The organism is Mycobacterium lacus (assembly GCF_010731535.1).
Lineage (GTDB): Bacteria > Actinomycetota > Actinomycetes > Mycobacteriales > Mycobacteriaceae > Mycobacterium > Mycobacterium lacus.
This window is the reverse complement of record NZ_AP022581.1, coordinates 576,071-633,741: the sequence shown is the minus strand read 5'-3', so window position 1 is coordinate 633,741 and position 57,671 is coordinate 576,071. Positions and strand designations below refer to the sequence as shown.

The window sequence follows — 57,671 nt, the reverse complement described above, 5'->3', positions numbered from 1 at the left end:
CGCCTGCTCAAACCGCGTCGGGCCGAGCCGGGCCAGCCGCTGCGGGCGGCCATCACAACGCTCCAGCACCACCGCCAGTGCCGCACACCAGGTGATCGAGTCAAACGGGTCGGCGGCCGCGGTCAGCACCGCCGGCCAGGCGCACTCCAGCAGATCGCGCAGCTGCTGGATGGCCGCGGTGGCTGTGGTGATCAGCCGGTCCCGATAGGCGCCCAACTGGCGCAGCTGCGCCCAGCTTTCGTCGGCACGCTCGGGGACATAGCAGTCCAGCTGGGCCACCAGCCGCGCGATCAGCACCGCATCCTTGTGATCGGTCTTATCTCGGGTGTAGTCCTCGGTCTCGCGGGCCCGCCCAACCAGCAGCGGCTGCACACACCAACGCCATATCCTGTTGGGCAGCAAGCTGATCCAGCACCCGCCAGCGATGCCCGGTCGGTTCACAACCCACCGTCACATCAGCGAAACCATGCTTGCGCGCCTCCTGGCGCGCCCACGCCAGTACCGGGCCCAGCCGCCACGCCTTGGCTTTCACCGTGCGACGGGCCAGCACCCGCGAATCATGATCGCAGAGCACCACCGCCTGCTTCTCATCGGCCAAATCGATCGCCAAAATCGCGTTGCTGGCCGGCACCAATTCCCGCAACCGAGCCAACCTGGCATTGCGCCGCTTGTCACCGCGCGACAGACCACTACCCTGAACCATGACGCCCTCCTGGATGTATTGGGATTCCAAGCCCGTCAACGACACCAGGAGGGCGTCCTTCTGATCAACATTCATCGGCATAGCTCTCTTACTACGCCGTGCGTGCGGGGGCCTTTGCGACTGCTCGCGGGCCTAATCGCGCCGCTAGTCGTTCTGTAGATAACTGAGCAGACGCAGGATCTCGATGTAGAGCCACACCAGCGTCACGGTCAGCGCGAGGGCGATACCCCATGCCGCCCGCTCGGGCGCTCCGGCCCGGATCATCTGATCCGCGGCGTCGAAGTCGATCAAGAAGCTGAACGCCGCGATACCAATGCACACCAGCGAGAAGATGATGCCGATGGGTCCGGGGCTACGCAGACCCAAGCCCTCACCGCCGCCGACGTTGAACATCGCCAGCACGAAGTTGCCGAGCATCAGGAAGAGCACGCCGAACATGGCGGCGACCAGCATGCGGGTGAACTTGGGCGTGACCCGGATGGCCCCGGTCTTGTAGACGACGAGCATGCCGAAGAACACGCCGAGCGTGCCCAGGATGGCCTCGCCGATGAGCACACCGGCATTGGCCGATGACACCGAGAAGTTGGCCAACACGAACGAGATGGCACCCAGGAACAGGCCCTCCAGCGCGGCGTAGCTGAGCACGATCGCCGGGCTGTCCTGCTTGCGCCCTAAGGTGGCGATCAGCACCAGCGCCAGGCCGCCGAGCGCGCCGATCATGGTCAGCGGCATCGCCAACGCGAGGTTCGATGCCACCAGGAAGTAGGAGACCACGGCGGTGGCCGACAACATGGCAAGCGTTATGCCGGTCTTGGTGACGACGTCGTCGATGGTCAGCGGGCGGGAAACCTTGGCTTCCCGGTAGGGAGCCAGGTAGGGGTCGGCTTGGTACCCCTGCATCTGCGACACGCCAGTGCCGAATTGCGCGTATCCGCCCCTCTGCTTGGGCAGCGAACGAAATACCGGGTTGCTTGTCTCCCGCACCGTCGGATCCTCTCTTGTGGCTCTAAACCTACGGCTACAGCTGCGAGCTGCGCGAACACAGACTCAACGATCAATGGCCCCGCCCGGGTTCCCAGCGGAGCTGGGCGTTTTCTGGGTTATCGATAACCATAGACGTTAGCCCCGCGGCCACCGCTGAGCGAGTCACGATCTAGATTGCTGGTCAAACTCTTGGACAACTGGCGACGGGTTCTGGCGAGGGAGACTGGGCGTGACTGGAGACTCCGATGAGGTCTTGACCAGCGTCGATCGCGGCGTAGGCGTTGTGACCCTCAACCGTCCCAAGGCAATCAACTCGCTGACTCAAACGATGGTCGACCGGCTGAGCACCATCCTGGACCGCTGGGAACGCGACGACGGGGTGCACACGGTGGTGCTCTCCGGCGCCGGGGAACGCGGATTGTGCGCCGGCGGGGATGTGGTGGCCGTCTACCACAGCGCCCGCAAGGACGGCGTCGACGCGCGGCGGTTCTGGCGCGCCGAGTACCAGCTCAACGGCCAGATCGGCCGGTTCGCCAAGCCGTACGTGGCGCTCATGGACGGCATCGTGATGGGCGGCGGCGTCGGCGTCAGCGCCCACGGAAACACCCGGGTGGTCACCGACACCGCCAAGGTCGCGATGCCCGAGGTCGGCATCGGCTTCATCCCCGACGTCGGCGGGGTGTACTTGCTGTCCCGGGCTCCCGGCGAGCTGGGTCTGCACGCCGCGCTTACCGGAGCGCCGTTTTCCGGCGCCGACGCCATCGCGATGGGATTCGCCGACCACTACGTGCCGCACAGCGAGCTCGACGCGTTCACCCAAGCGGTCCTCGCCGACGGCGTCGAACGCGCACTGGCCGGCCACGCCATCGAACCTCCCCCGAGTGATCTTGCCGCACAACGCGATTGGGTTGACGAGTGCTATTCGGGTGACACTGTCGCCGATATCATCGCCGCGCTGCGGGCGCATGGCGCCGGACCGGCCACCGACGCCGCCGACCTGATCGCCACCCGCTCCCCCATCTCGCTGTCGGTGACGTTGGAGGCGGTGCGTCGCGCCGCCAAGCTGGAATCGCTGGAAGACGTTCTGACCCAGGACTATCGGGTGTCGTCCGCGTCGGTGCGCTCGCACGATCTGGTGGAGGGGATCCGCGCGCAACTGATCGACAAGGATCGCAAACCGCAATGGCGCCCCGCGACACTGGCCGAGGTCACGGTGGACGACGTCGAGGCATATTTCGAGCCGGTCGACGACGACTTGACTTTCTAGAAAGGTGGTCTGGTGACCGACAACAAGTACGAAACCATCCTCGTCGAGCGCGATCACCGCGTCGGCATCATCACGCTGAACCGGCCCAAGGCGCTGAACGCGCTCAACAGCCAGGTGATGAACGAAGTCACCAGCGCCGCAACCGAAATGGACGATGACCCGGATATCGGCGCGATCATCATCACCGGTTCGGCGAAGGCGTTCGCCGCCGGCGCCGACATCAAGGAAATGGCGGGTCTGACGTTCGCCGACGCGTTCGGCTCCGACTTCTTCGCCACCTGGGGCAAACTGGCCGCCGTGCGCACGCCGACGATCGCCGCGGTGGCCGGGCACGCGCTTGGCGGGGGCTGCGAGCTGGCGATGATGTGCGACCTGCTGATCGCCGCCGACACGGCCACATTCGGTCAGCCGGAGATCAAGCTCGGCGTGTTGCCCGGCATGGGCGGCTCGCAGCGCCTGACCAGGGCGATCGGCAAGGCCAAGGCGATGGATCTCATCCTGACGGGACGCACCATCGACGCCGTCGAGGCGGAACGAAGCGGCCTGGTGTCGCGAGTGGTGCCGGCCGACGACTTGATCAGCGAGGCCATGGCGGTCGCCACCACCATTTCGCAGATGTCGCTGTCGGCCGCCCGCATGGCCAAGGAAGCCGTCAACCGGGCGTTCGAATCCACGCTGTCCGAAGGCCTTCTCTACGAGCGCCGGCTTTTCCATTCGACTTTCGCCACCGAAGACCAGTCCGAAGGAATGGCCGCATTCATCGAGAAGCGCCCGCCCAACTTCACCCACCGATGAGCGAACAGGGCGCCGGGACCACCACCGACGAACGGCTTGCGGACATCGGGGAATCCACCGAGGCTGAAACCGGCCCCAAGGCCCCCGGACCCACGCCGGCCCGCAGCGTGTGGTGGATTCGCCACTACACCTTTACCGGCACCACATTCGGCCTGATTTTCCTGTGGCTTTCGATGACGCCGTCACTGCTGCCGCGCGGCCCGCTGTTCCAGGGACTGGTCAGCGGCATCTCCGGCGCAATCGGCTATGGCCTGGGCGTGTTCACCGTCTGGCTGGTCCGCTACATGCGCTCGCAGAATTCCAGCCCCCCGCCGCCGCGCTGGGCGTGGCTGCCCCTCATCGGGGTCGGCGCGGTCGGCATGGTCCTCATGGCGATCTGGTTCCACCTCTGGCAGGACGACGTCCGCGACCTGATGGGCGTCGAACACCTTGAGTGGTATGACTACCCGCTGGCCGGCGCCGTGTCGCTGGTCGTGCTGTTCACATTGGTCGAAATCGGCCAGTTCATCCGCTGGCTGGTCGGCTTTTTGGTGGGGCAGGTGGACCGGATCGCGCCGTTCCGCCTTTCGGCGACCATCGTGGTGGTCCTGCTTGTGGTGCTGAGTATCACCCTGCTCAACGGTGTCGTGCTGAAGTTCGCGATGCACTCGATGAACAGCACCTTCGCCTCTGTCAACGACGAAATGACCCCCGACACGGCGCCGCCGAAGACCCCGCTGCGATCGGGTGGCCCGCAGTCGCTGGTGTCGTGGGAGTCGCTGGGCCATCAGGGCCGAATCTTCGTCGAGGCCGGCCCCACCGTCGCCGAACTGACCGCGTTCAACGGAACCCCGGCCGTCGAGCCGATCCGCGCCTACGCCGGGCTGTTCTCCGCGGACGGAATCACGGCGACCGCGGAGCTGGCCGCGCGCGAATTGCAGCGGACCGGCGGACTGCAACGAGCCGTCGTCGCGGTCGCCACCACCACCGGCACCGGATGGATCAACGAAGCGGAAGCCGACGCGCTGGAGTACATGTACAACGGCAACACCGCGATCGTGAGCATGCAGTATTCGTATCTGCCCAGCTGGCTGTCGTTCTTGGTGGACAAGGAGAACGCCCGGCACGCCGGTCAGGCACTGTTCGAGGCGGTCGACAGGCTGATCCGGCAAATGCCGGAATTTCAGCGTCCCAAGCTCGTCGTGTTCGGCGAGAGCCTGGGATCGTTCGGCGGCGAGGCGCCGTTCATGAGCCTCAACAACGTCCTCGCCCGTACCGACGGCGCGTTGTTCAGCGGACCGACGTTCAACAACACCATCTGGACCGACCTGACCGCTACCCGCGACGCCGGTTCGCCGGAGTGGCTGCCCATCTACCACGACGGCCACAACGTCCGGTTCGTCGCCCGCCCAAGCGATCTGCGGCGGCCGGACGCCTCGTGGGGCAGACCGCGGGTGGTCTACCTGCAGCACGCCTCCGACCCGGTCGCCTGGTGGACCCCCGACCTGCTGTTCAGCAAACCGGACTGGCTGCGGGAAAACCGGGGCTACGACGTCCTACCGCAGACCCGCTGGATCCCGGTGGTGACCTTCCTGCAAGTCACTGCCGACATGGCGGTGGCCGTCCAGGTGCCGCCCGGGCACGGTCACCACTACGTCGCCGATGCCGCCGACGCCTGGGCCGCGGTGCTGTCACCGCCGGGTTGGACACCGGAGAAGACCGAGAGGCTGCGCCCGCTGCTGCATTCCGACGCGAAGCCCATGGGCCCGTCAGGCTAGGCCGCGTTCGAGCGGACCTAACCGCTGAGCTCGGCCACCACGCCCGCCGCGGCCAGCGCCTGGTAGCCGCCGACAACATCGGTCGCGCGATGCAGACTCAGGTCCAGCGCAATTGCCCATCATTGGACAATGAACGAAGGCGAATGTCTAATCCGAAGTTCCGACCGCTGGTACTCGAGGATTGTGTAGCCGACCTGGGAAATCAGTAGAATCACAGTTGGCGAGTGTAGCCACGAATATGGTGTGTCGTTACGACGTTGTGTGATGAGAATGCGTTAGGATAACGGCGTGGCGGCATACTCAGGTTCGATGCACGTAGCCCGGAATCTGCGTGGATACGTGACGAAGTCAGGCGAGCAACGTCTCTACGAGACGATCCTGCTGCGCCGCTCGTTCCGCGACGGGGGCAAGGTGCGCCACCAAACTCTGGCGAACCTGTCCAAGCTCCCGCCGGAGGCGATCGCCGCCATCGAGGCGACGCTTAAGGGGCACACGCTCGTGGCGGCCGGCAGCGAGTTCAGCAAGACGCGGTCGCTGCCGCACGGTGATGTCGCAGCGGTGGCGGCGATGGCGGGCAAGCTCAAGCTGGCCGCACTGCTAGGCCCGCCATGCCGGGCCCGCGACATTGCTGTCGCGTTGATCATCTCGCGGGTGGTGCGGCCAAAATCGAAGCTATCCACCCTGGGCTGGTGGTCTGATACCACCCTCGGGGTCGACCTGGGTGTGGCCGACGCATCCACCGATGAGATCTACGCGGCGATGGACTGGCTTGTCAGCCGCCAGGAGACGATCGAAAAGAAGCTGGCCGCAAAGCATCTCGCGGAGTCGGTGAACCCGGGCCGGATGGCGTTGTTCGACCTGAGTTCCTCGTGGGTGACCGGGCGCTGCTGCGAGCTGGCCGCACACGGCTATTCCCGCGACGGCAAGAAAGGGTGCCAGCAGATCGAATACGGTGTGCTCACCGACCCCGACGGGCGCCCGGTCGCGGTGCGGGTGTTCGCGGGCAACACCAGCGACCCGAGCGCGTTCACCCAGATCGTTGAGGTGATCAAAGACAAGCTCGCCATCCAGCGGCTGATCCTGGTCGGTGACCGCGGCATGATCACCGGCGCGCGCATCGACAAGCTGCGCGAACTCAACGACACCCCCGACGACGCAGCGTGTTTCGACTGGATCACCGCGCTGCGCGCCCCGTCGATCGCCAAACTCGCTCGCGACGACGGGCCGCTGCAGATGAGCCTGTTCGACCAGCAAGACCTCGCCGAGATCACCCACCCCGACTACCCCGGCGAACGGCTGATCGCCTGCCGCAACCCAGCACTGGCCGCCGAACGCGCCCGCAAGCGCCAAGACCTGCTGGCCGCCACCGACAAGGAGCTGGCCCACATCGCCGAACGCGTCACCAAGGGCACCCTGTCCGGCGCCGACAAGATCGGCATCGAGGTCGGTAGGGTCAGCGGAAAATTCAAGGTGGGCAAACACTTCCACCTCACCATCACCGACACCGCCTTCACCTACCACCGCGACCAGGCCGCCATCGACGCCGAAGCGGCCCTCGACGGCATCTATGTCCTGCGCACTAGCGTCGACGCCCAGGCCCTCGACCCCGCCGCCATAGTCGAAAGCTACAAGAAACTCGCCAACGTCGAACGCGACTTCCGCATCATCAAATCCGACGACCTCGACCTGCGGCCCATCCACCACCGCCTCCAAGACCGGGTCAAAGCCCACATGCTCATCTGCATGCTCGCCTGCTACCTCACCTGGCATCTACGCAAGGCCTGGGCACCGTTGACCTTCACCGACCAAGCACCCCACAACGGGACAACCCCGTAGCCCCCGCACGCCGCTCCGCCACCGCCCAAGCCAAGGCCTCCACCAAACACGATGACGACGGCAACCCGGTCGGCAGCTTCCGCGACCTGCTCACACACCTGGGCACCCTCACCCGCGACCGGATCCGCTACCACGACACCGACATCGAAATCGACAAGCTCACCGACCCCACCCCCCACCAGCGCCGCGCCTTCGACCTTATCGAGGCCCCCATCCCACTGACCATCGCCGCGTAGCCACAACAACCACCCACCAAAACCAACAAACCCCCAGGTCAAACCGCGGATTCGCCTATCAGAACAGCCTTAACTTCGGTCTAATGATTGGACATCAATGGCGCTGATCGAGAGTATGCCAAGGGTGAATGTCAAATTATTCGACATTCACCTTCACGCATCGATCGTTACGACCAATCCGAACATCCGCCCCGAAGCCCAATTCAGCGCTGCCAATTTGTCCGATTAGGCCGGTGCGGCGGCTTGTCGCAGGCCGCGGCGAGGACCGTCGCCATAGTGGCCCTGGACTGTCTTCTAGCGCCATCTGGCAGTGCGAAGTTACCTGTCGGACATCATCTTTCGCGATCCTGTCCGTGCGGTCCAACCATGCGCGGCGCGGTTGACGGGACTGGCGACGATGAAAGTCGGCCGGTTCAAAGAGTTCACAAACAATTCGCATGGAACGACAAAACAATGTCGGGAATCTGCCCAAAAGCACGGCGATCCGGTGTTATGGGGCTAACATCGCCTCTGGTATCGCCAATCGCAACAAAGGGGCCTCGTGTCGTTTGTACTGGTATCTCCGTCGCAGTTGATGGCCGCATCGGCTGATCTGGCTGGTATTGGGTCTGCGATCGGCGCGGCCAACGCGGCCGCCCTGACCCCGACAGCGGCGCTGGCCGCAGCCGGGGGCGATGAAGTCTCAGCAGCGATCGCGGCACTGTTTTCCACCCACGCCCTGGACTATCAAAAGCTCAGCGCGCAGGCCGCACTGTTTCATGAGCAGTTCGTACAGGCGTTGACCGCTGCTGCGGGATCGTATGCCAGCGCCGAGGCAACCAACGTCGAGCAGCAGGTGCTGGGCGCGATCAATGCCCCCACCCAGGCCCTGTTCGGGCGCCCGCTGATCGGCAACGGCGCCGACGGGACCGCGGCCAATCCCAACGGTGGCGCCGGTGGGTTGTTATACGGCAACGGCGGCAACGGCTTCTCGCAAACCACCGCCGGACTGGCCGGGGGTGCCGGCGGGTCGGCCGGGCTGATCGGCAATGGCGGTAACGGTGGCGCTGGCGGGGCCGGCGCGGCCGGCGGCGCGGGCGGCAACGGTGGGTGGCTTTACGGCAGCGGCGGCAACGGCGGGGCCGGCGGTGCTGGGGCCGCGGGTGCGGCCAATGTTGCCGGCGGCATCGGCGGGGCCGGGGGATCGACCGGATTGTTCGGCAACGGTGGGGCCGGCGGTGTCGGCGGCGACGGCGGACAAGGCGGCAACGGCGTCGGCAACGGCGCCGGCGGCGCCAAGGGCGGCGCCGGCGGCGCCGGCGGCGCGGGCGGCAACGGCGGCTGGATCTACGGCCAAGGCGGCGCCGGTGGTGACGGCGGAACCGGCGGCGCCGGCGGGACCGGCGCCGCCGCCACTTCCTTCGGCCTACCCGGTGCGGCCGGCGGCAATGGCGGCGCCGGCGGGCAAGGCGGCAACGGCGGGTCGGCCGGCTGGCTATTCGGCAGCGGCGGCGACGCCGGCAACGGTGGCGGCGGCGGCAACGCCGGGGCTGGCGGCAACGCTTTCACTGGCGGCGGCGCCGGTGGTGCCGGCGGGACCGGCGGCACCGCCGGTGGCGGCGGAAACGGCGGCCAAGGCGCCTTGCTGTTCGGCCACGGCGGCAACGCTGGCAACGGCGGTGACGGCGGCAACGGGGCAGCCGGCGGCGTCGGCGGCGACAATTTCCCTGGCACTGGCGGTAAGGGTGGCACCGGTGGCGCCGGTGGCGACGCTGGAGCCGGCGGCAACGGCGGCGGCGGTGGCCTGCTGTACGGCAACGGCGGCAACGGCGGCAACGGCGGCAACGGCGGCGCCGGCAACCTCGGCGGCAAGGGCGGCCAGGGAACATTCCCCGACGGAAACGGAGGGAGCGGTGGCGTTGGTGGTGTCGGCGGCAACGCCGGCGACGGCGGCAACGGCGGGTCATCCGGCTGGCTGTCGGGCAGCGGCGGCCACGGCGGCGGCGGCGGCAACGCCGGCGCCGGCGGCAACGGCGGCGGCGGCGGCGACAGCAACAATCTCGGCACCGCTCCCGGTGGTGGCGGCGCCGGCGGTGACACCGGCAACGCCGGCAACGGCGGCGGCGGCGGATCGGCCGGAAGGCTAATCGGCGACGGCGGCACCGGCGGCGCCGGTGGAATCGGCAGCATCGGCGGGGCCGGCGGCAGCGGCGGCACCAACACCGCGACCGGGTTCCAAGCTGCCGGCGGTAACGGCGGCAACGGCCACGCGGGAGGTAGCGGCGGCAACGGCGGCGGCGCCGGCCTGCTCGGCAGCGGCGGCGACGGCGGAACCGGCGGCAACGGCAGCCAAGGCGGCCTGGGCGCGCCCGTCGGTGGCACCGACGGCAACGGCGGCAACGGCGGCGACGGCGGAACCGGCGGCGACGCCCAATTGATCGGCGATGGCGGCAACGGCGGCGACGGTGGAACCGGCGGCGCCGGCCAGGCCTCCGGGCTCGACGGCGCCGGGGGCGCCGGCGGAAGCGGCGGACTGATCTTCGGCAACTCCGGCACCACCGGGCAATGACCGGCCGGTAACGCCGAGCGAGACTACCGGCTCAGCTCGGCCAGCACGCCCGCCGCGGCCAGCGCGTGGTAGCCGCCGACAACATCGGTCGCGCGATGCAGACCCAGGTCCAGCAGCGCGGCCGCGGCCAGGCTGGAGGTGTAGCCCTGCGAGCACACGATCACCCACTCGACGTCGTCGCCGACGGCCTGCGGCAGCCGCGCGTCGCTGGTCGGGTCGCAGCGCCATTCCAGCACGTTGCGTTCGATCACCAGCGCACCCGGCACCTCGCCTTCGCGGGCGCGTTGGGCCGCGGGCCGGATGTCGACAAGCACCGCGCCGCGCCGCAGCGCCTCGGGCACCTGGCGGGCGAGAAGGCGGCGGTAGCGGCCTCGGGCGGCGTCCAGCACCCCGTCGATGCGGCTCATCACGGGCCCTCGGGTTGGTCGGTCAATTCGGTGCGCCGGCGGCGCAGCCTGTTGCGCTCGGTGACCTCGTAGTACGACATCGCGGTCAGCGGCGGGGAATAGGCGTGCACGCTCAGGGTCGGTTCCACGGGTCCGGCGATCACGGCGGGCCGGGGCGCCCACACCACGTCGTGCACCCAGCCCAGCGGGAACCCGGCCTGATCGCCGGCATCGAGCCGGCGGCGCCGCAGCCGCCGGCCGTCCCAACGGAATTCGTTGAGCGACCCGGACAGCACGGTCAGCGCACCGAGCGATCCGCCGTGGTCGTGCAATTCGGTGGCGTGGCCGGGAACCCAGCTGATCAGCCAGACGTCCAGTTCGTCGTCACCATGGATGCGGGTGAACCAACGCTCGGTCGTCGGGAGCCCGCCCTCGGGCAGCAGGTGGTCGCGGCGCCCGCTGAGCACCTCGTCGGCGGCTTGGTCGGTGGCGTGTAGCAGGTCGGGCACCCGCAGCCGCGTGGGCCCAGCAGCAGGGGCTGCGATGGTGGGCGTGACAAGAGGCAGAGCCATGAGAGAACTCCAGGGGTGGAACGGATCGGGCAGGCGGCGGGTTAGGGCCGGCAACACTCGCAAAATCCGAAGCGCTCCATCACGCCCGACAGTGTCGCATAGATTGACGCTGTGCGCTGGAGCCGTCCTGACACCCTGCAATGGGGGATGGTCGCAGCAGCGGCATGCTTGTCGGCCGTCACCGGCTGCTCGCATAGCGGCGTCAGCGGCACGGATTCATCCTCGTCGGTGCCGTCATCGAACGTTTCCAGTTCGCTGCCGGCGGGGGCCGTTGGCATCTCCCCCACCGGGGTAACGACCAGGGTCGACGTGCCCGCGGAGTCGACCGAAGAGGAGTATTTCCAGGCCTGCCACGCCGCAAAGATCTGGATGGAGGCCCAAGTCCGGCCCGAAGGGACCCCAAAGTCGTTGGTCGAGCCCTACCTGGCGATGGTTCAGGCATCGAAATCCGGCGCCGCCGGTAGCTGGAATGTCCGGTGGGCAGATCTAACCCCAGCCAGGCAGGCGGCCGTGATCACCGCCGCGCGGGCCGCCGCCAACGCCGAATGCGGGTAGCGCCGCTGAGCAGCCTCGTGCAATTGCGATCTGGGGTGCAAGAAAATGCCGGCCGGTTCGGTCCAGGGACGTCCCGCCACGCAGAATGAAGGCATGCCCATGCCGGCAGCCGTGCGCTCACGCGGGTCGTCGACGCCTCGCGTCGCGTTGGCGCTCGGCAGCGGCGGCGCCCGCGGGTACGCCCACATCGGAGTGATCGAGACGCTGCGCGAACGGGGTTACGACATCGTCGGGATCGCGGGTTCGTCGATGGGAGCGGTGGTCGGCGGCGTGCAAGCGGCCGGACGACTCACCGAGCTCGCGGACTGGGCGAAGTCGTTGACACAGCGCACCATACTGCGACTGCTCGACCCGTCGATCACCGCGGCCGGAGTGCTGCGGGCCGAGAAGATTCTGGACGCGGTGCGCGACATCGTCGGCCCCGTCTGCATCGAGCGACTGCCCATCCCGTTCACCGCGGTGGCGACCGACCTATTGACCGGCAAGTCGGTGTGGTTCCAGCGCGGGCCGCTCGACGAGGCGATCCGGGCGTCCATTGCGATACCTGGAGTGATCGCCCCGCACGAAGTCGACGGCCGACTGCTCGCCGATGGCGGAATCCTGGACCCGCTGCCGATGGCACCGATCGCCGGGGTCAACGCCGACCTGACCATCGCGGTGAGCCTTAACGGCAGTGACGCCGGGCCCCCTCGCGATGCGGAGCCGGGAGTCACCGCGGAGTGGTTGAACCGCATGGTGCGCAGCACCTCCGCGCTGTTCGACGCCACCGCCGCCCGGTCGCTGCTCGACCGGCCGACGGCGCGGGCGGTGCTCAGTCGGTTCGGCGCGGCGGCCCCGGATACCTGGTCGGAAGACAGCGACGTCGACCCGAGCCCGACGACCCGCGACGACCCCGCGGAAACGTCCGCCGCTCCGGAAGTCCCCAAGATGGGCAGCTTCGAGGTGATGAATCGAACGATCGACATCGCCCAATCCGCGCTGGCGCGCCACACGCTGGCGGCCTATCCGGCCGACTTGCTGATCGAGGTGCCGCGCTCGACATGCCGAAGCCTGGAGTTCCACCGGGCGGTGGAAGTCATCGCCGTCGGCCGCGCCCTGGCCACCCGTGCCCTGGACGCGCTCGAAATCGAAGCGGAGAAGCCGGCCCCGCCCGCGATCGACGGCTGATCAGATCCCCAGCGCGCGCGTGATGACCTTGGCTTCCCGGCGGCCCTGCTCACGCCCGGCCCGCGCCGAGCCGATGCGGCAGCGCGGATCCAGCGGGTTGGGCCCGAAGGCCGCCAACGAATCGCCGTCGGCGAACACGGCGAACGCCGTTCCGCGAAACGCCGCGATCTCGGCGGCCGGCCCGGCCCCGAACGGCGACGGCGCGTCCGCGCCGGCGGGCACGAACACCACCGCCACCTCGCAGTCGTCGGCGGCGCCGAGGTTGATCGAGCTACCCACGCCGCCGTCCATGTAGCGTCGACCGGCGATCGTCGCCGGCGGCCACGCCCCCGGCACTGCGCAACTGGCCGCCACCGCGTCGACCAGATCAACACCTGAATCTCGGTCGAAGACGACCAGTTCGCCGGTGGCGACGTCGATCGCCGTGACCCGCAGCACCCGGTCCGGCCAGCGGTGCGACGGCAGGCGCTGCGCGATGACCGCGCGACGGACGGGTTCGGCAACGGTTTGCGTCGCCAGCGCCACCGCCCCGATGCGTTTCATACGCTCCCGTTGCTCCCGGTGCGAGGTGCGCGAATCGCCCAACGCGGCCAGGAAGAGTTCGGTGACGGCATCGATGTCGACGCCGGGATCGATCTCGGCCGACGTCTCGGCGACTTGCCGGGCGAACAACTCGTCGAGCGGGCGACCGCCGCTGATCGCCGCGGCGACCGCGGCCCCGGCCGACGTCCCGACCAGCACATCCGAATCCAGCAGCAGCCGGGCAGCCGCGGGCGACTCGTCGGCGATGCCGCACAGAACGCCTGTCTCCCAGGCGATTCCCGCCAGGCCCCCGCCGGCCAACACCAGCGCGCGCCTACTGGTCATGTCCGCCCGCTGCTGTGCTGAGCCAGCTCGACCGGCGCACTCAGATCGGCCCGCCGGATCGCGTAGCGGGGCTCGTCGGGCAACACCAGCTTGCGCGTGACCCGCAGCGCGGCGTCCACGTGGACCAGCTCACCCGGGGTGAGCAAACTCCAGCGCGGGTCGTCGTCCATGGGTTCGGTGGCGAACACCGACGGCCGCGCGCGCAGATGCTCGGACCACGCGCGGATTCGTTTGGTGCGCAGATCGAACTCGGGCAGCCCGTCCAAGCGTCGGTCGTGGACATAGAGCTTGTGTGGCTCGGGGTAACGCAGTGCCCATATATCGGTGGCCGTGCTCAGCAGCACGTTGACCGCATAGATCGGGACGTTCGAAGCGAGCCATCGCAGGGCGTCGACCAGACCGGCCAATTCGTCGCCCTCACGGCCGCGGATCGAGGCGGTGATCAGGGCGAATGTCCGCTCGGAATCGGTTTGGCCCGATGCCAGATCGTCGGCGCCGACCTCGCGCAGCCGTTCGTCGATGGCGTCGGGACCCTCGAGCACCCCGTTGTGCGCGAACATCCGGCCGTCCCGCAGGAACGGATGGGTGTTGTGGACGTCGAGCGATCCCGTCGTCGCATAGCGCACGTGCGCGACGAAGGTGGTCCCGGTCAGCTGGTGCGCTGCGGTGGCGAATTCGACGTGTTGCCAGGCCGCGATCGGCTCCTTGTGCAGCTCGGGCCGGCCGTCCTCGCCGAAGACACCCAGGCCCGTGCCGTCCGGGTTCCGCCTGCTCCGCTCGGCCAGGCTGTCCGGGGCGTCCAGCAACCAGAACGTGGCGGTGCACGCGTCCGCCCCGGCGTGCGGGCCGAAGAGTCGACACATGAGATCGCAGTCTCAGCGCACCAACTGGGCGGACAGTTCCTCGAGCACGCGACGTGCGTAGCCCTTCCACATCCTGGCAAACAGCGGCAGCACCGGCGCGGCAGCGGCCGACCTCGCGTGGATCCGCCATTGCCAGGTCACCGTGGTTCCGGTGCCCGCGGGCGCGAAGCTCCACCTGCCGTCGACCGAGCTGACCAGTGGCGCCAACGGACCCGTGATGCCGGAAAGCGTGTAGCCGAACGACCGCGGGGGATCAACGCTGGTCAGCTCCTCGCGCACGCTGCCGCCGCCGACCATCATCACGACGCGGGTCTGGCCCGCCGCATCCCAGGCACCGGTTTGATCACGCACCTCCTTGATCGGCGGGATCGGCCCGTACCAGTGCGAACAAATCAACGGCAGCGATATCGGCAGCGTGCCGCCGAACGCAGCCTCGACGGTGACGGGTATTGCTCGCGATTGCTCAACAACGACAGACCTCGCCATGTGATTCCTCCTAGCGCGCCAGCCCGGGAGCGGCCCGGCCGGTGATCAGCGGCAGATCGAAGAAGCTTTGGATGCCCGCCGGGGCGGCGCAGGTGGCGGGTATCGCATTGACGCAGTGCGCTGCGGTCGCGACGATACCGGGGTTGCTCGTCAACCCCGCCGCCACGCTCTCCGGCTGCCATCCCTTGACGGTCACGAAGGTGTCCGGGTTTCCGCGTACCTCGATTTCGTAGCGTTCCCCTGCCGGCCCGAAAGACCAAGGCGGATCAAGGTTTTCCGATCCCATTAGCCAGTTCACGGTGATCTGGACGACCACGGTGTCGCGCACCAGCGCCTCCCAGGTGAAGCGGCGCCCGGCGACCTGCCCGGGCTCGATCATCCCGATCGGCGAGTCGATCGGCGCGGTCGCGACGGCCACTTCCTGCGATGTGCGGACCTCCGGATCGGCGGCGAAGCCCAACCGGTCGACACACAACCGGACGGACTGGCTGAATCCGCCATCCAGCAGTTTTTGCATCGGCCCGGTCAACGCCCCATCCGGTGTGCCACCGAAGCCCATCACATAGCGCAGCACGTCCGGCGCTCCATACGTGCGCAGGTCCGAAAACTCTTCGGAACGAACGAAAGTCACGCCCGTCGACATCACCGACAGCAGCAGCGGGAACAGCTCGGTGGCGGCGCCGGGGCCGATGCCCGCGCCGTGCAGCGTCGCGTTTCCGGCCTGGGCGGCGACCTCCAGCGGGGCGGCCTCCTTTTCGCTCGGGTAGAACCAGCCGAGCGGGGTGACGACGTTCTTGCCGGACGAAAGCAGCGCGGCGACCTCCTCGACGCTGGGCAGCAACGGGGCGTAGATCACCGCATCGGCATCGATCGCCAGCACATCGTCGATGTTGTTGGTCGCGACCACGCCCAGCGGCGCGGTGCCGATGATCTCGCCGACGTCCTTGCCGCTCTTCGCCTCGGAATGCACCCAGCAGCCGACGAGTTCGAGGTCGGGATGCTCGAGCACACCCTTGATCGCGGCCACACCGACCGACCCCGTTGCCCACTGAACGACCCGCAACATGTCCTCACCTTCCTACGCGAGCAGACGCAGAATCGCATGTTTCGGGGCGAAACTATGCGATTCTGCGTCTGCTCGCGCTCAATCGCGCGCCTCCACCACCCAGTAGCCGTGCTCGGCGTAGCGCGACCGGATGGCCTTCTTGTCGTACTTGCCCACACTGGTGCGCGGAATCTCGTCCACGAATGTCCACCGCTCGGGCAACCACCACCGAGCGACCCTGTCCGCGAGGAACGTTCGCAGCTGCTCGGCGCTGACCGGAGCGCCTTGCCTGACGACGACGACAGCGAGCGGTCGTTCCTGCCAGCGCTCGTCGGGAACCCCGACGACCGCGGCCTCGAGCACGTGGGGGTGCGCGATCAGGCAGTTCTCCAAGGCGACCGAGGAGATCCATTCCCCCCCTGACTTGATGACGTCCTTGGCCCGGTCGGTCAGGGTGACAAAGCCGCGGGCGTCGATGCGACCCACGTCGCCGGTGCGCAACCAACCGGAGTCGAACTTGGACTCGTCACGCCCCAGGTAGTACGAGCCGGCAATCCACGGGCCGCGTACCTCCACCTCGCCCACGGCATCGCCGTCGTTGGGCAGGACCTGGCCGTCGTCGTCGACGATCCGCATCTCCACCCCGCACACCGGTTGTCCTTGGGTCGCGCGGAATGCCCAATGCTGGTCCTCCGAGGTGCCCGGCGGCGGCCAGGCCATCGTGGCCATCGGCGACGTTTCCGTCATGCCCCACAGCTGCCGGATCTGGACGCTGTGCTTTTCCTCGAAGGCGCGCATCAGCGATACCGGAACGGCCGAGCCACCGCACACCACGAGACGCAGCGACGACATGTCGTGGTCGGGATCGTTCTCGAGTTGGTGCAGGACGTCGTTCCAGATCGTCGGCACCGCGCCCGCCACCGTCGGCCGCAGCCTTTCGACCATGTCGATCAGCGATCGGGGGTCGAGGTAGCAGTCGGGCAACAGCAGGTCGGCACCCGCCATCAACGCCGCATACGGCAGCCCCCACGCGTTGGCGTGAAACATCGGCACGATCGGCAGCACGCGATCGCTGGCCCCGATGCCGACGCCGTTGGCGGTGCAGGCCGCCATCGTGTGCAAGAAGCTCGAACGATGGCTGTAGACCACGCCTTTGGGATTGCCGGTGGTGCCGCTGGTGTAACACATCGCGGCCGCGCAGTTCTCGTCGATCCGCGGCCAGTCGAAGTCGGGGGATTCGGCGTCAATCAATTCGGCGTAGCGCAGCACCGTCTTGCCCGACTCCCGCAGCGGCGCCATGTCTTGATCGCCGACGGCGATCACGGTGTGCACGGTCTCGAGCTTGTGCAGGACCGGGGCGAGCAGCTTGGCCAGCGACAGGTCGACCAGGACCACGCGGTCTTCGGCCTCGTTGGCGACGTAGGCGATCTGCTCCGGGAACAGCCGGATGTTGAGGGTGTGTAGCACGGCGCCCATCGCCGGCACCGCGAGGTAGGCCGCCAGGTGTTCGGCGTTGTTCCACATGAACGTTGCGACGCGGTCATCGCCGGTAATGCCCAGGCGGCGCAACGCGTTTGCCAGCCGGGCCGCCTGTTGACCCACTTCGCGGTAGCTGCAATGGCGGTAGCCGTCACCGGTCGCGGTGGTGACCGTGCGTGCCCCATGAACACCGACGCCGTGACGCATGATGGCGGTGATCGTCAACGGGAAGTCCTGCATCGTGCCGTACATCGATGTACCGCCTTACGGATCTCGGCGCAGCACCGCCTCAAGGGCCGGTGGGGCGAATGCTATCGCCGCGCGGTGCCGTAAGAAACTTCTCCCCCGAGCTAAACCAGTGCCGCCTCGCGCCGCGGCAGCTCAGGCACGGTCCACTCGATCCCCGGCGCCATGGTCGAGGCGACCGGCGCCACGGTGACCGTGCCGGAGTAGTCGGCGACGTACAGGTATTGCCCGTCCGGGCTTTCCACCACGCACGACGGCCGCTTGGCGACCCGGACCGTACCGATGACGTCGTGGGTGAGCGTGCACAGCACGGTGATGCAGTCGTGGCTGACCAGGTAAGCGCGGTCGCCGTCGGCGCTGAGCGTCAGGCCGGTGAGCAGACCGCCGACCTCGCCGACCTTGCAAGTGGCGGTGACCTCCTTGGTGCGGGTGTCGATGACGTCGACCAGTGCGCCGAGATCGGGACCGCAACTGGCGACGTAGGCCACGGCACCGTCGGGGCTGAGCGCGACGTCGCGAACCGCCGCACCGATCTCGATGGTGTCGACGACGCTCAAGGCGGTCCGCCCGCATGGCGTCCCCGATCGACCGGGGCCCTTCTTACGGCGCCAACGCGCGCGGCCGTCACGGCCGGACGGCGCGCGGGTTTCGATCACGACAACCTGGCCGCCGGATGGTCCGTTGGTGCCGACGTATACGCGATCGCCGTCGGGGCTGACACGCACGCATTCCGTGGTGATGCCCGGAGCCCGGGAAGTTTCTGCGACGTCGAGCACCTGGCCGGTCGTGGTGTCAAGGACCGCGACGTCGGCGGCTCGAACGCCATTTCGGCTGGCGTACACGTACTTTCCATCGGGGCTCACCGCCAGGTCGCTCACGCTGAGCGCCAGCGGATGAGACGCGATCACCGCGTTGGTGGACAGGTCGATCACATCGATCGCGTCGTAGGCCGTCGACACGGTGCTGACATAGGCGCGGTCGGTTGCCGCGGGACCCGCGGCGATCGCGAAGGGTTCGTCGACGTCGGCGACGGTCGCCACGACCCGGCAAGTGTCGGTGTCGACGACCGACACGCTGTCGCGGCCGTAGTTGGTGACCATCAGTCGGCCGCCGTCGGAGCTGGTGGCGATGCCGCTGATCGGACCGTTGTGCACCGGAATCTGGACCACCGGTGCGGTGCGGATCTCGAAGGCCTGCTCGTCGTGGTCGTCACGGGCGGCCTTGCGGCCGTTCACATCTCGCTGCGGGCTCACGCTGGCCACCGCCTTTGCTGTGTCGTCGAACCTCCACGCGGGCGGCAGGCGTCGCGCGGCTCTGTGCGACCCCGATAGCCCCGGGATTGGCCGGATTTCAGCACCAGAAGGCGCTCTCATCGCTTTGTTGACACGAGTCTAGCGGCCGAATTTCAGGCGAAAAGAATTCGAATTCGGCGTTGTTACCTACATCACGTTAGGGGCTTAGGTTCCGCTCAGGCTGTGTTTATCCACCATTCGGCGAGTCGTTCATGGGCAAACTCATCGATACATATTGGCCTGTTGATTCAGCTACCGCCGCTAACGGCTGGTACGCATGCCCCGCGCCCGCTGGGTAAGAAATTCTTATAATTCAGTGCCGAAAGAGGTAAATATCACACTATGGCGCGAGTTCGTATCTGAACAGTTTCGCAGGTCGACCTCGCCGACGCCGAACCGGTCGGCGATCGCGGCGTGCGGCGAAGATCGCCGCCCGGTGAACCACCGGGCCCGCGCCACCGTGTCATTACACGTACCCGACGTCGGAAGCCAAGGGGAGGGGCCGTGACGCGATGGTGCTCGACGTAGCTCCCGCCGCCCGAATCGGCGCTCCCCGGCGCGACATTCAGCGCGAGCGGCTCATGATGCGCGCCTTCCAGAACCCGATCCTCGGCCCACTGTTGCGCCGGTTCGGCGGCCCGCAGGACATCCTGCAGATGGGGATGTCGTTTTGGTCTTCGCGCCTTGTCCTTTCGGCGGTCGACTCGGGTCTTTTCACCGAGCTGGCCAACGGACCCAGGTTCGAGCAGGAATTGGCCGACGCGCTGGGATGGCATCCGCGTGCCGCGGGTACCGCGTTCGACGCGTTGGTCGCCGCCAGACTGCTGCGGCGTGACCGAGCGGGGCGGTATACCAACACGATCCGTAGCGCCGTGTTCCTCGATCGTGCCAAGCCGAGCTATGCCGGCGGGCTGATGGAGCTGTCAAGCAAGCGTTTGTACGACCTTTGGTCCGGCCTGGACGACCTGTTGCGGACCGGCCGCCCCGGGGCCCAAGAAGAACGTGGGGACAACGAGTTCTTCGCCACGATGTATCGTGACCCATTGGCGCTCAAGGCCTTTCTGACCGGGATGACGGGCATATCGACCGGCGAGGCGATGCTGCTGGCGGCCCGGTTTCCGTGGCAGCGCTTCCGCACGTTCGCCGACATCGGTTGCGCCCAGGGAGCGCTTCCTGTGCGAGTCGCACTGAGCCACCGGCATTTACGCGGCACAGGATTCGACTTCCCGGTCGTGGGGCCGATATTCAGGGAGTACGTGACGTCCTTCGGACTCGAAAACAGACTGAGCTTCGTCGCGGGCGACTTCCTTGAAGTGCCGCTGCCACGCGCCGACGTGATCTCCTTCGGCCACGTGTTCCATGGGCGAAACCGGCGGATTCGCCAAGAGCTGGTCGCCAAGGCGTACGCCGCGGCCCCGGCGGGCGGGGCCGTGATCGTCTACGACGCGATGATCCGGCCCGGCCTCGGACAAAGCCGCCACAACTACCAAAGCCTGCTGTCCAGCCTCAACATCATGCTGGAATCGCGCGAAGGCTACGAATCCTCCACCACCGCATGCGCGGACTTGCTTCGGGCGGGTGGTTTCACCCGAGTCAAGGTACGCCACCTCATCGGTCCCACCTCGGCGGTGTTCGGCTACAAACCAGGCCGGTTGCCGCCCATCGACGGGTGAGGAAGGAAGCTATGCAACGAAATTCCCTGTCGGGCAAGCGAGCGGGTGCGCTTAGGCTGGTCGAGAACGGGGCATCGAAGTATCAGGTCGTCGTTGTCGGCGCCGGCCCGGCGGGGATCTCGATGGCACTTAGCCTGCGGGACCGCGGCTTGCGTCCGCTGCTGATCGACCGGGCCGATGCGGTCGGCTCATCCTGGCGCGGATGCTACAACCGGCTGAAACTCAATACCTGCAAGCAGTTCTCGCACCTGCCCAACCGGCCGTATCCCAAAGGCACACCCGTCTTTCCGACACGCGATCAGGTCGTCGACCACCTGGACCGGCACGCCCGCGAGGACGGGATCGAATTGCGGCTCAACACCGAGGTGCGCCGCATCGACCCGGGACCGTGCGGCCACGACGGCTGGTGGCTGCACACCACGACGGGCGACATCGGCTGTCGCCAAGTGGTGATCGCGACCGGATACGAACACACACCGCGAATTCCGGTGTGGCCGGGCGTCGATCGCTTCACCGGTCAGGTGCTGCATTCGTCGGCCTATCGCGATCCCGGGCCCTACCAAGGTAAACGCGTGCTGGTCGTGGGAGCCGGCTCGTCGGCGATGGAGATCGTCCACGACGTGGCTACCGGTGGAGCCGCCACCGCCTGGCTTGCGGTACGCACCGTGCCGAACATCATGCTGCGCTCGTTGCCGGGCGGGCTGCCGTCCGATCTCATCGCGACGCCGCTATTTCACGCGCCTATCTGGCTCGCCGACGCGTTGGCCGCGTTGGGACGCCGGGTCAGCATCGGAGACCTCTCCTCGTTCGGATTACCGGTGCCCGCCGAGGGGGTGTTCACGCGCGGGATCAGATTGGGCCGGGCACCCGCAATCGTCGACAAGGAGGTAATCCAGGCAATCCGCGACGGTTCGTTCGAGGTGGTCCCCACGGTCGAGCGATTCGACCGTGACTGCGCTTGGCTGGTCGATGGGCGACGGATTGCACCCGACGCGGTCATCTGTGCCACCGGGTATCTGCGCGGGCTGGAGCCCCTGGTCGGGCACCTCGGGGTGCTCGACGAGCGCGGGATGCCCAGGGCGGCCGGCGAGGCGCCCGCCGACGCGGGCCTGCGGTTCATCGGATTCCAGTCGCGTCCCGGGCTGCTGGGTTTTGTCGCCAAGCAGTCCAAGCACGTTGCCAGGCGCATCGCGGAGGAACTCGAAACGGCCCCGTCGCCGCATCGAGTCTGCTGACTTATCAGCAAACTAATGTGATACGTTATCACTTTACTTATCTAAGTTATTCAACATGCGCGCAAAATGTTTTGTTGAACTAATTACTTTGCCTGTTCGTACTAGTTGTCATGAGTCCTCTACAGACGGCGGGGAGGCGGTCTGCACCTGAGGCTTCGGCGGGGGTGCGAAGCCACCGATTTGAGGACTGGCTGCGCTCGGTTCGCGTCGGGCTGAATCCCGAGACCTACTTCCGCCAGCGAGCCGACCAGCGAGAGCCATTCGTGGTGATCTTCCCGGGCCTGGGCCCGGTGCATTTCTTCACGACCGCGGAGGACTCCCGGCGCATTCTGACCACGCCGCGGGAGGCCCTGTGCGCGCCAACGCCCAATCCCATCGAACCGATCGTCGGGCCCAACTCGGTCATCTTGACCTCGGGTGAGCAGCACCGCTGCCAGCGGCGCTTGCTGTCGCCCGCCTTTCACGGAGCCCACCTGCGCCAGCGGGCCGACTCGATGGCGACCGCGGTGCTCGCCGAGATAGCTGCCTGGCGTCCGGGTGATCGGGTGGCACTGCACCACACGGCGCAATCGATCACACTGCGGATCATCATCGAAACGGTGCTTGGGGTGAGCCATGATCGCACGGGCGAGTACGCCGAGGTGGTCACGAAGCTGATGAACGCCAACACCGCCCCACTGATGTTGTTGCCGGCCCTGCGCAGAGACTTTGCGGGCCTAGGCCCTTGGGCTCGACTGGTGCGCCTACGAACGCAATTCCAGAGCATGCTATTCGGCCAGATGGAGCAAGACCGGCGGTGTCCGTACGCCGGTCGCGACGCCGTCCTGAGCCAACTGTTGTGTGAAACCGATGATACGGAAGCTTATTTCGATGAGGACGACTTGCTGCAGCAGTTGCGGACCATGGTGATCGCCGGCCATGACACCACCGCCGCCGTCCTGGCGTGGGCGCTCTACCACATTTACCGCGACACCGGCGTGCGCGCCCGGCTGGCCGACGAGCTGTCCACCGATCCGGCGCCGCATGAGATGCCGAAACTGCCCTATCTGTCGGCAATCATCAAGGAAACACTGCGGATGCATCCCGCGGTACCGATCGTGTTGCGCAAGCTGGTCGAGCCGCGGTCCATTGGCGGTATCCAGTTCTCAGCCGGTGATGTCGTCGGAATCGCAGTGCCCGCAATACATTTCCGCGCTAGCGTCTGGCCCGATCCGGAGCGGTTCGATCCCGATCGCTTTCTCGATCACAACCCGGCCCCGTTCGAATACCTGCCATTCGGCGGTGGCCACCGCCGTTGTCTGGGAGCCGCATTTGCCACCTATGAACTGGCCATCGCGATCGGGACGATGGTGCGCACCGTGGTGCTGTCCATGCCGCAGGCCGAGCGGCGCAAAAACCCGCCCCGGTCGGTACCGCGCGGCATCGCCGTCGTCCCGCGACGCGACGTCGAGCTGGTGGTCACCGGCCGTTGTCAAGCGACGCCGCGTAGCTGAACTGGGTGCGCGGCCGAGGCAGTGCGACACCGTCGACAATGATGTCGAGCTCCTCGTTATAGAACGCCACCAGACCGGCGATCGCGGCGACGGCTGGTAGCGGATAGTGATACGTCCACGCGAGGTCGCGGTGCACGGCCTCACCTGCACGCACCGACCAGTAACCCGACGTCGTGCCCTTATACGGGCACAGCGTCTGCGTGGAGCTAGGTTCGAGGTGCTCGAACGCGATGTCGGTTGGATCGATGTAATACCTTGTGGGTAAACCGGTCTCGAAGAGCAACACCGGGGATCTGGTGTTGGCGAGCACGACGCCGTCGAGTTCCACCCGGACATGGCGGTGCGACCGCAGCGCGTCGACCCGCGAATACGGATTGCGCGGGTGGCCGTAGATCGGCTCGTCCTCCTCGAACCACCGCAGCGGATCCCATTCGAACCGCACCAAGCCCGCGACCGGACTGTCACTGTCGACGTCGAATACGCGTGCGGCGCCGGGATGGGCCTGGCCGGCACCGACCAACGAGTGCAGCCGCGACGGGCCGAATTGCAGCTTCTGCGGATGGTTTTCGTCGCGCAGGAACTCGGTGCGCACGGCGGACAGCGGGACGTAGTACCGCGGGTAGTACGGCACCTCCCACACGTAGCGCGCGGCGGTGGTGTCGAAGACGAGCTCATCGGCGAGAAAGCCGCGGACCCGGCGCGGGGCGGGCTCGATTCTTCCGCGCGTGGCGGCCATCTGGGGGTAGTCGTTCGTCATGTGTCACCTACTGTCCTTGGCGGCCGGGCCGGCAGCGGATCACCCGCCCGTCCAACCTATCGAGTACCGTCGACCCGTGGCACTTAGGCGGGAAAGCCCGGTTCGCGGGCGGCGACTGCGGCTCTACGAGGCGCTCATCGAGCGCTTCATGATGACTCCGATCGGCTATCAGTTCCTACTCCACCTGGCCCCGCGTATCGACAAAGTGGTGATTCCTCTGACACGGGGCCGGCTGAGCTCGGCCGGATTCGACAAGGTCGGCCTCGTCACCACGACCGGCGCCAAGTCCGGACAGCCACGCACGCAGCCGCTGGCATTGCTCGAAGACTCCAACGGATTGCTGGCCATCGGGTCCAACTACGGGCGCCCCAACCACCCGGCCTGGAGTGCCAACCTGCTGGCGCACCCCGAATGCACGGTCGAGTTCATGGGCCCACCCAGGCAATACCGGGCCGAGCTGCTCACCGGCGCCGCCCGCGCCGCGGCCTGGGCCGCGGCGGCTGACTTCTACGCCGGCTACGAGCGCTACCGCGCGAGCTGCGCGCCCCGCGAGATCAGGGTCTTCCGGCTGACGCCGATCGCTGGCTAGGCGGTCAGCCGACCGTGATCGGTATCGTCATCTGTTCCGTTTTGGCGGGCAACTTGGTCGTGTCTACCGACAGAATCTCGCCGCTGTCCTGTGCGCCGTTGGGCAGCATCTTGGGCTTGAGCCGAAAGGGCGGAACAGCGGAAGCCAGCCCGGCCAGCCCGAAATCGCTGTCGTTGGCGACAATCAGCGTCTTTCCGCCGTCCGGCGTGATGACGCCTTCGATCTTGTCGTGCCCGAAGAAGTCGCCCTTGGCATTCAGCGAACGCACCAACGCCCCCAGATCGAGCTTGAGCGTCTTGGCGGCAACGGTGATCCCGGCGGCCTTGAGTCTGACGACGGCGTCCGCGTCGGTACCGACACCGACCAGGGTCTCGAGCGGGACGCCGTTGACGAGCAGCCCACCGGCGTCGGGCTGATAGGACGCCCCCGGCACCGTCGAACGGGGGCCGACGTCGGTGGCGCCGGCAATGTCAGCCAGGTAAATCTTCTTGTCGCCGTCGGGCGCGGTCTTGTTGTCACGCTCGTCGATCAGGAACTCGGTCGCGCTTAGCGCGGTGATCTCCGAAACCGCGACGTTCGTTTGCTGGGGATTGGCCAGCGGATACAGATACTCGTGCACGATGTTGCGGTCGACGAGGTTAATCGTCACGATGCGGGTCACCGGTACCGACTTGGCGACACCTTGCAGGCCCGGCGTCTGGATCGCCGACTGCATGATCCCCACCAACGTGTTGCCGTCAGGGGTCATCGTCAGCCCCTCCATCCCCTGATTGGGCGCGCGTAGCGGCAATTCCCGGGGCAGCGTCCCATCGAACGGCGAAAGGCGTTCCAGCTCTTTGCCTTTGGCGTCGAAATGGATGATGTACGGGCCGTATTCGTCGGACACCCAGAAGGTGCCGTCGGGCGTGGCGGCCAAGCCCTCGGTGTCAACGCCGTAATCGGAAGGCGGCAGTGGGGCGCCGTTGAGGTCCACCAGCGCCTCGCCCGTATTCGCGTGCGGGTCGACGAGCCCGACCAAGGGAGTGCCATCCGGCCCGTGCAGCGTGATGGTCCGCTCCACCGTCGCCACGCCGTCGGCCAGTTTGAGCTTGGCTATCTGCGGGTTGTAGTCGGGTACCGGAATCACCTTTTCGTTGGGGGTGCGCCCGTCGACATTGGGGCCGCGGTCGGTGAGGCCGTAGATTTCATCGGTGCTGCCCGGCACCGCAGCGATCCCGGACCCGTGCGCACTGGCCTTGATGGCGACGCCGCCGATGGTGGCCAGGGGTAGTTGATCCTCGGCGTAGAGCTTGACGGCGCGACTGACGGTGACAGTCAGCTGATCGGTCCCCGTGAAGCCGGCGTCGGGGGTGTAGATCATGGCACCGTTCGCGCCGTACGACATCTTGCCGTGCGCAGGCTTGCCGAACGCCACCGGCGTCACGCCGCCCGTTGCGGCCAACAGCTGGTCCGGGGGAATGGTCAAGGCCGTCCCGGCCGGCGTGGTGAAGTCCACTTTGCCCAGATGCAGCGCGTTCGAGTCCGACGTGCCCGGCGAGCAGGCCGTCAGCAGGATTAACACCGTTCCCGCGGCGACCGCCCACCTTGTCTTACGTGTCATGAGCATGGCCTAGCAATGTTAGGTGACCGGCCGGTGTACGCAAGGCAAGCGCCGCTAGTGCTTCCGCTCGCGCACCTTGTAGGTCGAGGGCCACGACTTGCGAGACTCGTCGCCGGTCAGCGGGGTTCCCATCCCACCGACCCGCACGTCGTAGGCCTCCTTCCCCGCACCCACTTCGCGATTCGCGTGTTCCTGGGCGAGGTAATACAGCTCGTCGATCGTGGCCTCGTCGTATGCAACGAAGGAGGTTTCACGGACGACGTCATTGATGCCGGCAAGCATCCGGGCGGGCAGGATTCGCGACACCAGCGCCGCCACCCCGAACAGCGAGAACGGAATGACCCAGTAACAGACGAACGATAGCGGGGTGTTTCTGTCGAGAATCGTGGCTTGGGTTCCCACGCGACCATGCACGATTGGCGGGATCGCCGACGACACCGTCATGGCGGCGAACACGGCGATCCACATCCAGGTCAGCAGGCCGGTGATCCGCCCCAACAGCTCGGTATTGACTACGTCGGGAGGCTGTTCCGGTGCGGCGAAGTCATGCACGAACGGCTTGCCGATCAGCGGGCCGACGAGCGCCACGAGGAAGATCCCAAGGTTGCCAAGCGGCAGGAGCCACCGCTGGACGGGCGATTCGCCGCTCGCGAATACCACCACCGTCAGTACTGAAAACGTTGCGATAGAACCGATTTCGAAGACGCTGCCCGGCGCATCCGTGACGCGTCCGACTACGAACACGGCGACGGCGAGTGCGAGCGCCGCCGACACGGCGATGCCGAAAGGAGCGTTGCCGACAAGCGCCCAATAGACGATCCATGGCGCAAAGCCAAACAGCATGCCCACGATGGGCCAGTGTATGGCCGCCGGATCACCGTGGCGCGGCGGCGAGGTCTCTCCGCCGGGGGGCGCCAAGGGCGCCAACTGAGCCCTACTTGCCCGCCTTGCTCAGCTGGCTATGGTCGGGCATGGCAGCCCGGCGAGCTCATCTCGCTAACACGAAAAATGCGCTCACCTGCCCAAACACCGTGCCCCCAGTCGGACTCGAACCGACACTTGACGGATTTTAAGTCCGCTGCCTCTGCCAATTGGGCTATGGGGGCGTTGCAGTTCAGAACCTAGTTTGCGGCGGCACTAGCGGCGAGGGCACTGGTCGAGCGTCGTCGCCGCTGTTGCGTTTGCAATGAGCCGTTGCACGACCTGCACGTTAGCGCCTGCACTGATTGCCCGTGATGACCCGGTCACCCGCTAAGGCTAAGGCGCGTCTCTTGTGCTCTCGCCGTTGCACCGCACCGCCGCCAGCCCGTACACGGCGCTTGCGTTCGACACGGATTTCGTACTGAATCCGTCTGAAACCCGTTCTTGAGTCAAGTTTACTTGAGTTTGGACCGTGTTGCGTACGAATACAGTACAGTTTCCGGTGTGAACTCACGGGCGGTCGCGAGCCCCGCCGGCGCCGATCGGCGCATCCCCACCTGGGCTTCACAGGTGGTGTCCGGCCTCGCGCGCGATCGGCCTGCGGTCGTCACAAAAGCGGATCTGACGCTACGACTTGCAGAGGCCGGGTGTGAACGCGACCCCGACTCCGCCATCCGCGAACTGCGCCGCATCGGGTGGCTGGTACAACTGCCGGTGAAAGGAACGTGGGCATTCATTCCCCCCGGCGCCGACGCAGTCTCTGACCCGTATCTACCGCTGCGGTCGTGGCTGGCCCGCGACCAGGACGCAGGTTTCATGCTGGCTGGAGCATCGGCAGCGTGGCACCTCGGATACCTGGACCGCCAACCGGACGGCCGCATCCCGATCTGGCTACCGCCGGTCAAACGGCTCCCGGACGGCCTAGCCCCGTATGTGTCCGTCGTGCGCATCCCCTGGAACGCGGCTGACACCGCACTGCTTGCTCCGCGTCCCGCGTTGCTGGCACGGCGGCGCCTCGACATCGTCACGTGGGCGACCGGGTTACCGGCGTTCGGCCCGGAAGCACTACTCGTTCAAATCGCCACGCGCCCCGCCTCTTTCGGGCCGTGGGCCGATCTTGTCGCCCACCTCGACGAACTCATCGCCGACTGCAGCGACGAGCGCCTCGAGCGTCTGCTGTCCGGCCGGCCGACATCGGCCTGGCAGCGCGCAAGCTACCTGTTGCACACAGCCGGCGAACAGGCACGAGGCCAGGCGCTCCTGGCCAAGCGCCAAACACGAGCGATGCCGGTGGCCCGATTCACCACCCCGCACAGCCGCGACCGCGGCGAAAGCGTCTGGGCGCCGGAGTACCAGCTCGTCGACGAGGTCGTCGCACCGCTGCTGCGCGTCCTCGGCAAGGCGTGAGTGTGGCCGGACTGACCCGCGCTCATCACGCGTCACGCTCTTGGCCGAGCCGAAGCATACGACGCCGCTTTGCTCGACGTCGCCCGGGACCACCTGCTGTATCTGCTGTCCCAGGCTGTGGAGTTCGGCGATAACCGCCTGATGTTCAAAGGCGGTACCAGCTGGCGGAAATGCCGGTTGGGCAATCCACGATTCCGGAAACCGACCCTTCCAGCGGGTTCTGTTGTTCGGCCGTTCATCACGACTATGACCTGCTCCGACTTCCGCTCGGCGCTCCGCCACTTCCCTCTCTGGCAGGGTTAGTTGAGACAGCAGGGTTCGAAAATATCTGACCAGGTATTGAGGGCAAGTAAGGATTGCAACGAACAATGACGGCGACTTTGGCTGAGGTCCGGAAGGGTAGCGCCGATGATGAAGGCGTGGGAACCGATTCGGCCCAGGGTCCGCGGGCGGATCGTCCCCGGCGGCGCAACTTCACCCCGGAGTACAAGGCGGCCATTGTGGCCGAGTACGACGCGTTGACCGAGCCGGGTGCGCGGGGTGCGCTGCTTCGGCGTGAGGGCCTGTACTCATCGCACATCGTGGAGTGGCGGCGAGCGCGCGACGCGGGCGCGTTGGACGGGCTTGCCCGGTCAGGCGGTCGTGGTAAGGACCGCGACCAGGCCGAGATCGAACGGCTACGGAAGCGGGCCGAACGGGCCGAGGCCGAGCTTGAACGCACGAGGGCCGCGTTGGATCTGGTGGGAAAAGCACACGCGCTCTTGGAGACGCTCTCCGAGAGCACGGGCACGCGGCCCGGGTCGAAGAAGTGATCGCACAGTTGCTGCCCGAGGTGGAGCGGCTGACCTCGACCGCGAAGGCGTGCGCGCTGCTGGGCCGCGCGCGAGCCTGTATCGGCAGCGCAACCGCCCTGCCGGTCCACGCCGCAAACCCGGGCCGAGCGGACCGCCGCCCAATGCGCTCGACGCGGCCGAGCGCACGCAGATCCTTACGGTGTTGTGCCAGCCGCGCTTCGCCGACAAGGCGGTCGCCCAAGTGTGGGCCGAGCTGCTCGACGAGGGCGTCTACCTGTGCTCGCAGTCCACGATGTACCGGATCCTGCGCACGCACAACATGACCCGCGAACGGCGGCGGGTAGCCACACACCCGCCGCGGGTCAAACCCGAGCTGGTCGCCCACCAACCCAACGACGTGTGGTCCTGGGACATCACCAAATTGGCGGGACCGGTGCGCGGCGAGTTCTACCAGCTCTACGTGATGCTGGACATCTTCAGCCGCTACCCCGTCGGCTGGCGCGTCGAGTACCACGAGGACGCCGACATCGCCCAGGACTGGATGGCCGAGCTGACCGCGCTACACGGGCGGCCCGGCGCGATCCACGCCGACCGGGGTTCGGCGATGACGTCGAAGAACGTCGCCCAGCTGCTAATCGACCTCGGCGTGGCGCGCAGCCACTCGCGCCCACGGGTGTCAAACGACAACCCGTTCAGCGAATCCCAGTTCAAAACGCTGAAGTACCGCAACGATTTTCCCGAACGGTTCGACTCGATCGAGCACGCCCGCACCTGGTGCAAAGACTTCTTCGACTACCTGCGCCACGAGCACCGCCATTCCGCGCTCGGCCTGCACACACCGGCGTCGGTGTACTTCGGCACCGCCGCCGACATCCAGGCCAAACGAGCCCGGGTCATGGCCGATGCCTACGCCGCCAACCCCAACCGGTTTAGCAGCCCACCACAGCCCCCGAAACTACCGACCGCGGCATGGATCAACCCACCGACCCCACAACCGAAAATAGTGTCCACATAGTGAGACGCTGTCTCAAACACCTTGACAGCTACCGCTTCACAACCCAGCTGCTTATAGGCCTCGCCGTTACGGGCAATCACGCTGTGGCACAACGCAACCACCCCAGTAGGGCTACTCCGGTGCCGAGACGGACCTTTCCTGTTCCGCGATGTACTGTGCAACCATTCCGCCCTCCTTACCCCGGTGGGTACATAGGCGCTGCGCACACCAAGATCTCCTCGCCGTCCATGGCCTTCGCCCAGTGCAAAGAGACTCGGCTCCCACATTGTCACCATTACGAGGCTGCAAGGTTCCTCATCGTACGGACGGGTTGCTTGCTCGCCGCCCAAAGCGGCTTTGTCATGACACTTCGACGGTGGGGTCTCCCTTTCCGCCGGCCACCAGCTACCGGGCTGCTTGGTCATTATCCGGACCGGACTCTCACCGGCAAGCCCATCGCAGCTTGACAGGACACACTGTCACCATCGGCTTATTCCCCTGGTCTTCGCCCGACGCAGGCCGGGCAGACGGGCCTCTCCCCTTCCGAACCAGACTGGGTGCACGTGCCGCCCCCCATACCCCGGAAGAACCCGCCCAACTAACCCCGGACCAGGGCTCGACGGACATAGGCCTTCACCGTGATATGAGCGGCTCGGCTCCTCCATTGTGGGTCTGACGAGGCTGCAGGACTCGCACCATCCGGCACTACGGCCCGCGCACTTGCTCCCTCCAAAGACGCCTTCGACACCCCGCTTAGCCCACCGCCTCTCAACGACGAACCGGGGCCTTTTACCCGGCCCTCCGGTGCCTACCGGGACTTGCAGGACGCAACATCAGGTGGGTTTAGCGTCGAACCATGGACACGTTTCAAGCATTGGTCGCGCACCAAGACGGAGATCGGATAACCGCGTCGGTGGAGACGCTTCGAGCGTCCGATCTGCCGCCGGGTGAGGTGACGATCCGGGTGCTGTATTCCAGCGTCAACTTCAAAGACGCGCTGGCGTTGACGCCAGGCGGCGGCGTGGTGCGCCACTACCCCGTCGTCCCGGGCATCGACCTGACCGGGGAGGTCGCCGAGTCGCAGTCACCCAATTTCGCGAAAGGCGACATGGTGCTGGCCCACGGTTATCAGATCGGAACCGGCCACCACGGCGGCTACGCGGAGTATGCCCGGCTGCCCGCCGATCAGGTGGTTGCGCTGGGCGCGCTGAGCCCGCGTGGCGGCGCGGCGATCGGCACCGCCGGCTTCACCGCCGCGATGAGCGTGCAGGCGCTCATCGACTGGGGCATCGCGCCCGACGCCGGGCCCGTCGTCGTCACCGGCGCCAGTGGCGGCGTCGGCTCGATCAGCGTGGATCTGCTGGCCGCGGCCGGTTATCAGGTGGTGGCCTCGACCGGCAAAGACAGCGCGATTGAACTACTCAAAAGCCTTGGCGCAGCGGAGGTCATCGGCCGGCTGCCCGCCGATCCCGATGCGAAACCGCGGCCGCTGGCCACGGCGCGCTGGGCGGCGGCGGTGGACTGCGTGGGCGGTGCGACACTGGCCGATGTCCTCAGCGCCGTCGACTTCCGGGGCGCCGTGGCCGCCAGCGGATTGACCGGAGGGGCTGCCTTGCACACCACGGTGATGCCGTTCATCCTGCGCGGTGTCGCGCTGCTGGGGATGGATTCCGTCCAGATGCCGATCGGTCCGCGGCGTGAACTCTGGGCCCGTCTCGGCGATTCACTGCGGCCCCGTCATCTGGCCGCGATCACCACCGACGTCGACGTCAAAGACGTTGTGGGCGTGCTCGACCGGGTGCGCGCCGGGGCCTTCTCCGGCCGGGCGGTGGTTCGGATCGAGGGCGGGTTCTAGATTGAGGCGACCGGGGTTGACAACGGAGGTGGCATGCGCGCGGTACGAGTGACTCGGCTAGATGGTCCGGACGCGGTCGAGCTGGCGGAGGTCGACGAACCCGCCAAGGAGGGCGTGGTCGTCGACGTGCACGCCGCCGGCGTCGCATTCCCCGATGCGCTACTCACCCGCGGCCTTTATCAATACCGACCGGAGCCGCCGTTCGTGCTCGGAGCCGAGATCGCCGGGGTGGTGCGATCGGCTCCGGATGACGCGCACGTCCGGCCCGGGGACAGAGTGATCGGCCTGACGATGCTCACCGGCGGGATGGCCGAGGTTGCGGTGGTGTCGCCCGACCGAGTGTTCCAGCTGCCGGACAACGTGACCTTCGAGGCCGGCGCCGGCGTGCTGTTCAACGACCTGACCATGTACTTCGCGCTGAATGTCCGTGGCCGACTGCAGGCGGGCGAAACGGTGCTGGTGCACGGGGCAGCGGGCGGAATCGGAACGTCGACCCTGCGGCTCGCGCCGGCGCTTGGGGCATCCCGCACCATCGCGGTGGTCAGCACGCAGGAGAAGGCCGACATCGCGACGGCGGCCGGCGCGACCGATGTGGTGTTGACCGAGGGGTTCAAGGACGCGGTGAAAGAGCTGACGAGCGGCCGCGGTGTCGACGTCGTCGTCGACCCGGTCGGCGGCGACCGCGTCACCGATTCGCTGCGCTCGCTTGCTCCGGCGGGACGGCTGCTGGTGATCGGCTTCACCGCCGGTGAAATTCCCACCGTGAAGGTCAACCGGCTGCTGCTCAACAACCTCGACGTGGTCGGCGTCGGCTGGGGCGCGTGGGCCGCAACACACCCCAGCGCGTTGGCCGAGCAATGGGCTGCACTCGAGCGGCTGCTGCGCTGCGGTCGGCTGGCCCCTCCCGAGCCGGTGGTCTACCCGCTGGATCAGGCCGCGGCCGCCATTGCATCCCTGGAGAACCGCACCGCAAAAGGAAAAGTCGTACTACGCGTCCGCGACTAATGCGCGTCCACCTGACAGCCCGCGCGAGCAGACGCAGAATCGCACCGACAAGCCGCGCACAATGCGATTCTGCGTCTGCTCGCGCCTCGTACGGCGCTTAAGGAGATCAACGTGGATTTCGCTCTGCCAGAACATCTTCCGGACCTGCTCGCCCAGATGGACGAATTTATCGAGTCCGAGATCAAACCGCTGGAGCGCCGGCACATGCAGTATTTCGACCATCGCCGTGAGAATGCCCGCACCGACTGGGACCACGGCGGCATCCCGCGGCCAGAGTGGGAGGACCTGCTGGCCGAGATGCGCAGGCGCGCCGACAGGGCCGGATGGCTGCGCTACGGCCTGCCGTCACGGTTCGGTGGCCGCGACGGCACCAACGTCGACATGGCCGTGATCCGAGAACACCTGGCGCACAAAGGGCTCGGGCTGCACAACGACCTGCAGAACGAGTCCTCCATCGTCGGCAACTTCCCGCAGGTCATCATGCTGGACCGGTTCGGCACCGACGCCCAGCGGAAGGAGTGGACCGAGGCCCTGATCACCGGGGAGCGGTCGATGGCGTTCGGGCTGACCGAGCCCAACCATGGGTCGGATGCCACCTGGCTGCAGACCCGCGCCGAGCAAGACGGCGACGGCTGGGTGATCAACGGCGCCAAGCGGTTCAACACCGGCGTCCATCGCGCCACCCACGACCTGGTGTTCGCCCGCACCTCGGGCGAGCCGGGCCAGGCCCGGGGCATTACCGCGTTCCTGGTGCCGACCGACGCCCCCGGCTTCACGGTGCCCTACTACTGGTGGACGTTCAACATGCCGACCGACCACGGCGAGGTCGAGCTCAACGACGTCCGGGTGCCGGCCGACGCTGTGCTCGGCGAGGTCGACCACGGCCTGGACGTCGGACAGACCTTCCTGCACGAGAACAGGATTCGCCAGGCGGCCAGCAGCCTCGGCGCCGCGCAGTACTGCATCGACCGGGCCGTGGCGTACGCCAACGAGCGCGTGGTGTTCGGCAAGCCGCTGTCGGTGAACCAGGCCGTCCAGTGGCCGTTGGTCGAGCTGCAGACCGAGGCGCAGATGGTGCGCCTGCTGGTGTACTACGCGGCCTCGCAGCTGGACCACAACCATCACGTGGAGGTGTCCGACAAGGTCACAACGGCCATTTCCCAGGCCAACTACCGCGCCAACCGGCTGGTGTGCGAGGCCGCCGATCGCGCCATGCAGGTGTTCGGCGGCGTCGGCTACAGCCGTCACGAGCCGTTCGAGCACATCTACCGCCATCACCGCAGGTACCGGATCACCGAGGGCGCCGAAGAGATTCAGATTCGCCGGGTTGCCCAGCGGCTGTTCCAGTTTGGCAAGAAGTGACCCAACTATCCGACGGCCTGGCCGCGGTGTTGCGCCCAATCCTGGGCGCCGAGGTAGCCGTCGACAATCTACGCGCGCTCACCGGCGGAGCCAGCCGCAGCACATGGGCGTTCGACGCCGCCACGGACTCCGGACGCCGGTCGCTGATCCTGCGCATCGGGCCGCCCGATGACGTGCACGCCGGCATGGAGCTGGAAGCTCGCGTCCAGGCGGCGGCGGCGGCCGCCGGGGCGCCGGTGCCGCACATCCTGGCCGCCGACGATTCGGTTGCGTCGCTGGGCAATCCGTTTCTGATCTGCGAAGAGGTCAGGGGCGAAACCATCGTCCGGCGCATCCAGCGTCAACTCGACGAGACCGGCCGGCGGCGGCTGCTGCTCCACTGCGCGCAAGCGCTGGCCGCCATTCACCGGGCCGATTCGGGCTCACTCGGCCTGGCCCGCGAGGACCCACTCGTGCAGTGGCGTGCACGACTCGATGCCATGGGCGACACCACAGCCACCTTCGAATGGGCGTTCCGCTGGCTCGTGGCCCACCGTCCCGCGCCGTCGCCTGAGGTTCTGGTGCACGGCGACTACCGGATGGGAAACCTCGTCGTCGACGGTTGCGACCTTGCCGCCGTGCTGGATTGGGAGCTGGTGCACGTCGGGGCGGCATACGAGGACCTGGCCTGGTTCTGCGTGCGTGCCTGGCGGTTCGGTGCGCCGGCCGGCCAAGGGGCCGGCGGCCTGGGTAGTGTCGAGGACTTCCTGCGGGCCTACGAGGAGGCCAGCGCGGCGACCATCGATCGAGACGTGTTTCGCTGGTGGCTGGTGCTGGCCACGCTGCGCTGGGGAGTCATTTGCCGCTACCAGGCGGAGCGGCACCTGAGCGGGCAGGCTCGCTCGGTGGAGTTGGCGACGATCGGGCGCCGGGTCTGCGAGAACGAGTGGGATCTGCTCGACCTGCTCGAGGGGGATGCATTATGACCGGCGGCTACGGCCGCCCGACCGCTGCCGAACTCGTGGCCGCGGTCGCGGAATTCCTAGCAGGCGATGTCCGGCGGGCGACCAGTGGGCAGGTCAACTTCCACGCCAGAGTCGCCGCCAACGCGCTGCGCATCGTCGAACGAGAACTGCGGGCCCCCGGCGACGCCGACGTCCGCGCGGCCCTGACGGGCCTCGGGTACGCCGACGAGGCCGCGCTCGCCGCCGCGATCCGGTCGGGCGAACTGGACGCCCGCGCCGACGAGGTCGTCGCCTGCCTGCGGACACTGGTGAGACATCGGTTGGCCGTTGCCCACCCCGGGTACGCCAGCGAATAGGAGTCAGTCGCATGCTCGGTATCACCGCCGAGGCCATCGTCGAGCTGGCCGACCGACTGGTCACCGCCATCGAGAACGCCGACCTGGCCGCGGTCGATCGAATGTGGAGCGACGACATCGCGGTGTGGCGGGTGGGCGCCCGCGGCGGCAACGACAAGGCCCGCGCGCTGCGGGTGACCGACTGGTTCATCTCGGCGACCACGCAGCGCCGCTACGAACTCCTGGACCCGTCACGCGTTCGACGACGGGTCCGGCAGGGGCTTCGTCCAGCGGCACGTGCTGCCTGCGACCGGCCAAGCCGGCCATGCGGGTTTGCATTGTGATCAAGGTGGACATACGTGGTCTGATCAACCGTATCGACGAGTACTTCGACCCTGCCGAGCTGGCACCGCTGCTCGACTCGGGCGACCGATAGTGAGGCACGACGATGACGACCCTGGAAACGCTCCTGAACGACCCCGACGCCGCCGGCGCATGGAATCTGGTCCCGGATCGCTCGGCCATCACCTTCAGGATCAAAAACATGTGGGGCCTGCTCACCGTCAAAGGCAGGTTCACCGAATTCAGTGGCCGCGGTGAGTTGCGCACTGACGGCTCGGTCGCGGGACACCTCGAAATCGGCGTCGCCTCGCTGCGCACCGGAATCGGCCTGCGCGACAAGCACCTGCGCTCGGTTGACTTTTTCGATGCCCAACGCTTCCCCCAGATCCGCGTCGTGGTCACCGAACTGCACCCGGCCACGGGCAACCACGCCGACCTGCGGGCGAACTTCACCATCAAAGGCATCACCGATCCGGTTCCGTTGCCCGTCACAGTCACCGAGTTCGGCGACGGCTCAGTGCGGATATCCGGCGAGGCCCACATCGACCGGACCCAGTTCGGCCTGGGCTGGAACCGGCTCGGCATGATCGATGCGACCGCGACCGCATCGGCGGAGGCGGTCTTCGCGCGGGCGTCGCAGTAACGCCGCCTGCCAGTGGCAACCGCCCCGTTCGGTTCGCCGCTTGGTCACCGGTCGCCGTTGGCTTCGGCTACGTCGTGGCGCACAACCCGCAACTTGCCGTGCGGCAGGCAGGCGGCGTATCCGTGGTATTTGCCATAGAGCTCCCATGAGGTGACGCGCTCGTCGGGGCGCACGTCGATCTGGTGACCGTCGGAGAACTCGAGGTGGAGATCTCCGGAGTCATACCAGACAACACCCGTGCAGGTTGCCCCGGCGAAATCGAAGAGTGGACGTTCGTGATCGGCCGGGGCGTTGGGGTCGATGGCGACCACCTCTGCGGGCGAGGATGCGATGGCCGGCAGGGTCAGGCGTATTGGTACCGAGATGACCAGTTCGTTGTAATCCTCAAAGTTCAGCACCAGACCGTCGCGGAACATGATCCGCTGAACCGCACAGCCCTCAAGCCACTGCCCGGCTATTTTCTCTTCGGTCATACATTCACTCTGGCCTCAATCTGTCTATATGTCACGTGCACAACCACCGATAATCCCGTGGGTCACCCGCGGGATAGCACGTGCGAGGGCAAACCTGGCCACCTACAGTTGCCTGACCGATTAGAGCCCGGCGTTGAAGAAGCCGGCGACTTCCCTGCCGATGTTCCCGACGCCCGAGACAAGGCCTGGTGTCAGGAGGCCCAGCGCGCTCGTGTTGTAAAAGCCCGAAATGGTGTTGCCCAAGTTCGCCATACCCGATTGCAACGCGCCGAAGTTCAAGAAGCCCGAGTTGTTGACGCCGAAATTTCCAATGCCCGATTCGCCTCCGCCACCGGTGTTGAAGAAGCCCGACGACGGGTCGGTGGTGAAGCTGCCGAATCCTGGTGCCGCGGGAATATGGATGACCGGGACGGTAATGGGACCAACCGTGGTGACGATCGGTATATGCATCAATGCGGGGCCCACGGTGATGTCGAGAGGGATGTTGTTGACGTAGATATCGGGGACCTTGACTATGATGTTCCCTTTGAGAGGGATCCCGGGGATATCCAAGGGAAGATCAAATTTCGCGTTCAGCGGGACCGGGACGTCGAACGCATGGACTTTGATGCCGGTGATCGCACCGGTGACAGGTATCGAGAGGTTAACGTCCACGGCGAGATCCAGTGGGATTCTCGGAATGGTCAGGGTGTAGTCGAAGCCGACTTGGCCCTGGTTGTCGCCTCGCCAGAAGAAGCCGTTGTCGCCGGTGCCCGAGTTGAACGTCGAGATCACCCGAGTTGAAAAACCCGGTGTTTGTGTTGCCGGTGTTATACGAGCCCGTGTTGTAGCTGCCCGGATTGAAGTTACCCATGTTGTAGCTACCCGCGTTCCCAATACCCGTGTTGACGATGCCCGAGTTGAAAAAGCCCGTGTTGGCACTGCCGGTATTGCCAATGCCGGTATTGTGGCCGCCCGAGTTCCCGAAGCCCCAGTTACCGGTGCCCGAGTTGAACAATCCGACGTTCCCGCTGCCCGAGTTGAACAAGCCGACATTCCCGCTGCCTGAATTCAGGCCGCCGAACCCCGTCTGGTTGTCAGACGTAAGCCCGATACCGATGTTCCCGTTGCCGGTGTTGGCAAAGCCGATGTTCGCGGTGCCGGTGTTCCCGAAGCCAACGTTGAAGCTGCCGGCGTTCCCGAAGCCGATGTTGTAACCCACCGCCGGCAACGAACCCGCATTCGCGAAACCTATGTTGCCGCTGCCGAGATTCCCGAGGCCGATGTTGTAACTGCCGTGGTTGGCGCTTCCCACATTGAAATCGCCGATATTGCCCACACCGAGATTGCGACCACCCAAATTTGCGATACCCGATGCCGCGGTCGGGGTGACGCCCAGTACCCCGACTACGTTTCGCAGCGGCTGCGTGAACGGAGTCGACGCCGACACGGCCGCCGCAGCCCCGGCGTGATAACCAAACATCGCGGCCACATCCTGCGCCCACATCCGTTCGTACTCGGCCTCGGCGGTCGCGATCGCCGGGGCGTTTTGACCGAACACGTTCGACAGGACCAGCGACACCAGCTGAGCCCGGTTGGCGGCGACCATCGCCGGATGGACCGTGGCCGCCCGCGCCGCCTCAAACGCCCCCACCACCGCCCGCGCCTGCCCGGCCGCGTCCTCGGCTTGGGCCGCCGCGGCGTTCAACCACCCCGCATAGGGTGCGGCCGCGGCCATCATCCCCGCCGACGCCGGGCCCTGCCATGACCCACCAATCAGCCCCGAGGTCACCCACCCGAACGACGCCGCCGCCGAGCGCAACTCAACGGCCAACCCATCCCACGCGCCCGCGGCCGCCACCAGCGACCACGACCCCTCGCCGGCGTACATCCGCGCCGAGTTAATCTCGGGCGCCAACCGCGCGAATTCCGACAACATCGCTATTGCTCCTCAGCTTGACCGTCCTCGACTGCTCTTCTCGGCCGGGCCAACGCCGTTCTCACCCGTTGCGGGGACGTCTGACTGAGCGACAGGCATTCCTTACTCAACCGAATATGGACAGCCTAGGAATCGAAGTCCGGTATCTTCAACGAAACCGCCTGTGCGCAGCGGATATTGGATGGATTCACCATCGTGCCTCTACACCCTGCCGTGCAACAAGCGGGTAGGTCAACGGCGCGGAGAGCCACATTCACGGTTCGCTACAACCTCAAGCTCTCCACCCATCCGCCGTCCGTGAACGATCTCGTCGATGTCGTTGGGCTCCACCAAGATTCCGAGCAGAAACAGTGGCGTCGCGTGGACGAAAGATTTGGACGTTCGATTGGTCCCAGCCGACACTGCGGACGATGCCCGCGCAGCGCGGCCGCGATCGCGAAGGGCCGGCATGGTGCTGTGCACGTAAGAACGCGGGGGTCGGGCAAGCCGGCCGTGCCCGACCCCCGCAGGGCGACGACAAGACATGCGCGCCGCGACGGTCGGATTGCCGCCGGACCCGGCGAGGGGGACGCGCCCGCGGCCGTCGTGACGATTCAGCCCGACGCCCCGGGCATACCGGGCTGGCCGTATGGCAGCCCTCCGGTACCACCGTGCCCGCCGTTACCGCTGGGGCCGGGGGTGCCGCCGTACGGCCAAAGGCCGCCGGCACCGCCGGCACCGCCGTCGCCACCGTCGCCGCCGGTGCCCCACAGCAGCCCGCCGCCACCGGAGTTGCCGTACAGCAAGCCGCCGGCACCGCCGGAGCCGCCGTCACCACCGTCGCCGCCCCCGCCGCTGCTGGCCCAGATGGAGACCCCGCCGGTCCCGCCAGGCCCGCCGCGGCCACCGTCACCGCCGTCACCGATATACCGGATGCCGCCGCCGTTGCCGCCGTTGCCGCCGTGACCGCCGGTGCCGCCGTCACCAAAACTCCCGTTCAAGAAGTTGGCGCCCCCGACGCCACCTTGACCGCCGGCCCCGCCTTTCCCGCCGGTCCCCCCGGTCCCGAATAGCCCGCCAAGGCCACCGTCACCACCGTCACCGCCAGTGCCACCCGTCCCACCGTTGATATCGCCGCCGGTAGAGCTTCCGTCGGCGCCCCGCCCACCAACCCGCCGTTGCCGCCGTCCCCGCCTCGCCCGAACAGCCATCCGCCGTTGCCGCCGTCCCCGCCTTTGCCCCCGTAGATCCCGGCACCGCCGGTGCCGCCTTTACCGAACAGCCCGGCATCACCGCCGCGCCCGCCGGCCCGGCCGGGCGCGCCGGTCGCGCCGTTGCCGCCGTTACCCCACAACCACCCGCCATCACCACCGGCCTGACCGGGCCTCGTCCCGTTGGCGCCATCGCCGATCAACGCGCGCCCCGTCAGCGCTCGCGAGGGACCGTTGACCGCATCGAGTAGGCTCTGCTCGACATTGACGGCCTCGGCACCCGCGTACGCGTTGAGACCGGCCTGCAGCGTTTGCACAAACCGGTCGTGAAACACCGCCGCCTGCGCACTCAATTCCTGATAGCCCTGGGCATACGAGCCGAACAAACCCGCAATCGCCGCCGACACCTCGTCGGCACCCGGGGCCAACACCCCAACCGTCGGGGCCACCGCCGCCGCATTGGCCGCGCTGATCGCCGACCCGATACCGGCCAAATCCGCAGCCGCCGCCGCCAACGCCTCCGGCGCCAAAACCACAAACGACATCACGCTTCCTCCCGCCTGAACGGTCGTCACCCAATGCGGGTCAGACTACGAACCAGGCCCCGGTATCTTCAACGAAACCGCTTGGGAACAGCGAGGATTGGATCGCCCCGCCGCCGTGGGCAACCGATAGCGGCATGACCATCTAAAAGGTCCGCGGGGACCAAGGGTCCAGGCGTATGCTCGGCGGATCGGGAGGCCGACGCCGATCGGCCGATGCGGCTTATCCGGTGATGAAAGAGAGCGCTATGGGTAGGCAGGTAAAACCGAAGGCGTACGACATCATGGCCCCGACGTGTCCCAGTCGGGTGATCCTGAACAGAATCGGCGCTCGGTGGACGATTTTCGTGGTGGTCGCGCTCGCCGACCGCCCCATGCGCTTCAGCGAGCTGAAGACGCGTATCCGTGGGATCACGTCGAAGGCTTTGACCGAGACCTTGCGCGCTATGGCGCGTGACGGTCTCATACAGCGCACAGAACATGGCGGTCAACCCCCCGCCGTGGAGTATGCGCTTACGGCGCTCGGGCGCTCGTTGCTCGTTCCACTGGCCGCCGTGCGCCAGTGGGCCGAAAACCATGTGACCGAGGTGCTGGACGCAAATATGCGTGCAGACGAAAGCGACTTCATCGTAGATGTTTTCGGCGACGACGTCGTGCGTCCGTAACCTCCCAAGGTTCACGGATAATCTAATCTCCGCTGTTCACAAGAGGTTTCGTTGAAGATACCGGTGCAGGATTCCTAGGCTCGCTTGCATCGGGTGACAACGAAAGGCAAACCATGTCGCAACCAAACTCGTTCTGGCCGAACGGCGCACGGCTGGCGGTTTCCGTGTCGATGCAGTTCGAGGCCGGCGGTCAACCTATCAGCGGGGCCGGCGGCCCCATCACCGAGCCGATTCTCAACGGCTTTCCCGACTTGGGTCAAAACTCGTTCTACGAATACGGCGCCCGTGAGGGTGTGCCCCGAATCCTGGACCTGATGGACAAACACGGGATCCGCATGTCGTCGTTCATGATCGGTGATGCGGTGCTACGACATCCCAAGGTCGCGGCCGAAATCGTCAATCGGGGTCACGAGGCCGGTGCCCACGGCAGGAAATGGCAACGGCAATACCACCTCGATCGCGACGCAGAAAGTGAGTGGATCGCCGACAGTGTCCGGGCCATCGAGGAGGTCACCGGGTTCCGGCCCGTCGGCTACAACAACTACTGGATCCGTCCCGGGGTCAACACCCTCGAGATCCTGCAGGCACTCGGGTTCACCTACCACATCGACGATCTATCCGCCGACGAGCCGTTCTTGCAGCGCATCAACGGCGAGCCGTTCGCAACGGTGCCGTATTCGGTGCACCTCAACGACATTGCCAGCTTCGACTTTCCCGGATTCTCACCCGGCGACTACGAGCAACAGCTCGTCGACGAGTTCGAGCAACTCTACGAGGAGGGCGCCCACCGACGCCGGATGATGGTCATCGGTCTACACGAACGCCTTTCGGGCCACGCGTCCCGCGTGCGGGTTCTCGATCGGGTGCTGACCCGGCTGCGTGAACGCGACGATGTGTGGTGGGCCCGCAAGGACGAGATCGCGTCCTGGACATTGGCCAATCCTGATACCGCCACGTGGGTGGATCGCGACCCCGCCCCCGTCAGCGGGTTGCCCGGCCGCAGCGGCGGTGACCAATGATCCAGCATGTGGTGTTGATCAACTTCAGGCATGGGGTACCCGAGGCGACGCGGCGGGAGTGCGTCGCGCGACTTCGGGAGTTGGCCACCCTGGTGCCGGGCCTGTCGAACTGGCGGGTCGGCACCAACCTGACCACCATGACGCGCGCGTGGGACATGTCGCTCATTGGGGAATTCGCGAGCCTGGCCGATGTCGCCGCATACCGTGACCACCCGGCCCACCGCGATGCCCAGCAGTTCGTCGATGCCTATGCCGCCGAGACGATTGGCATCGACTTCGACCCGGAGATACCGGCCACCGCTACACCGACAGAAGATGCATCAGGTTGCCACACCCGCCGCGCCGCCCGAGCTGCAGGCGAGCACCAGTACCATCTGGACCGTGCCCGACGCCAATGACAGCCTGCGGATCCTCGTCTACAGCGACAACATCGAAACTCGCCAACGGGTGATGCGGGCGCTGGGCAAACGGCTGCACCCGGACCTGCCCGAGTTGAGCTACGTCGAAGTGGCCACCGGTCCGATGGTGATAAGGACGATGGATGAAGGCGACATCGACTTGGCCATCCTGGACGGCGAGGCGACACCGACCGGGGGCATGGGAATCGCTAAGCAGCTCAAGGACGAACTCAAGACGTGCCCGCCGATCCTGGTGCTCACCGGGCGCCCCGACGATGCCTGGCTGGCCAGTTGGTCGCGAGCCGAGGCCGCCGTGCCGCATCCCATCGACCCGATCGTGCTGGGCCGCACCGTACTCGGGCTGCTGCGCGCTCCGGCCCTCTGAGTTCGAGATTGCCGCTACGGTCGCTGACCGTCGTCGAAGGGCAGCCCCCACGGCAATCTCGACGCAGAGCGTTCAGCCACCCCGCACTTGAATCCCCGGGGCTGGCTTTGCCCGAGGTCGCAACCGCCCGGCTTCGGTTTCCGGTCTTAGCGAGGGCGCTTGTTCTTCCTCCGCGGATGCAGCCTCCGAAGCTCCTGAACGCCGAAGCGTCGACCCCGGAATTCCAGAGCTCGTCTTTTGTGTCACCCGCGTCACCGATACCGGAGCGGCCTTCGCCGCGATCTCCGGGTCCGCGGTTGACAACACTCCCATGTGCGGAGCCGGCGCTTCGACTTCCGGTGTTTCGACTTCCGGCGTCGAAGCAGCCGCTGGTTCCGGCGCCCGAGGCGTGACGGTGGTATTTCCCGCGCCGGAGTTTGTGCCGCCAAGCCCAGTCGGATTAGCACCGGCGACCGCCATCGCGAACGGAACGGCCATCATCCCGAGGCCCCCAACGCCCATATTGACGCCGGCAACGCTTCCACCGACGGCATTTCCGGCGTCGGCGCTGCCGCTGCCGTAACTCCCCTGGGCCACGTTTCCGTAGTTCGGATCACCCGCCACGTTCCCGGCACCGGTGTCTGGGCTGCCGAGGCTCGTTGTGCCCCCACCGGCAGAGCTGCTCCCGCCGCTGCCGACGCCGCCGCTACCGACGCCGCCGCTGGTGTCGCCGCCGCTGCCGACACCGACGTTGGTGTCGCCGTGGGTACCGGCGCCAAGGCTGGCGCCGCCCGCGACGTTACCGCCGGAGTTACCGCCGACAGCGCCGCCGGCCAGAGCCGGAAGACCCCGCAGCACGTTCGCCCACGGCACCAACTGCGCGGCCACCGACGACGCCCCCGAGTAATACCCCGACATGGCGGCCACGTCCGCGGCCCACATCTCCTCGTAAATGCCTTCGGCAGCCGCAATCAGGCCCGCGTTCTGGCCGAACAAATTCGACATCACTAGCTGCACGAATGCGTCGCGGTTGGCCGCCACCGCGGCCGGAAGCACCGTCGCCGCCTGCGCCGCCTCGAACATGCTGACGAGGGCTCGCGCCTGCCCGGCCGCCCCGGCGGACTGAGTCGCCGCCGCACTCAGCCACCCCGCATAGGGAGCCGCCGCAGCTAACATTGCCGCCGCCGCCGGACCCTGCCACGCCTGACCGGCCAAACCGGTCGTCACCGACAAGAACGACCGCGCCGCGGTCCCCAACTCTTCGGCAAGCCCGTCCCAAGCCGCCGCCGCCGCCAACATTGGCGCAGAACCCGCGCCGATGAACATACGCAGGGAGTTGATCTCCGGTGGCAGCGTAAAAAAGCTCACGGCTCCAACCCTCCCAGATCTTTGTCGGTTGCACGCCTACTTCGCGAAAGCCCTGCGATTACCCGACGTCACCAAAGAGTAACAACGAACGCCCCGCACAGCGGCTGGTCAACCCGAGATTCATACAATTTTGCGCCGCGGCACCCAAATCTTCACCCGTGCTTCTGTGTGGTATGCCGAATGCGCCGCACAACTCGAGCCGACGTCGAGGCCGCGCCGGGCCCCGAAACGAATCCGGCGGGTGTCAGCCAGCCCGACCCCGGGCACGTGCTGCGACACCCGCGCGACTATGTTGAAGGTCACTGCGACGGCCCACAAGCCCGGTCCGTCACAGCAGCCCGGTCACCGCCTGGTCGTCCCCCGCAAAGCGGGCGGTACCCCCAGCGCTGGCGGCCCAGACGACGGATCATGGAGCGAATTGAACGTCTATATACCCATCCTGGTGCTGGGGGCGATCGCCACGGCCTTTGCCGTGGTCTCGGTTGTGATCGCGAGCCTGGTCGGCCCGTCCCGCTACAACCGGTCGAAGCAGGCGGCCTACGAATGCGGGATCGAACCTACCGGCGCAGGGGCCCACGGTCCGCACGCGGCTGCCGGGCAGCGCTTCCCGATCAAGTACTACCTGACCGCGATGTTGTTCATCGTCTTCGACATCGAAATCGTGTTCCTCTACCCATGGGCGGTCAGCTACGACGCGCTGGGCACGTTCGCGTTGGTCGAGATGGTGATATTCATGCTCACGGTGTTCGTGGCCTACGCGTATGTGTGGCGCCGCGGGGGCCTGACGTGGGATTGAGGTAAGGCGTGGGGTTAGAGGAACAACTGCCCGGCGGGATCCTGCTGTCGACGGTCGAGAAGGTGGCGGGCTATGTCCGCAAGAACTCACTGTGGCCGGCGACGTTCGGGTTGGCTTGCTGCGCGATCGAGATGATGGCGACCGCCGGGCCGAGGTTCGACATCGCCCGGTTCGGCATGGAGCGGTTCTCGGCGACGCCACGGCAGGCCGACCTGATGATCGTCGCGGGGCGGGTCAGCCAAAAGATGGCGCCGGTGTTGCGCCAGATCTACGACCAGATGGCCGAGCCGAAATGGGTTCTGGCGATGGGTGTGTGCGCGTCGTCCGGTGGGATGTTCAACAACTACGCGATCGTGCAGGGCGTGGACCACGTCGTTCCGGTCGACATCTACCTGCCCGGCTGCCCGCCGCGGCCGGAGATGCTGTTGTACGCAATCCTCAAGCTGCACGAGAAGATTCAGGAAATGCCGCTGGGCATCAACCGGGAGCGTGCCATTGCCGAGGCCGAGGAGGCGGCGTTGTCGGCCCGGCCCACGATCGAGATGCGCGGACTGCTGCGATGAGTTCGCCGGACCAGGACCCGCAGGAAGCGATAGCCAGCGCCGGGGGCGAAGTGGTCGACGTGCGCCGCGGCATGTTCGGGGTCAAAGGCACCGGCGACACCTCGGGATACGGACGGCTGGTGCGCGAGATCACCCTCCCGGGCGGCAGCCCGCGGCCCTACGGCGGCTATTTCGACGACGTCACCGACCGGCTGGCCGAGGCATTGGCGCGCGAGGGCGTCGACTACGACGAGGCGGTCGAGAAGGTCGTGGTCTACCGCGACGAACTCACCCTGCACGTCAACCGGGACCTGCTGCCGCAGGTTGCCCAGCGCCTGCGCGACGAGCCGGAATTGCGCTTCGAGATGTGCCTAGGTGTCAGCGGGGTGCACTATCCGCACGAGACCGGCCGGGAACTGCACGCCGTATATCCGCTGCAGTCGATTACCCACAACCGTCGTCTGCGACTGGAAGTGTCTGCGCCCGACAGCGATCCGCACATCCCTTCATTGTTTGGCGTTTACCCGACCAACGACTGGCACGAGCGCGAGACCTACGACTTCTTCGGGATCGTCTTCGACGGTCACCCGTCACTGACCCGCATCGAGATGCCCGACGATTGGCACGGGCATCCGCAGCGCAAGGACTATCCACTCGGCGGCATCCCGGTCGAATACAAGGGCGCGCAGATACCCCCGCCCGACGAGCGGAGGGGCTACAACTGATGACCAGCGCAGAGACTGTCTTGGTCGCGGGCGGCCAGGACTGGGAACAGATCGTCGATGCCGCGCGCAAGGCCGATCCCGGCGAACGCATCGTCGTCAACATGGGCCCGCAGCACCCGTCCACCCACGGGGTTTTGCGGCTCATCCTCGAGATCGAAGGCGAAACCGTCACCGAGGCCCGATGCGGAATCGGCTACCTGCACACCGGAATCGAGAAAAACCTCGAATACCGCTACTGGACCCAGGGCGTCACCTTCGTCACCCGGATGGATTACCTCTCACCGTTTTTCAATGAGACGGCGTACTGCCTGGGGGTCGAGAAGCTGCTCGGCATCACCGATCAGATACCGGAGCGGGTCAACGTCATCCGGGTGCTGATGATGGAGCTGAATCGGATCTCCTCGCACCTGGTCGCGTTGGCAACCGGCGGCATGGAACTGGGCGCGATGACCGCGATGTTCATCGGCTTCCGGGCCCGCGAGATCATCCTCAACCTGTTCGAATCGATCACCGGTTTGCGGATGAACCACGCCTACATCCGACCCGGGGGCGTGGCGCAGGATCTACCGCCCAACGCGGAAAGCGAGATCGCGGAAGCCATCAAGCAGTTGCGGCAACCACTGCGCGAAATGGGCGAGCTGCTCAACGAAAACGCCATCTGGAAGGCCCGCACCGAGGGCGTGGGCTACCTGGACCTGACCGGGTGCATGGCGCTGGGCATCACCGGCCCGATACTGCGTTCCACCGGGTTGCCCCATGACCTGCGGCGCAGCGAACCCTACTGCGGATACCAGGACTACGAATTCGACGTGATCACCGATGACCGTTGTGATGCCTACGGGCGCTACATCATTCGCGTCAAAGAGATGTGGGAGTCAGTGAAGATCATTGAACAGTGCCTGGACAAATTGCGGCCGGGTCCGACCATGATCGAAGATCGCAAGCTCGCCTGGCCCGCGGACCTGAAGGTAGGCCCCGACGGAATGGGAAACTCGCCGGAGCACATCGCCAAGATCATGGGCGGCTCGATGGAAGCCCTGATCCACCACTTCAAGTTGGTGACCGAGGGCATTCGTGTTCCCGCGGGTCAGGTTTATGTGTCGGTGGAATCGCCGCGCGGTGAGCTCGGCGTGCACATGGTCAGCGACGGCGGCACCCGCCCCTACCGGGTGCATTACCGGGATCCGTCGTTCACCAACCTGCAGGCGGTCGCCGCGATGTGCGAGGGCGGGATGGTCGCCGATTTGATCGCCGCGGTCGCCAGCATCGACCCGGTGATGGGCGGAGTCGACCGATGACCCAATCGCCCGGCGATCCGGTGTTCATCCGGCTCGGACCGCCACCCGAAGAGCCCAACCAGTTCGCGGTCGACGGTGCCCCACAGTCATACCCACCGGAGGTGCGGGCGCGGCTGGAGGTGGACGCCAAGGAGATCATCGGTCGCTACCCCAACCAGCGTTCGGCGCTGTTGCCGTTGCTGCACCTGGTGCAGGCCGAGGACTCCTACCTGACCCCGGCGGGCCTGGAGTTCTGCGGTGACCAGCTGGGGCTGACCGGCGCCGAGGTGTCGGCGGTGGCGAGCTTCTACACCATGTACCGCCGCGGCCCCACCGGCGAATACCTGGTCGGTGTGTGCACCAACACGCTGTGTGCGGTGATGGGCGGCGACGCCATCTTCGACACCCTTAAAGACCATCTCGGCATCGGCAACGACGAGACGACTCCCGACGGGTCGATCACCCTGCAGCACATCGAGTGCAACGCCGCCTGCGATTACGCGCCGGTGGTGATGGTCAACTGGGAATTCTTCGACAACCAGACTTGCGACTCTGCGCGCGAACTCGTCGACTCGCTGCGCTCCGGCAAGCCCAAGTCGCCGACCCGCGGGGCTCCCCTATGCGCCTTCCGCGAGACGTCGCGCATCCTGGCGGGCCTGCCCGACCAACGTCCCGACCAGGGCCAGGGTGGGGCCGGCGCGGCCACCCTGGCCGGGCTGCGGGTGGCGCAGGAGAACGGCATGCAGGCACCAGAAGGCCAGTCATGACGTCCCAGGCAACACCGTTAACCCCGGTGATCAGCCGCTACTGGGACGACCCCGAGTCCTGGACCATCGCCACCTACCTTCGCCACGACGGCTATCAGGGGTTGCAGAAGGCCCTGGCCATGAAGCCCGACGACGTGATCGGCATCGTCAAGGACTCGGGGCTGCGCGGGCGTGGCGGCGCGGGCTTCGCCACCGGCATGAAATGGTCGTTCATCCCGCAGGGCGAGACCGGCGCCGCCGCCAAGCCCCACTACCTGGTCGTCAACGCCGACGAGTCGGAACCTGGTACATGCAAAGACATTCCGCTGATGCTCGCGACACCGCATGTGCTCGTCGAGGGCATCGTCATCGCCGCCTACGCGATCCGGGCCCACCATGCCTTCATCTACGTGCGCGGTGAAGTAGTGCCGGTGTTGCGCCGGCTGCAGAACGCGGTGGCCGAGGCCTACGCCGCCGGGTTCCTGGGCCGCAATATCGCCGGCTCCGGCTTCAACCTGGATCTGGTGGTGCACGCCGGCGCCGGCGCATACATCTGCGGCGAGGAGACCGCACTGCTTGATTCGCTGGAAGGCCGGCGCGGCCAGCCGCGGCTGCGGCCGCCGTTCCCCGCGGTAGCCGGGCTGTACGGCTGCCCCACGGTGATCAACAACGTCGAAACGATCGCCAGTGTCCCGTCGATCATTCTGGGCGGCGTCGACTGGTTCCGGTCGATGGGCAGCGAGAAATCGCCTGGCTTCACGCTGTATTCGCTGTCCGGACACGTCACCCGCCCGGGTCAGTACGAGGCCCCGCTGGGCATCACGTTGCGGGAGTTGCTCGACTACGCCGGCGGCGTGCGCGCCGGCCACCGGCTCAAGTTCTGGACGCCGGGCGGGTCATCGACGCCGCTGCTCACCGACGAGCATCTCGACGTGCCCTTGGACTACGAGGGTGTGGGCGCGGCCGGATCCATGTTAGGCACCAAGGCGCTCGAAATCTTCGACGAGACCACCTGCGTGGTGCGCGCGGTGCGCCGCTGGACCGAGTTCTACAAGCACGAATCGTGCGGGAAATGCACGCCGTGCCGGGAGGGCACCTTCTGGCTGGACAAGATCTACGAACGGCTGGAAACCGGCAAGGGCACCGCCGAGGATCTCGACAAGCTGTTGGACATCTCGGACTCGATCTTGGGAAAGGCGTTCTGCGCGTTGGGCGACGGCGCCGCCAGCCCGGTGATGTCGTCGATCAAGCACTTCCGCGACGAGTACGTCGCCCACATCGAAGGAGGCGGTTGCCCCTTCGACCCCCGAGACTCCATGCTGACGGCGAACGGAGAGCGGCGCTCATGACGCACGCTGGCGACGATGCAGTGCGGGTACCACCCGCTTGCGGGGGAGAGGAGCGGCGCCGATGACCCAAGCGGCCGACACCAAAAACCGGGTGGTCCAGCCGGAAATGGTGACGCTGACGATCGACGGCGTCGAAATCAGCGTTCCCAAGGGGACTCTGGTGATTCGCGCCGCCGAGTTGATGGGCATCCAGATCCCGCGGTTCTGTGACCATCCGCTGCTCGAACCCGTCGGCGCGTGCCGACAGTGCCTGGTCGAGGTTGAGGGACAACGCAAGCCGCTGGCGTCGTGCACGACCGTCGCCACCGACGCCATGGTGGTGCGCACCCAACTCACCTCTGCCGCCGCTGACAAGGCCCAGCACGGCGTGATGGAACTGCTGCTGATCAACCATCCGCTGGACTGCCCGATGTGCGACAAGGGCGGCGAATGCCCGCTGCAGAACCAGGCAATGTCCAACGGCCGGGCCGATTCCCGCTTCACCGACGTCAAGCGGACGTTCGCCAAGCCGATCAACATCTCCTCGCAGGTGCTGCTCGACCGCGAGCGGTGCATCTTGTGTGCGCGCTGCACGCGGTTCTCCGACCAGATCGCCGGGGACCCGTTCATTGACATGCAAGAGCGCGGCGCTCTACAGCAGGTCGGCATCTACGCCGATGAGCCGTTCGACTCCTACTTTTCGGGCAACACGGTGCAGATCTGCCCGGTGGGCGCGCTGACCGGGACCGCGTACCGATTTCGGGCGCGCCCGTTCGACCTCGTCTCCAGCCCCAGCGTGTGCGAGCACTGCGCCTCGGGCTGCGCGCAGCGCACCGATCATCGCCGCGGCAAGGTGCTGCGCCGGCTGGCCGGCGACGACCCGGAAGTCAACGAGGAGTGGAACTGCGACAAGGGCCGGTGGGCCTTCACGTACGCGACCCAGCCAGACAGGATCACCGCTCCCCTGATCCGCGATGGCGGGGACCCTCGCGGGGAGCTGGTACCCGCGTCGTGGTCGCACGCGATGGTGGCCGCGGCCCAGGGGCTCGAGGCGGCCCGCGGGCGAACGGGTGTGCTGGTGGGTGGCCGCGTCACCTGGGAGGACGCCTACGCTTATGCCAAGTTCGCACGAATCGCGCTGGGCACCAACGACATCGACTTCCGCACTCGTCCACACTCGGCCGAGGAGGCCGACTTCCTGGCGGCCCGCATCGTCGGCAGAGGCCAGATAGCCGTCAGCTACTCCGACCTGGAGTCCGCGCCGGTGATCCTGCTGGTCGGGTTCGAACCGGAAGACGAGTCGCCGATCGTCTTTTTGCGGTTGCGCAAGGCGGCCCGCAAACACGGCGTGCCGGTCTACGCGATCGCGCCGTTCGCCACTCGCGCGCTGCAGAAGATGTCCGGCCGGTTGCTCAAAACCGCTCCCGGCGAAGAACCCTCGACGCTGGACGGCCTGGCCACCGGTGAGTTGGGCGACCTGTTGGCCACGCCCGGCGCGGTGATCATGGTCGGGGAACGGTTGGCCACAGTCGGCGGCGGCTTGTCCGCCGCGGCGCGGCTGGCCGACGCCACCGGGGCCCGCCTGGCCTGGGTCCCGCGCCGGGCTGGGGAGCGCGGCGCTTTGGAAGCCGGGGCGCTGGCCTCGCTGCTGCCCGGCGGCCGCCCGTTGGCCGACGACGCCGCGCGCGCGCAGGTCTGCGCGGCCTGGCACGTCGACGAATTACCCACCGCCAGCGGGCGTGACGCCGACGGCATGCTGGTCGCCGCCACCGACGGAACGCTGGGCGCGCTGCTGGTCGGCGGTGTGGACCCGGCCGACTTCGCCGATCCGGATGCCGTGCTGGCCGCGCTAGACGCCGCCGGGTTCGTGGTCAGCCTGGAGGTGCGCCACAGCGCCGTCACCGAGCGTGCCGACGTGGTGTTCCCGGTCGCGCCGACGGCCGAGAAGGCCGGCGCCTTCGTCAACTGGGAGGGGCGCTACCGCGGGTTCGGCGCCGCGCTGCAGGGCACCACCCAGCAAGTCGGCCAATCGGATCATCGGGTGCTCGACGCGCTTGCCGATGAAATGGGCGTCCAGCTGGGCGTGGCCACGGTCGAGGAGGCCCGTGCGGAGCTGGCCGGGCTGGGTGTCTGGGACGGCAAGCGCGCCGCCGGTCCCCACGTCGAAGCCGCCCCGCCAGCCCAACCCGAAGCGGGCGAGGCCGTGTTGACCGGCTGGCGGATGCTGCTCGACAGCGGCCGCCTGCAGGACGGCGAACCGCACCTGGCCGGTACCGCACGCAAACCCGTGGTGCGGCTGTCGCCCGACACGGCGGCCGAAATCGGCGCCGCCGACGGCGACGACGTCACGGTCAGCACGTCGCGCGGCTCGATCACGCTGCCGCTCAGTGTGACCGACATGCCGAACCGGGTGGTGTGGCTGCCGCTGAACTCCCCGGGCTCGGCGGTGCACCAGGAGCTCGGTGTGACGATCGGCGGCGTCGTCAAGATCGGTGTGGGCCCGTGAACATCTTCGGGCACGACACCTGGTGGCTGGTGCTGGCCAAGGCGCTCGCCGTATTCGTCTTCCTGATGCTGACGGTGCTGGTCGCGATCCTGGCCGAACGCAAGCTGCTGGGCCGGATGCAGCTGCGGCCCGGCCCCAACCGAGTCGGGCCGAAGGGTGCCCTGCAGAGCCTGGCCGACGGAATCAAGCTGGCGCTCAAGGAGAGCATCACTCCCGGGGGCATCGACCGGTTCGTTTACTTTGTGGCGCCAATCATCTCGGTGATTCCCGCGTTCACCGCGTTTGCGTTCATCCCGTTCGGTCCCGAGGTGTCGGTGTTCGGTCACCGCACACCGTTGCAGATCACCGATCTGCCGGTCGCGGTGCTGTTCATCCTGGCGATGTCGGCGATCGGGGTGTACGGCATCGTGCTGGGTGGTTGGGCGTCGGGCTCCACCTACCCGCTGCTGGGCGGGGTGCGGTCCACCGCCCAGGTCATCTCCTACGAGGTCGCGATGGGCCTGTCGTTTGCGACGGTGTTCCTTCTCGCCGGCACCATGTCGACGTCGGGGATCGTGGCCGCGCAAGACGGTGTCTGGTACGTTTTTTTGCTGCTGCCGTCGTTCATCATCTACCTCATCTCCATGGTCGGTGAAACCAACCGCGCGCCTTTCGATTTGCCCGAGGCCGAGGGTGAGCTGGTCGCGGGTTTCCACACCGAGTACTCCTCGCTGAAGTTCGCGATGTTCATGCTCGCCGAGTACGTCAACATGACCACGGTCTCGGCGCTGGCCGCGACCATGTTCTTCGGCGGCTGGCATGCCCCGTGGCCGCTGAACATGTGGGCGGCGGCCAACACCGGCTGGTGGCCACTGATCTGGTTCACGGCCAAGGTATGGGGCTTTTTGTTCATCTATTTCTGGCTGCGGGCCACGCTGCCCCGGCTGCGCTACGACCAGTTCATGGCCCTGGGCTGGAAGCTGCTGATCCCCGTCTCGTTGGTGTGGGTGATGGTCGCGGCGGTCATCCGCTCGCTGCGCAACCAGGGTTACCAGCAGTGGACCCCGGCGATGGTGATCAGCAGCATCGTCGTGGCCGCGGTGCTGGTGGCATCGCTGCGCAGGCCGTTCACCGCCCCGAGTGTTCGCGCGCTGTCGCGGCAACTGCGCAAGCGTCGCAGTGAACTTCAGGAAAGCGCAAGCACCGCACCGGCATTCCCGACACCGCCGCTGCCGGCGAGCAAGGAGAAGGTACGTGGCTAGATTCTTGGACGCCGTAGCGGGATTCGGCGTCACGCTCGGTTCGATGTTCAAAAGGACCGTCACCGAAGAATATCCGGAGAAGCCGGGTCCGGTGGCACCGCGCTACCACGGCCGGCATCAGCTCAACCGGTACCCGGACGGACTGGAAAAATGCATCGGCTGCGAGTTGTGCGCCTGGGCCTGCCCGGCCGACGCGATCTACGTCGAGGGCGCGGACAATACCGAAGAGGAACGGTATTCACCCGGGGAACGCTACGGGCGGGTCTACCAGATCAACTATCTGCGTTGCATCGGTTGCGGTCTGTGCATCGAGGCCTGCCCGACCCGCGCGCTGACGATGACCAACAACTACGAGATGGCCGACGACAACCGCGCCGACCTGATCTACGAGAAGGACCGGTTGCTGGCCCCACTGCTGCCCGAGATGACCGCGCCGCCGCATCCGCGGGCCGCGGGCGCCACCGATAAGGACTACTACCAGGGCAACGTCACCGCACATGGCTTGCGCGAGAGCCAAACAGTTGGAGATACCCGGTGATCGCGCTACTAGCATCCGACACCATCGTGCGCACCTCCACCGGCGAAGCGGTGACGTTCTGGGTGCTGGGAGCGCTGGCGCTGATCGGCGCGCTGGGGGTGGTGTTCGCCGTCAATGCCGTGTACTCGGCGATGTTCCTGGCGATGACGATGATCATCCTGGCGGTGTTCTACATGGTCTCCGACGCGCTGTTTCTCGGTGTCGTTCAAGTCGTCGTCTATACCGGCGCGGTCATGATGCTGTTCTTGTTCGTGCTGATGCTGATCGGTGTGGATTCGGCCGAATCATTGAAGGAGACGCTGCGCGGCCAGCGGGTTGCCGCCGTGGTGACCGGCGTCGGGTTCGGCGTTCTGCTGGTCGGCGCCATCGGCCACGTGGCGATCGGAAGTTTCACCGGATTGACCGCCGCCAACGCCAACGGCAACGTCGAAGGCCTGGCCGCGCTGATCTTCTCCCGCTATCTGTGGGCATTCGAATTGACCAGCGCGCTGTTGATCACCGCGGCCGTGGGGGCGATGGTGTTGGCGCACCGCGAACGCTTCGAGCGCCGCAGGACCCAGCGGGAACTGTCCGAGGCGCGCTTTCGTGCGGGCGGGCATCCGACGCCGTTGCCCAACCCCGGCGTCTACGCGCGCCACAACGCGGTCGACGTGGCCGCGCTACTCCCCGACGGCTCGTACTCGGAGTTGTCGGTGCCGCCGATACTGCGCACCCGTGGGGCGGACGGCCTACACACACCCCCGCCCGAAACCGTCAGAGGAAGTGCGTCATGAATCCGGCCAACTACCTTTACCTTTCGGCGTTGCTGTTCACCATCGGCGCCGCGGGCGTGCTGCTGCGCCGCAACGCGATCGTGATGTTCATGTGCGTCGAGCTGATGCTCAACGCCGTCAACCTGGCGTTCGTCACCTTCGCGCGGATGCACGGCCATCTGGACGGGCAGATGATCGCGTTCTTCACGATGGTGGTGGCCGCCTGCGAGGTCGTCGTCGGCCTGGCGATCATCATGACGATTTTCCGTGCCCGCAAATCGGCGTCGGTGGACGACGCGAATCTACTCAAAGGCTAAGAACGCCACGATGACTCACTACACCTGGCTGCTCGTAGCACTGCCGCTGGCGGGTGCCGCGATCCTGCTGTTCGGCGGCAGGCGCACCGACCCGTGGGGCCACCTCCTGGGCTGCGCCACCGCGCTCGCGGCGTTCGGGGTGGGCGCGACGCTGCTCGCGGACCTGCTCGGACGCAACGGGGACGACCGCGTCATCCATCAGACGGTGTTCAGCTGGATCCCGGTCGGCGGGCTCCAGGTCGACTTCGGTCTGCAAATCGACCAGCTGTCCATCTGCTTCGTGCTGCTGATCACCGGGGTCGGGTCGCTGATCCACATCTATTCGATCGGCTACATGGCCGAGGACCCGGACCGCCGCCGGTTTTTCGGGTATCTCAACCTGTTTCTGGCCTCGATGCTGTTGCTGGTGGTCGCCGACAACTACGTGGTGCTCTACGTCGGCTGGGAAGGCGTCGGCCTGGCGTCCTACCTGCTGATCGGTTTCTGGTACCACAAGCCGTCGGCGGCCACGGCGGCCAAGAAGGCGTTCGTGATGAACCGGGTCGGCGACGCCGGCCTGGCGCTGGGCATGTTCCTGATGTTCGGCACGTTCGGGACGCTGTCCTATGCGGGAGTGTTCGCCGGCGCACCGGCCGCCAGCCGAGGTGTGCTCACCGTCATCGGGCTGCTGATGTTGTTGGGCGCGTGCGCCAAGTCCGCGCAGGTTCCCCTGCAGGCCTGGTTGGGTGACGCCATGGAGGGCCCCACGCCGGTGTCGGCGTTGATCCATGCCGCCACCATGGTGACCGCCGGCGTGTACCTGATCGTGCGGTCCAACCCGCTGTACGACCTGGCGCCCGACGCGCGGTCGGCCGTGTCCGTCGTCGGCGCCGTCACGTTGCTGTTCGGGGCGATCATCGGCTGCGCCAAGGACGACATCAAACGCGCGCTGGCGGCATCGACGATCAGCCAGATCGGCTACATGGTGCTCGCCGCCGGCCTGGGCCCGGCCGGCTACGCGTTCGCGATCATGCACCTGCTCACCCACGGTTTCTTCAAGGCCGGCCTGTTCCTCGGCTCCGGCGCGGTGATCCACGCGATGCACGAAGAGCAGGACATGCGCCGCTACGGGGGTCTGCGCGCCGCCCTGCCCGTCACCTTTGCGACGTTCGGGCTGGCATATCTGGCGATCATCGGGGTGCCGCCGTTCGCCGGTTTCTTCTCCAAGGACGCCATCATCGAGGCGGCGCTGGGCACCGGCGGCACCCGGGGTTATCTGCTGGGCGGCGCCGCGCTGCTGGGCGCGGGCGTCACCGCGTTCTACATGACGCGGGTGATGCTGATGACGTTCTTCGGCGAAAAGCGTTGGGCGCCAGGCTCGCATCCGCACGAGGCGCCGGCGGTGATGACGTGGCCGATGATCCTGCTCGCCGTCGGTTCGGTGCTCTCCGGCGGCCTGTTCGCGGTCGGCGGCACCCTGCCGCACTGGCTCGAGCCGGTCGTCGGTACTCATGAAGAACCCGCCCACGCCCTGCCGGCCTGGGTAAGCACCACAACGGCGTTGGCAGTTGTTGCCGTCGGTATCGCGGTGGCCTACCGGATGTATGCCACCGCGCCCGTTCCCCGGGTGGCCCCCGTCCGGGTGTCGGTGCTGACGACGGCCGCACGCGTCGACCTCTACGGCGATGCCTTCAACGAGGAGGTGTTCATGCGCCCTGGCGCGCAATTGACCGACGCGCTCGTCGAGGTCGACAACGCGGGTGTGGACGGCTCGATCAATGCGCTGGCCGCGCTGGTGAGCCGGACGTCGAATCGGCTGCGGGGATTGCAAACCGGCTTCGCCCGCAACTACGCGTTGTCGATGCTGCTCGGAGCGGCCCTGGTGGCCGCCGCGATCTGGGCGGTGCAGGCGTGGTGAGGCGCGCCGGCGACGATGCAGAGCGGAGCGATGTGG

General features: G+C 66.9%; 51 protein-coding genes, 1 tRNA gene and 6 pseudogenes (1 of these 58 cut by a window edge). 38 read left to right on the top strand and 20 right to left on the bottom strand.

Translation table 11 applies throughout. The features are described 5' to 3' along the window. The 3 genes from G6N24_RS03095 to G6N24_RS03085 all read right to left on the bottom strand — a co-directional run. Positions 1-372: the 5' end (the start) of a transposase gene (locus G6N24_RS03095; protein ID WP_163745396.1), read on the bottom strand. The gene continues 636 nt to the left of window position 1, outside the view; 372 of the gene's 1,008 nt are visible here — the first part of the coding sequence; the start codon lies at positions 370-372; the stop codon falls past the left edge of the window. After that, the gene (locus tag G6N24_RS03090; RefSeq protein ID WP_163745395.1) at positions 317-778 is read right to left on the bottom strand and encodes a hypothetical protein; all 462 of its coding nucleotides are present in this window, start codon (positions 776-778) and stop codon (positions 317-319) included. The genes G6N24_RS03095 and G6N24_RS03090 overlap by 56 nt, the downstream gene beginning before the upstream one ends. Before the next feature lie 69 nt (positions 779-847). Beyond that, positions 848-1,687 (bottom strand): Bax inhibitor-1/YccA family protein, encoded by an 840-nt coding sequence (locus tag G6N24_RS03085; RefSeq protein WP_085162904.1) that lies wholly within the window; start codon positions 1,685-1,687, stop codon positions 848-850. A 229-nt stretch (positions 1,688-1,916) separates the two neighbouring features. Between G6N24_RS03085 and G6N24_RS03080 the strand changes: the two genes are divergently transcribed. From G6N24_RS03080 to G6N24_RS03070, 3 genes are read left to right on the top strand one after another with little or no spacing between them, the layout of a single operon-like run. Then, complete coding sequence (locus G6N24_RS03080) at positions 1,917-2,954, top strand: enoyl-CoA hydratase/isomerase family protein (RefSeq protein WP_085162905.1); 1,038 nt, start codon at positions 1,917-1,919, stop codon at positions 2,952-2,954. A 12-nt stretch (positions 2,955-2,966) separates the two neighbouring features. After that, complete coding sequence (locus tag G6N24_RS03075; RefSeq protein ID WP_085162906.1) at positions 2,967-3,749, top strand: enoyl-CoA hydratase; 783 nt, start codon at positions 2,967-2,969, stop codon at positions 3,747-3,749. Then, on the top strand, positions 3,746-5,506 hold the full coding sequence (locus tag G6N24_RS03070) for an alpha/beta hydrolase (RefSeq protein WP_085162907.1): 1,761 nt from the start codon (positions 3,746-3,748) through the stop codon (positions 5,504-5,506). The genes G6N24_RS03075 and G6N24_RS03070 overlap by 4 nt, the downstream gene beginning before the upstream one ends. Positions 5,507-5,523: 17 nt before the next feature. Here G6N24_RS03070 and G6N24_RS03065 read toward each other — a convergent pair. After that, positions 5,524-5,622, bottom strand: a pseudogene (locus tag G6N24_RS03065) (rhodanese-like domain-containing protein); the annotation flags it as partial. Between the two features lie 172 nt (positions 5,623-5,794). On the opposite strand from G6N24_RS03065, the pseudogene G6N24_RS03060 reads away from it, so the two are divergent. Then, positions 5,795-7,578: pseudogene (locus tag G6N24_RS03060) on the top strand (IS1634 family transposase). A 541-nt stretch (positions 7,579-8,119) separates the two neighbouring features. Beyond that, positions 8,120-10,126, top strand: coding sequence for a PE family protein (locus tag G6N24_RS03055; RefSeq protein WP_085161752.1), 2,007 nt, complete (start codon positions 8,120-8,122; stop codon positions 10,124-10,126). A gap of 23 nt (positions 10,127-10,149) precedes the next feature. On the opposite strand, the gene G6N24_RS03050 is transcribed toward G6N24_RS03055, so the two are convergent. Both G6N24_RS03050 and G6N24_RS03045 read right to left on the bottom strand, forming a co-directional pair. Further along, positions 10,150-10,533 carry a rhodanese-like domain-containing protein gene (locus G6N24_RS03050; RefSeq protein ID WP_085161751.1) on the bottom strand — a complete coding sequence of 128 codons (384 nt, stop codon included), beginning with the start codon at positions 10,531-10,533 and terminating at the stop codon, positions 10,150-10,152. Further along, positions 10,533-11,084 (bottom strand): cysteine dioxygenase, encoded by a 552-nt coding sequence (locus G6N24_RS03045; protein ID WP_085161750.1) that lies wholly within the window; start codon positions 11,082-11,084, stop codon positions 10,533-10,535. The genes G6N24_RS03050 and G6N24_RS03045 overlap by 1 nt, the downstream gene beginning before the upstream one ends. 111 nt (positions 11,085-11,195) lie before the next feature. Here G6N24_RS03045 and G6N24_RS03040 point away from each other — a divergent pair, with 111 nt between their 5' ends. Together G6N24_RS03040 and G6N24_RS03035 are read left to right on the top strand one after the other, a co-directional pair. Then, positions 11,196-11,639 (top strand): lipoprotein LpqV, encoded by a 444-nt coding sequence (locus G6N24_RS03040; protein WP_372514526.1) that lies wholly within the window; start codon positions 11,196-11,198, stop codon positions 11,637-11,639. A gap of 93 nt (positions 11,640-11,732) precedes the next feature. Next, positions 11,733-12,806, top strand: coding sequence for a patatin-like phospholipase family protein (locus G6N24_RS03035; protein WP_085161757.1), 1,074 nt, complete (start codon positions 11,733-11,735; stop codon positions 12,804-12,806). On the opposite strand, the gene G6N24_RS03030 is transcribed toward G6N24_RS03035, so the two are convergent. The 6 genes from G6N24_RS03030 to G6N24_RS03005 form a co-directional block, all read right to left on the bottom strand. Further along, positions 12,807-13,673, bottom strand: a complete 867-nt coding sequence (locus G6N24_RS03030; protein WP_085161749.1) for a patatin-like phospholipase family protein — start codon at positions 13,671-13,673, stop codon at positions 12,807-12,809. Continuing rightward, entirely contained in the window at positions 13,670-14,536 is an 867-nt protein-coding gene (locus G6N24_RS03025; RefSeq protein WP_085161748.1) for a class II glutamine amidotransferase, read from the bottom strand. The genes G6N24_RS03030 and G6N24_RS03025 overlap by 4 nt, the downstream gene beginning before the upstream one ends. Positions 14,537-14,548: 12 nt before the next feature. Further along, positions 14,549-15,022 (bottom strand): SRPBCC family protein, encoded by a 474-nt coding sequence (locus G6N24_RS03020; RefSeq protein WP_085161747.1) that lies wholly within the window; start codon positions 15,020-15,022, stop codon positions 14,549-14,551. Between the two features lie 10 nt (positions 15,023-15,032). Further along, the gene (locus tag G6N24_RS03015; RefSeq protein WP_085161746.1) at positions 15,033-16,088 is read right to left on the bottom strand and encodes an NAD(P)H-dependent amine dehydrogenase family protein; all 1,056 of its coding nucleotides are present in this window, start codon (positions 16,086-16,088) and stop codon (positions 15,033-15,035) included. Positions 16,089-16,166: 78 nt separating this feature from the next. Next, positions 16,167-17,798 (bottom strand): long-chain fatty acid--CoA ligase, encoded by a 1,632-nt coding sequence (locus tag G6N24_RS03010; protein WP_085161745.1) that lies wholly within the window; start codon positions 17,796-17,798, stop codon positions 16,167-16,169. A 98-nt stretch (positions 17,799-17,896) separates the two neighbouring features. Next, positions 17,897-19,045, bottom strand: a complete 1,149-nt coding sequence (locus G6N24_RS03005) for a YncE family protein (RefSeq protein WP_085161756.1) — start codon at positions 19,043-19,045, stop codon at positions 17,897-17,899. A gap of 551 nt (positions 19,046-19,596) precedes the next feature. Here G6N24_RS03005 and G6N24_RS03000 point away from each other — a divergent pair. The 3 genes from G6N24_RS03000 (at position 19,597) to G6N24_RS02990 (ending at position 23,485) form a co-directional block, all read left to right on the top strand. Next, a complete protein-coding gene (locus G6N24_RS03000; protein ID WP_085161744.1) occupies positions 19,597-20,757 on the top strand; it encodes a methyltransferase in 1,161 nt (386 codons plus the stop codon). A gap of 122 nt (positions 20,758-20,879) precedes the next feature. After that, complete coding sequence (locus G6N24_RS02995; protein ID WP_232070857.1) at positions 20,880-21,992, top strand: flavin-containing monooxygenase; 1,113 nt, start codon at positions 20,880-20,882, stop codon at positions 21,990-21,992. 164 nt (positions 21,993-22,156) lie between these two features. Then, positions 22,157-23,485, top strand: coding sequence for a cytochrome P450 (locus G6N24_RS02990; RefSeq protein WP_232070678.1), 1,329 nt, complete (start codon positions 22,157-22,159; stop codon positions 23,483-23,485). On the opposite strand, the gene G6N24_RS02985 is transcribed toward G6N24_RS02990, so the two are convergent. Further along, positions 23,451-24,242, bottom strand: a complete 792-nt coding sequence (locus G6N24_RS02985) for a DUF427 domain-containing protein (RefSeq protein WP_085161741.1) — start codon at positions 24,240-24,242, stop codon at positions 23,451-23,453. The two genes, G6N24_RS02990 and G6N24_RS02985, sit on opposite strands and share 35 nt — an antisense overlap. 76 nt (positions 24,243-24,318) lie before the next feature. Here G6N24_RS02985 and G6N24_RS02980 point away from each other — a divergent pair, with 76 nt between their 5' ends. Then, a complete protein-coding gene (locus G6N24_RS02980; protein WP_232070677.1) occupies positions 24,319-24,831 on the top strand; it encodes a nitroreductase family deazaflavin-dependent oxidoreductase in 513 nt (170 codons plus the stop codon). Positions 24,832-24,835: 4 nt separating this feature from the next. Here the strand turns inward: G6N24_RS02980 and G6N24_RS02975 are convergent, their stop codons facing one another. The 3 genes from G6N24_RS02975 to G6N24_RS02965 all read right to left on the bottom strand — a co-directional run bounded on the left by G6N24_RS02975 (position 24,836) and on the right by G6N24_RS02965 (position 27,537). After that, positions 24,836-26,431, bottom strand: a complete 1,596-nt coding sequence (locus G6N24_RS02975) for an esterase-like activity of phytase family protein (RefSeq protein ID WP_085161754.1) — start codon at positions 26,429-26,431, stop codon at positions 24,836-24,838. A 54-nt stretch (positions 26,432-26,485) separates the two neighbouring features. Next, positions 26,486-27,280 carry a hypothetical protein gene (locus G6N24_RS02970; RefSeq protein WP_085161753.1) on the bottom strand — a complete coding sequence of 265 codons (795 nt, stop codon included), beginning with the start codon at positions 27,278-27,280 and terminating at the stop codon, positions 26,486-26,488. A 183-nt stretch (positions 27,281-27,463) separates the two neighbouring features. Further along, a tRNA-Leu gene (locus G6N24_RS02965) sits at positions 27,464-27,537 on the bottom strand. Positions 27,538-27,856: 319 nt separating this feature from the next. Here G6N24_RS02965 and G6N24_RS02960 point away from each other — a divergent pair. From G6N24_RS02960 to G6N24_RS02915, 11 genes and pseudogenes are all read left to right on the top strand, one after another. Further along, entirely contained in the window at positions 27,857-28,759 is a 903-nt protein-coding gene (locus G6N24_RS02960; protein WP_085161740.1) for a type IV toxin-antitoxin system AbiEi family antitoxin, read from the top strand. A gap of 2 nt (positions 28,760-28,761) precedes the next feature. Next, positions 28,762-28,945 (top strand): annotated as a pseudogene (locus G6N24_RS02955) (nucleotidyl transferase AbiEii/AbiGii toxin family protein); the annotation flags it as partial. A 182-nt stretch (positions 28,946-29,127) separates the two neighbouring features. Next, positions 29,128-29,571 (top strand): transposase, encoded by a 444-nt coding sequence (locus G6N24_RS23825; protein ID WP_179963428.1) that lies wholly within the window; start codon positions 29,128-29,130, stop codon positions 29,569-29,571. Positions 29,572-29,620: 49 nt separating this feature from the next. Further along, positions 29,621-30,568: a DDE-type integrase/transposase/recombinase gene (locus G6N24_RS25655; RefSeq protein WP_163745394.1), complete on the top strand. Its 948-nt coding sequence runs from the start codon at positions 29,621-29,623 to the stop codon at positions 30,566-30,568. Between the two features lie 835 nt (positions 30,569-31,403). After that, complete coding sequence (locus G6N24_RS02940) at positions 31,404-32,402, top strand: acrylyl-CoA reductase family protein (protein WP_085159095.1); 999 nt, start codon at positions 31,404-31,406, stop codon at positions 32,400-32,402. Between the two features lie 33 nt (positions 32,403-32,435). Beyond that, entirely contained in the window at positions 32,436-33,407 is a 972-nt protein-coding gene (locus tag G6N24_RS02935; RefSeq protein ID WP_085159097.1) for an NADPH:quinone oxidoreductase family protein, read from the top strand. Between the two features lie 111 nt (positions 33,408-33,518). Then, complete coding sequence (locus tag G6N24_RS02930) at positions 33,519-34,769, top strand: acyl-CoA dehydrogenase family protein (protein ID WP_085159099.1); 1,251 nt, start codon at positions 33,519-33,521, stop codon at positions 34,767-34,769. Then, positions 34,766-35,734, top strand: coding sequence for a phosphotransferase family protein (locus G6N24_RS02925; protein WP_139822312.1), 969 nt, complete (start codon positions 34,766-34,768; stop codon positions 35,732-35,734). Before G6N24_RS02930 ends, G6N24_RS02925 begins: the two co-directional genes overlap by 4 nt. After that, positions 35,731-36,069, top strand: a complete 339-nt coding sequence (locus G6N24_RS23820; protein ID WP_179963461.1) for a DUF6285 domain-containing protein — start codon at positions 35,731-35,733, stop codon at positions 36,067-36,069. The genes G6N24_RS02925 and G6N24_RS23820 overlap by 4 nt, the downstream gene beginning before the upstream one ends. A gap of 11 nt (positions 36,070-36,080) precedes the next feature. Continuing rightward, positions 36,081-36,484 (top strand): annotated as a pseudogene (locus G6N24_RS02920) (nuclear transport factor 2 family protein). A 12-nt stretch (positions 36,485-36,496) separates the two neighbouring features. After that, complete coding sequence (locus tag G6N24_RS02915) at positions 36,497-37,033, top strand: YceI family protein (protein ID WP_085159101.1); 537 nt, start codon at positions 36,497-36,499, stop codon at positions 37,031-37,033. 44 nt (positions 37,034-37,077) lie between these two features. On the opposite strand, the gene G6N24_RS02910 is transcribed toward G6N24_RS02915, so the two are convergent. The 3 genes and pseudogenes from G6N24_RS02910 to G6N24_RS02890 all read right to left on the bottom strand — a co-directional run. Further along, entirely contained in the window at positions 37,078-37,506 is a 429-nt protein-coding gene (locus G6N24_RS02910; protein WP_085159103.1) for a DUF6188 family protein, read from the bottom strand. A 234-nt stretch (positions 37,507-37,740) separates the two neighbouring features. After that, positions 37,741-39,424 (bottom strand): annotated as a pseudogene (locus G6N24_RS02900) (PPE domain-containing protein); the annotation flags it as partial. A 605-nt stretch (positions 39,425-40,029) separates the two neighbouring features. Further along, positions 40,030-41,159, bottom strand: a pseudogene (locus G6N24_RS02890) (PE family protein); the annotation flags it as partial. A 245-nt stretch (positions 41,160-41,404) separates the two neighbouring features. On the opposite strand from G6N24_RS02890, the gene G6N24_RS02885 reads away from it, so the two are divergent. The 4 genes from G6N24_RS02885 (at position 41,405) to G6N24_RS02870 (ending at position 43,623) form a co-directional block, all read left to right on the top strand. Next, the gene (locus G6N24_RS02885) at positions 41,405-41,821 is read left to right on the top strand and encodes a winged helix-turn-helix transcriptional regulator (protein WP_085161360.1); all 417 of its coding nucleotides are present in this window, start codon (positions 41,405-41,407) and stop codon (positions 41,819-41,821) included. A gap of 113 nt (positions 41,822-41,934) precedes the next feature. Continuing rightward, positions 41,935-42,840 (top strand): polysaccharide deacetylase family protein, encoded by a 906-nt coding sequence (locus G6N24_RS02880; protein WP_085161276.1) that lies wholly within the window; start codon positions 41,935-41,937, stop codon positions 42,838-42,840. After that, positions 42,837-43,238 carry a Dabb family protein gene (locus G6N24_RS02875; protein ID WP_085161277.1) on the top strand — a complete coding sequence of 134 codons (402 nt, stop codon included), beginning with the start codon at positions 42,837-42,839 and terminating at the stop codon, positions 43,236-43,238. The genes G6N24_RS02880 and G6N24_RS02875 overlap by 4 nt, the downstream gene beginning before the upstream one ends. Next, entirely contained in the window at positions 43,156-43,623 is a 468-nt protein-coding gene (locus G6N24_RS02870; RefSeq protein ID WP_275996443.1) for an Rv3143 family two-component system response regulator, read from the top strand. Before G6N24_RS02875 ends, G6N24_RS02870 begins: the two co-directional genes overlap by 83 nt. Positions 43,624-43,695: 72 nt before the next feature. On the opposite strand, the gene G6N24_RS02865 is transcribed toward G6N24_RS02870, so the two are convergent. Beyond that, positions 43,696-44,970, bottom strand: a complete 1,275-nt coding sequence (locus G6N24_RS02865; protein WP_085161281.1) for a PPE family protein — start codon at positions 44,968-44,970, stop codon at positions 43,696-43,698. Positions 44,971-45,388: 418 nt separating this feature from the next. On the opposite strand from G6N24_RS02865, the gene G6N24_RS02860 reads away from it, so the two are divergent. From G6N24_RS02860 to nuoL, 12 genes are all read left to right on the top strand, one after another. Continuing rightward, on the top strand, positions 45,389-45,766 hold the full coding sequence (locus G6N24_RS02860) for an NADH-quinone oxidoreductase subunit A (RefSeq protein ID WP_085161362.1): 378 nt from the start codon (positions 45,389-45,391) through the stop codon (positions 45,764-45,766). An 8-nt stretch (positions 45,767-45,774) separates the two neighbouring features. Continuing rightward, positions 45,775-46,329, top strand: coding sequence for a NuoB/complex I 20 kDa subunit family protein (locus G6N24_RS02855; protein WP_085161283.1), 555 nt, complete (start codon positions 45,775-45,777; stop codon positions 46,327-46,329). Then, on the top strand, positions 46,326-47,033 hold the full coding sequence (locus G6N24_RS02850) for an NADH-quinone oxidoreductase subunit C (RefSeq protein ID WP_085161285.1): 708 nt from the start codon (positions 46,326-46,328) through the stop codon (positions 47,031-47,033). The genes G6N24_RS02855 and G6N24_RS02850 overlap by 4 nt, the downstream gene beginning before the upstream one ends. Next, positions 47,033-48,331 (top strand): NADH dehydrogenase (quinone) subunit D, encoded by a 1,299-nt coding sequence (gene nuoD, locus G6N24_RS02845; protein WP_085161287.1) that lies wholly within the window; start codon positions 47,033-47,035, stop codon positions 48,329-48,331. Before G6N24_RS02850 ends, nuoD begins: the two co-directional genes overlap by 1 nt. Then, positions 48,328-49,077, top strand: a complete 750-nt coding sequence (gene nuoE / locus G6N24_RS02840; RefSeq protein ID WP_085161289.1) for an NADH-quinone oxidoreductase subunit NuoE — start codon at positions 48,328-48,330, stop codon at positions 49,075-49,077. The genes nuoD and nuoE overlap by 4 nt, the downstream gene beginning before the upstream one ends. After that, the gene (nuoF, locus tag G6N24_RS02835; protein WP_085161290.1) at positions 49,074-50,405 is read left to right on the top strand and encodes an NADH-quinone oxidoreductase subunit NuoF; all 1,332 of its coding nucleotides are present in this window, start codon (positions 49,074-49,076) and stop codon (positions 50,403-50,405) included. Before nuoE ends, nuoF begins: the two co-directional genes overlap by 4 nt. Before the next feature lie 61 nt (positions 50,406-50,466). Continuing rightward, on the top strand, positions 50,467-52,890 hold the full coding sequence (locus G6N24_RS02830; protein ID WP_085161292.1) for an NADH-quinone oxidoreductase subunit G: 2,424 nt from the start codon (positions 50,467-50,469) through the stop codon (positions 52,888-52,890). Further along, the gene (gene nuoH / locus G6N24_RS02825; RefSeq protein WP_085161294.1) at positions 52,887-54,131 is read left to right on the top strand and encodes an NADH-quinone oxidoreductase subunit NuoH; all 1,245 of its coding nucleotides are present in this window, start codon (positions 52,887-52,889) and stop codon (positions 54,129-54,131) included. Before G6N24_RS02830 ends, nuoH begins: the two co-directional genes overlap by 4 nt. 43 nt (positions 54,132-54,174) lie before the next feature. Then, positions 54,175-54,669: an NADH-quinone oxidoreductase subunit NuoI gene (nuoI, locus tag G6N24_RS02820; protein WP_232070856.1), complete on the top strand. Its 495-nt coding sequence runs from the start codon at positions 54,175-54,177 to the stop codon at positions 54,667-54,669. Further along, positions 54,666-55,442, top strand: a complete 777-nt coding sequence (locus G6N24_RS02815) for an NADH-quinone oxidoreductase subunit J (RefSeq protein WP_085161298.1) — start codon at positions 54,666-54,668, stop codon at positions 55,440-55,442. Before nuoI ends, G6N24_RS02815 begins: the two co-directional genes overlap by 4 nt. Beyond that, complete coding sequence (nuoK, locus tag G6N24_RS02810; protein ID WP_047313174.1) at positions 55,439-55,738, top strand: NADH-quinone oxidoreductase subunit NuoK; 300 nt, start codon at positions 55,439-55,441, stop codon at positions 55,736-55,738. Before G6N24_RS02815 ends, nuoK begins: the two co-directional genes overlap by 4 nt. 10 nt (positions 55,739-55,748) lie before the next feature. Continuing rightward, on the top strand, positions 55,749-57,635 hold the full coding sequence (nuoL, locus tag G6N24_RS02805) for an NADH-quinone oxidoreductase subunit L (protein ID WP_085161300.1): 1,887 nt from the start codon (positions 55,749-55,751) through the stop codon (positions 57,633-57,635). The last annotated feature ends 36 nt before the right edge of the window (positions 57,636-57,671 follow it).

Coding starts and splice junctions, on each gene's coding strand:
- G6N24_RS02910 (WP_085159103.1), bottom strand. CDS start 37,506: ATGACCGAAGAGAAAATAGCCGGGCAGTGGCTTGAGGGCTGTGCGGTT.
- G6N24_RS02830 (WP_085161292.1), top strand. CDS start 50,467: ATGACCCAAGCGGCCGACACCAAAAACCGGGTGGTCCAGCCGGAAATG.
- G6N24_RS02985 (WP_085161741.1), bottom strand. CDS start 24,242: ATGACGAACGACTACCCCCAGATGGCCGCCACGCGCGGAAGAATCGAG.
- nuoI (WP_232070856.1), top strand. CDS start 54,175: ATGTTCAAAAGGACCGTCACCGAAGAATATCCGGAGAAGCCGGGTCCG.
- G6N24_RS03045 (WP_085161750.1), bottom strand. CDS start 11,084: ATGGCTCTGCCTCTTGTCACGCCCACCATCGCAGCCCCTGCTGCTGGG.
- G6N24_RS02915 (WP_085159101.1), top strand. CDS start 36,497: ATGACGACCCTGGAAACGCTCCTGAACGACCCCGACGCCGCCGGCGCA.
- G6N24_RS02880 (WP_085161276.1), top strand. CDS start 41,935: ATGTCGCAACCAAACTCGTTCTGGCCGAACGGCGCACGGCTGGCGGTT.
- nuoE (WP_085161289.1), top strand. CDS start 48,328: ATGACCCAATCGCCCGGCGATCCGGTGTTCATCCGGCTCGGACCGCCA.
- nuoL (WP_085161300.1), top strand. CDS start 55,749: ATGACTCACTACACCTGGCTGCTCGTAGCACTGCCGCTGGCGGGTGCC.
- G6N24_RS23825 (WP_179963428.1), top strand. CDS start 29,128: ATGACGGCGACTTTGGCTGAGGTCCGGAAGGGTAGCGCCGATGATGAA.
- G6N24_RS02975 (WP_085161754.1), bottom strand. CDS start 26,431: ATGACACGTAAGACAAGGTGGGCGGTCGCCGCGGGAACGGTGTTAATC.
- G6N24_RS02935 (WP_085159097.1), top strand. CDS start 32,436: ATGCGCGCGGTACGAGTGACTCGGCTAGATGGTCCGGACGCGGTCGAG.
- G6N24_RS03020 (WP_085161747.1), bottom strand. CDS start 15,022: ATGGCGAGGTCTGTCGTTGTTGAGCAATCGCGAGCAATACCCGTCACC.
- G6N24_RS03025 (WP_085161748.1), bottom strand. CDS start 14,536: ATGTGTCGACTCTTCGGCCCGCACGCCGGGGCGGACGCGTGCACCGCC.
- G6N24_RS03000 (WP_085161744.1), top strand. CDS start 19,597: ATGGTGCTCGACGTAGCTCCCGCCGCCCGAATCGGCGCTCCCCGGCGC.
- G6N24_RS02995 (WP_232070857.1), top strand. CDS start 20,880: ATGGCACTTAGCCTGCGGGACCGCGGCTTGCGTCCGCTGCTGATCGAC.
- G6N24_RS02940 (WP_085159095.1), top strand. CDS start 31,404: ATGGACACGTTTCAAGCATTGGTCGCGCACCAAGACGGAGATCGGATA.
- G6N24_RS03030 (WP_085161749.1), bottom strand. CDS start 13,673: ATGACCAGTAGGCGCGCGCTGGTGTTGGCCGGCGGGGGCCTGGCGGGA.
- G6N24_RS03015 (WP_085161746.1), bottom strand. CDS start 16,088: ATGTTGCGGGTCGTTCAGTGGGCAACGGGGTCGGTCGGTGTGGCCGCG.
- G6N24_RS02870 (WP_275996443.1), top strand. CDS start 43,156: ATGCATCAGGTTGCCACACCCGCCGCGCCGCCCGAGCTGCAGGCGAGC.
- G6N24_RS03090 (WP_163745395.1), bottom strand. CDS start 778: ATGAATGTTGATCAGAAGGACGCCCTCCTGGTGTCGTTGACGGGCTTG.
- G6N24_RS03010 (WP_085161745.1), bottom strand. CDS start 17,798: ATGTACGGCACGATGCAGGACTTCCCGTTGACGATCACCGCCATCATG.
- G6N24_RS23820 (WP_179963461.1), top strand. CDS start 35,731: ATGACCGGCGGCTACGGCCGCCCGACCGCTGCCGAACTCGTGGCCGCG.
- G6N24_RS02875 (WP_085161277.1), top strand. CDS start 42,837: ATGATCCAGCATGTGGTGTTGATCAACTTCAGGCATGGGGTACCCGAG.
- G6N24_RS03050 (WP_085161751.1), bottom strand. CDS start 10,533: ATGAGCCGCATCGACGGGGTGCTGGACGCCGCCCGAGGCCGCTACCGC.
- nuoD (WP_085161287.1), top strand. CDS start 47,033: ATGACCAGCGCAGAGACTGTCTTGGTCGCGGGCGGCCAGGACTGGGAA.
- G6N24_RS02850 (WP_085161285.1), top strand. CDS start 46,326: ATGAGTTCGCCGGACCAGGACCCGCAGGAAGCGATAGCCAGCGCCGGG.
- G6N24_RS02885 (WP_085161360.1), top strand. CDS start 41,405: ATGGGTAGGCAGGTAAAACCGAAGGCGTACGACATCATGGCCCCGACG.
- nuoK (WP_047313174.1), top strand. CDS start 55,439: ATGAATCCGGCCAACTACCTTTACCTTTCGGCGTTGCTGTTCACCATC.
- G6N24_RS03035 (WP_085161757.1), top strand. CDS start 11,733: ATGCCCATGCCGGCAGCCGTGCGCTCACGCGGGTCGTCGACGCCTCGC.
- G6N24_RS03070 (WP_085162907.1), top strand. CDS start 3,746: ATGAGCGAACAGGGCGCCGGGACCACCACCGACGAACGGCTTGCGGAC.
- nuoF (WP_085161290.1), top strand. CDS start 49,074: ATGACGTCCCAGGCAACACCGTTAACCCCGGTGATCAGCCGCTACTGG.